Below are 45677 nucleotides of genomic sequence, written 5' to 3' on the forward strand. Positions count from 1 at the left end.
CTCCTTGTGCATCTACTTCTATGCTACCATCACAACTTCCATAACAAGATGGATTTAATTGGTTGATAATGGCGGCAGTTAATGTTGTCGCTGGTTCAAAGACATCTCCATTACCTGTAATGGTGCAACCTGTAAAATCCGTAACGGTAACGGTGTAATTACCAGCAGCTAGATTATTAGCGGTGGCGGTAGTTTGACTGTTGGCAGCAGGATTCCATTGATAAGTATAAGGGCTATTTCCCCCCACTACTGCCACCGTTAAGCTTCCGTCATTACCACCAAGACAAGCCACAGAATCAGACGTGAAACTTAATGTGAGTTGAGTAGGTTGATTCACGGTACCCGTACCGATTAAAGTACAACCATTATCATCCGTAATTGTAACTCCATAAACGCCCGCAAGTAAGCCTGTAGCAGTAGCCGAAGTTTGTCCGTTGCTCCAAGCGTAAGAGTAGGGTTGTGTTCCTCCTGTAGCACTAACGGTCAATTGACCATCGTTACCACCAAAACAACGAACGTCAGTCACAGCAAAACTCATGTTGGTTAACAAGGCTGGCTCGTTTACTTGGATACAAGTATCTACTGTACAGCCATTACCATCAGTAGCTGTTACACAATGTAGACCAGCTGATAGACCTGTTGCCGTAGCAGTAGTTTGTGTGTTACTATTCCAAACATAGCTAAAGCCTCCTACACCTCCACTTACATTGATCGTGGCACTTCCGTCTATACCACCATTACAAGACACATCGGTACGAGCGGTTGTAAAGTTTAATGGAGATGGCTGTGTAATGGTATAGTTTTCTGTAATCGAACAACCATTGGCATCTGATATAGTTACGGTATAAGAACCAATTGCTTGCCCAGGACTTGTTGCGGAAGCTGTTGCTCCAAAGCCCCAATTATAAGTATAAGCAGGAACACCAGGAGTTCCTCCAGCTACAACAGCTGTGGCTGTTCCATCATTACCACCAAAACAGCTTACTTGTGCAGTAGTTATGGATGCTGTTAATTGGCTTGGTTCAGTTACTATAACACTAACTGTATCGTTACATCCATTTAAGTCACTTACCGTCACTAAGTAGGTTCCTGCATTTAATCCAGTTACTGTAGCTGTTGTTTGATTCATTGCATTATTGTCCCAGACGAATGTATATGAGCCAATTCCTCCAGTACCAATAGCTGTAGCGGTTCCATCAGATGAACCATTACAAGATGTTGGAGTACTAGTTGCTGAAGCAGAAACCGCATTGGGTTCGGTGATAGTCACAACAGAGCTTGCTGTACAACCGTTTGCATCTGTTGCAATGACAGAATAGACTCCATCACAAATATTAGTAGCGACAGCTGTTGTTTGATTGCCTGCTGCTGCTCCCCAAGTATAGTTTATGGAACCTGTACCTCCTATCGCATTTGCAGTCAATTCTCCATCACAAACGCCATGACAACTAATTGAAACGCCGTTGTAATTAGATGTTACACTACTGGTTAAAGTAATTGCAGAAGGTTCGCTGATTGTTACAGAAGCTGTTGTAGCACAACTATTAGCGTCTGTTACTGTAACTGTATAAGTTCCTGCAGTTAAGTTAGAAGCTGTTGCAGTTGTTTGTCCATTAGCATCAGACCAAAGATAGCTGTAAGCAATTGTACCGCCTGTTGCAGAGACTGTCGCTGCACCATTATTACCACCATTACAAGTAATACTTGTTGAACTACTAATGGTAGCAGTGAGAGGGGCAGGTTCAGTAATTGTTACACTAGCAGAGTCGCTACAGCCATTAGCATCGGTTGCCGTAACAGTATGTGTTCCTGCGGTTAGACCGGTTGCTGTTGCTGTTGTTTGTCCTCCAATACTCCATGAGTAGCCAATTGTTCCAATGCCTCCTGTGCCTAAGGCAGTAGCATCTCCATTGTTTAGACCATTACAACTAACATTAGTTTGCGCTGTGATGGATACAGAGACAGGCGTAGGTTCTATAATGGATACACTAATAGTGTCGTTACATCCATTCATGTCAGAAACCGTAACGGTATAAGTTCCTGCGGTTAGACCAGTAGCTGTTGCCGTTGTTTGATTACTAGGATCTGACCAGTTGAAACTATAAGTCCCTACACCACCTGCACCCGCAGCGGTAGCGGTACCATCATTCCCAGCATTACAGGTAATGGTTGTAGAGTTAGCAATAGAAGCGGTAACGGCAGAAGGTTCAGTAATAATTACATTGGTAGAGTCACTACAGCCATTGGCATCCGTTGCGGTAACGCTATATGTTCCAGCAGATAGGTTAGAGGCTGTTGCCGTTGTTTGATTGTTGGCATTGGCATCCCAAACATAAGAGAAAGAGCCAGTACCACCTGTAGCTAAAGCAGTTGCTGCACCATTTGATTCCCCATTACATAAAACATTGACTTGTGTTGGAATGGTAACAGTAATAGCAGCAGGTTCTGTAATTGATATATTTGTAATAGAATCTTGGCAACCATTATTATCTGTAATGGTAACACTATATGTTCCTGCTGTTAGGTTGCTCGCAGTAGCCGTTGTTTGTGTATTGTTCCAAGTAAAGTTGTATGAAGGTGTGCCTCCTGAAGCGGAAACGGTAGCACTACCGTCATTTCCATTATTACAAGAAACATTATTAGTATTGTCCAAATTAGGTACAATGGCAGTCGGCTCTGTCAAGGTCACACAAACAATTTCTGAACAACCTAGAGAATCCGTAATGTTAACACAATGTTGTCCAGCAGCTAGGTTAACTGAGGAAGTATCGTTAGAACCATTGGTCCAAGTGTAGGTATATCCTGTTCCATTAGCTTGATTGATGGTAAAAGGTGTACCTCCTGAAGCCGTGATGTGAATACCAGCATTGTTGCCACCAAAACAGCTTACCGTACTATCTATGGTGATTGTGCCAGATACTGCTGCGGTGGGTTCTGTGATCGTGACTGTAGCTACTGCTGCACAATTAAATGAATCGGTCACTGTAACACTATAGAAGCCATCTGGTAAATTAACGGCTTGTGCTGTTGTTTGTCCATCTGACCAAATAAAGTTATAGGTACCACCAGCGCCTCCACTTCCTGAAACAGTAGCATCACCTGTACTGGTGTTGAAACAAGTTACATTGTTAGAATCAACCATTGTCGCTGTAACGGCTGTTGGTTCTGTGATGGTAACCGTAGCCACGGCCGTACAAAGGTTCGCATCGGTTGCTGTTACGCTATAGGTATTGGCTGCTAAATTGGTTGCATTTGCTGTCGTTTGATTTCCTGTATTAGCATCCCATAAGTAATTAAATGCCCCTGTACCTCCTGTTGCATTGGCTAAAGCAGACCCGTTGGAAGCGCCATTACATGCAAGATTGGTAGGAGTAACAGTTAAAGTAATAGCAGGAGGTTCTGTAATTGATATGTTGGTAATAGAATCTTGACAACCATTATTATCTGTGATAGTAACACTGTATGTTCCAGCTGTAAGGTTATTAGCAGCAGCAGTTGTTTGTGTGTTGCTCCAAACGAAGTTATATGCAGGCGTACCTCCTGAAGCAGAAACCGTAGCACTACCATCATTTCCGCCATTACAAGAAACATTATTAGTATTGTCCAAATTAGTCACAATGGCAGTTGGTTCTGTCAAGGTCACACAAACAATTTCTGAACAACCTAGAGAGTCCGTAATGGTAACACAATGTTGCCCAGCAGCTAGGTTAACGGAGGAAGTATCGTTAGAACCATTGGTCCAAGTGTAGGTATATCCTGTTCCATTAGCTTGGTTAATGGTAGAAGGTGTACCTCCTGAAGCTGTGATGTGAATACCAGCATTGTTGCCACTAAAACAGCTTACCGTACTATCTATGGTGATTGTACCAGATACCGCCGTGGCAGGTTCTGTGATGGTGACTGTAGCTACTGCTGTACAGTTATTGGCATCTGTTATTGTGACGGTGTATGTTGCTGGTGTTAGCCCTGTAATTTGATTGGTAGTAGCATTTGTAGACCATAAAATACTATAAGGGCTAGTGCCCCCGCTAGGTGTAACAGTGGCATCGCCATCCGATCCGCCCAAACAACTTACGTTGGTTGAATCTGTCATTGTTGCCGCTAAAGGACTAGCTGGTTGATTAACAGTTGTACTATCAATTAGGGTACAACCACTAGCATCAGTAGCTGTAACAATGTAGTTACCTGGTGTTAGTCCTGTAATAGTTGGTGTTGTTTGAGCACCAGCACTCCAGACAAAACCAATTGGTGCATTGCCACCAGTGCTACTAACTGTAGCCGTTCCATTGGCATCCCCAAAACAGTCAATATCTGTACTATCTACTGCAATAGAAAATGTTGGCGGAGCAGCAATATTAACTCCCCCTGTAATGGTACACGTTCCTGTTGCGTCTGTCACAGTAACAGTATAGTTACCTGCGGTCACTCCTGTAACAGCATCTTGGTTGGTAGGGAAGGTAGCAGAGTTACCGCCTGACCAGTTGTACACATAGGGTTGAGCACCCACATTAGCATTGACAGTAATTCCTGTTGTGTCATTAGGGCATAGTAGCGTACCATTGGCAACAGGATTCATGGTAGGTGTAATGCTGCTTAAAACAAAGCTTGCTGTTGCAGTACAACCATTGGCATCTGTTGCTGTAACGGTATAATTACCTGCTCCTAAGTTATTAATTAGAGGGGTTGTTTCGTTGTTATTCCATAAGTAAGTAACAAATGGTGTTCCTCCAGTTGCTTCTATTTCGATACTTCCAGAGTTGATACAAGCTGGGTTGGTTGAGTCTACAAAATTAATAGCCAGCGCAGGTTGTTGTGTAATATCAAAATTCACACTTGAAGTACAACCCAACCCATCTGTTACGGTTACACTATAGTTAGCGCCAGGTAATCCTGTTCTTGTTGGAGGACCAACTCCAATATCAGACCATGTATATGTCAAAGGAGGAGTTCCTCCATTGGTATTAACCGTAACACTACCATTGGTGTTGCCACAAGTAGCGGGGCTAGTTGTTTGTACAAATACATTAGGAGCACCAATTCCAGGGAAAAGAGAAACGCTATCAATATTAGAACAGCCTGTAACCGTTTCTGTGACCGTTACATAGTAAGCACCAACTGACAAACCTGAGTTGGTTGAGGTTACCGCTGCATTGGTATTAAAGGAATTAGACCAGTTGAAATTGTATAGCCCTGTTGGATTTGTAATTGTTGCTGTTGCAGAACCATTGCCATTGCAAGTCGGATCTACAGTTGTAAAGCTAACCGAAGGAGTTGGATTAACTGTAATTGTAAAGTTGATAACGACAGGACAAGCAACAATAGGTGTACTAGGTGTCGGCGTTACAGAGTAAACAGTAGCTGTATAGGTCGTTGTTGTTGAAGGGTTGACTATAACTGCAGATGGTGTCATAGAGATCATATCTGTAGTCGGTGTCCAAACAACTGAATCGGTTGCTGTTAGCCCTGTGAGTGTTAGCGTAGTCGTATCTCCATCACAAATGCTTACATCGCCAGAACCCGTCACACTTGGGCGAGGAGTAACATATAAGTAAACCGTATCTTCAGGCGATAAACCACAACAATCTGTAATAATCGACAACGTTATAGGATAGAATCCAGGTGTGTTAAATTGGCTATTAACTATCTGGATGCTTCCTGGATTTGGAATAGCACCATTAAAATTCCAAGCATAATCATCTGCAAAGAATTGGCTTTCGAAATTGGTGAAATCCCCTTCACAAACGGTGAATGTATCAGGTCCAACAACAGTAGCATTACTTAGGATATTGGGAACGATAGTATTCTCGAATGAAATATTATGAAACCCAGCGTAAGTGTTAGAGCCTAATCCTACTGTATAACGATCTATGGTTGAATAGATTGTTGTTGCAGGATTGGTGCCACTTGTTGCAGGGGTAGCAAAATTTGTAGTAGCGTCAAAGTCCCAAGTAGCTCCTGTTGTTGCCATATCTTGAAATTGTACATTGACATCGGTACAATTGATATTAGAAACTTGAATGACTGGTTGAGCAGCTAAGTTAAAAGTGATGTCTGTTGATACTGGAGCAGAGCCACCAGACTGGAAAATAGTATTATTTTCGCCAGGTTGGCCACTACCACCTTGTCCACCGTCTCCGCCGTCTCCGCCATCTCCGCCGTCTCCACCACAACCAACTTCACCACCATGGTAAGTACTACCCAAACCTCGATTACCACCATTACCACCATTACCACCAGCACCACCAGCACCACCGGCACCAGCAGCACCAGCGTTTAAGTTTGATTGTGTGAAATTGCCATTAGTACCATTTAGGAACAGGTAAATAGAGTAAGATGAACCTCCACCGAATCCACCGAATCCACCAGTACCGGCTTGACCGCCGCCACCGCCGCCACCGCCGCCGGATCCTTTTCCATCAACACAGAAGAAGCCACCTTCACCAGCACCACCGCCACCACCGCCGCCGCCAGCGCCACCAGTACCATTCGTTCCAGTGCCACCTTGACCACCTGGAACCCAAAAACCTCCAACGTGGGCACCTGCCGAGCCAGGTGTACCAACGGTACCATTTGTACCATCTGCACCATTTTGAGCATCTCGTCCAGATTCGTTAGAGCCACAGTTTACACTACTGTTACAACCACTTTCTTGACCCCCTGTACCAGGAGCTCCCAAAGCACCACCACCATTACCACCAATAGCCCCATCTCTATCTTCTCCACCACCAGAACCTCCTCCGGCACCACCGCCACCGTTGATTCCAGTAGGTGCAGCACCATTTTGTCCTGCATTAGCACCTCTTGTACAACAAGCACCGCCATTACCAAATGCAGTACCGCCACCACCGGCACCACCACGACCACCACCGCCATTGCGGTTATCATCATCATTATCACCGTTTTGACCATTAATACCATTGGCGCCATTGACACCATCTGTACCAGCATTTCCTGTTCTACCAGCTGCTGCATTGCCAGGTTGAATTTGGCATCGAACAATATCATAGTTGGAACAGGATGTCATGTGCATACCGTATGTAGACATTCCTGGTTGGTTGGCATTATCTGTTCTAATCGTTAAATCTTGGAAACGGAAACCTGTTGCACCATTTCCATAAAAGGCTACCAGACGTTGTGCGTTAACGACACCTTCTGGATTAGCTGTTGTTCTGTTGATAATTGTAGCACCAGGGGTACTTGTTTTTGTCCAAGCATTTCCTTGGTCAAATCCACCCTCTAAAGTAACAAAGCTTCCTATGGTAAGTGGATTATTAATATTATAAGTTCCTGTTGCTATTTTTATAACAGCATTATTACAAGCCGCACGACTCAAGGCTTCTGCTAAGGTCGTAGGACTTGCTTGGGTTCCTGGATTAGCGGCCGCACCAGTTGTAGAAACATATATGTTAACACAGCTAGGCAGTGCAGGGGGAGTCCCAACGACCAAGAATGCTGTATCTGTAGTAATACAACCCGTACCTGGATTGGTAACTTCAAGAACATAAGGGTAAGTTCCTGCAGCAGTAGGCACAGAAACAGGGATAGAAGAAGAAGTGCCAGTAACAGTTCCTGCCCCTAAAGGAGCCGAACTAGGGTCGAACCACTGAAAATTCATGCCTGTTTGATCGGTTGTTCCTGTTAAGACAAAGTTTGCCCCTCCACATACTTCTGCTGTAGTAGGAAATACAGAAGCTGTAGGATCATCTGCAACCATTACGCTCACAGCATCCATAGATACACAGCCATCGGTATAGGTTAAGGCAACCGTATAGCTAGTAGTAGCAGAAGGATGAGCACCTGTTGATGCTGTACTAGGGCTTGTCAAGTCAGCTGTAGGTGTCCACGAAAAGGAACTAATCATTCCGCCTGGAGCTGTTGTGGTTGCTGTTAAAGTTGCTGTATCTCCTTCACATATCTGGACATCAGGTCCTGCATTGACAGGAGGGTTGGGGTTAGGCCCTACTACAATGGTAAAAGATTGGCTATTCTGCCCAACGATAGGACAGGCATCGTCTTCGGCTGTTATGACAAAAACATAGGTTCCTTGATCTCCGATGGAGGTGTTCCAACAGAAAGTTCCTGTTGTTGAAGCCCCTGAGCCCGTTTGTGTAAACGTAGCACCAGGTATGTTATTGCTGTATGTCATCGTGATATTTTGCCCTGCGTCTGTATCCGCAGCATTGATATCAAAACAAATTAAACCACCTTCACAGACTGTTGTATCAAAAACGGTGGGGCTGCCATTGATACCAGAAACATTGGGTATGGTATTACTACAGTTGGTTATATTGAATTGGATATCTCGAACCATTGTACTGATCAAAACACCATTTCTATATTCTTCTACAAGTACACACAAAACAGCTACTTGAGGTTGGTTCGCTGTAAATTGAATTTCTCCTGTTTGTGGGTCTAAAGTAATTGGAACGGTTAATGGGTTGGTTCCACTGAAACCACCTCCGTATGTAACAGAAGAACCAGCACCTTGTAAACAGTTGGTCATAGAGTAAACTAAAGAGTCTCCATCCGCATCTGATGCCAGTTGTTGGTAATTGACTGTTTGACCTACGCAAGCAAATAGTTGTGGGTTGTTGGCAAATGAAGGAGAGCTGTTGCAAGGGTTAAGCGTATTATCTAACGTTGTTTGTACGTAGATACTGTTGCTACCTGGACCACTTAGATTGGTGATCGCATTATTACGACAACAAGAAGTTGAGGAAAGCACCCAATCATTGCAGCCAGAAGGAAGCGTCAAAGTGCCTTGAAAAACATGTAGCTCTACTCCAATACTGCCACTTCCTCCACATGCGCTTGTCTGGGATGGACAAAGTGGGGTAATGTCTGTAACGGATTGAGATGTAAGAGTTAAACTGGAAGACACTCCACAAGAAGCAGAACTGTAGTTTACAATTTGAGTGTTTCCAACACTAACGCCATTACAATCTCTATAAACATTTAGTGTAACCAAATATTGGTTAGGACCTATACAGTCGTACTCTATGACAAAGCCTGTATAGTGTGTGGCGGAACTGAAGGTACTCATTCCGAGCCATAGTGCTCCAATCAACCATAAACGTTGAATGAAGAAGTGTAAATGAAATCGCATAGATTAAAATTTTGTCTTGACTAACAAATAATTTCTTTGATGTCTTTAAGAAGCTTAGATTCTTGGTGTGAAAATGTGTTTTTTTTAATTGATGGGTTGGGTAACTTGGAATTTAAATGATTTTCGGATTTATTAAATATATGTTCTTCGGTGATGTTTGTTATAAGTCGCATACGGAAGGGGGAGTATGATTTTTTATTTCACTTAATTTTAACGTTTTTAACTGGAGGGATATTATCAGTTAAAATAAGTTTTTTGGTTTTATAAAAATATCATTACAAGGCTATTAAGGTAACGATATTTAAGATAATAATTTGTAGCTTTTTTGGTTTTTTTTTCAATCAAGTAGTTAAATTTTATGATTTATATAACAATTAGATTTTTTTTAATAAGTATTTAGGGTGTTATTGGTTTGTTTATCAGTTGTTTGAGTGTGGTTAATTGGCTTTGCTGAATGACTAAATGGGCTGTTTTTTTTAGTTTAAAAAATTATTAAATTATTTTAATTGTACAATTAAAGTGACAGCAGACTTACGAAAGTACAATTTTTATGTAAAAATTTATAGAATATTCTAAACTCTTCTGTTTCTTTACTTTTGATATTAAAGTATTTTTATATGCCCCTCAATAAGAAACAAAATATGGAACGGATTCAAGAAGAGTTAATCAAAGAAGCTCGTAAGTTAGGTATCACCGTAAACCTGCTAAATGATTGTGCAACAGAAAACTTGCTGTTGATTAAAGGCAAAAAAGAAGTTGTATTTGGTAATTGTGCAACACCTCTAGATCAATTAAGTTATCAAGCCTATTTTGCAGCCAGTAATAAACAGTATTCGAAGTATTTATTTGAACGATTGAAGATATCGCACCCTAAAAGCCTAGTTTTTGGGGATGGGGTGACCGAAAAGAACCAAATTAAGGCATTTATGGAACAAGACAAAACGTATGTTTGTAAGCCTCTAAATGGTGCAGAGGGGGAAGGGGTTACTATGAATATTAAGACTGAAAAAGGGGTGATTGATGCTTGGAATTTGTGGAAACATAAGTACGCTCAATTTATGGTAGAAGAGCAAGTTGCTGGAAGTGATTTGAGACTCCAAGCTATTGGTGGAAAAATTGTGGCAGCTTGTGTCAGAAAGCCTGCAACCGTGACAGGAGATGGTCGGTTAACAATAGAAGAGTTAGTTGCCCTACGTCAAGCAGAAATCAAAGCTCAAAATCCACTAAATAAGCTTGAATTAGATGTGGCTTCTTTTGAACTGTTAAAAGCGCAGAACTTAAATCTGAAAACGATTCCTAAAGAGGGGCAAAAGGTGCAACTAAAATATGTTGCGAATATGGGGCAAGGAGCAACGTCTATTGATATAACAGATGAAATTCATCCTGCTTACAATGAATGGATTGCTCGTATTACCACTCATTTGAATCTAAGTATTTTTGCACTAGATGTATTGACGTTTGATCACACTCAAGCCCCTAGCCCAGAAACAGCTTGGGCATTGGAAATCAATGGGGAACCATATTGGTACCACCATACTTTTTCAGAAAGACGAACACATAATATGGCTAAGTTAATCTTAGAAGATGTATTCCACGGTCTGATTTAAGTGGCTTGATGGATTAAAATAGGTGGTGTTTTGCTTGTTTAACGGAATTGGTATCATGAAAAAAGGGCAACAATTACACGAATTGATACACTCTATGAGTAAGAGTGAAAAACGTTATTTTAAAGTGAATAGCAACAAGGAATGTTCTATTTACGAGCGGCTTTTTGATCTTATTTGTACTCAGTCTACCTACGATAGCGGTGCTTTGAGGCAGTGCCTAGAGCAAGAAAAGATAAAATCGCCATTAACGAGAATTCAGCACCATTTGTATCAACTAGTTTTGGCTTCTTTAGCTGCTTTTCAAAAAAATAAACACCCACGATATGCTGTACTGCACGCTATTCAACAATATATAATGTTGAGAGATAGAGGACTGCATCATCAAGGAAGGCAGTTGCTACAAAAAGCTTTAAAGATCGCTCAGCAATACAATTATTATGGCTTAATGTTGGAAATTTATGATTTGATGGAGGATTGGATTACGGAGGAAATGAATTACAATAAGGTTTTAGGGCATAAGCAGCAGCTTCAAGACTCCATGGTCAAGCATTTGGCGTATACAAGTCATATTGCCGATTTAAAAGAAAAAATATACGAATTGCGCTTGTTTTTTTTAGAACATAATTTTGCCCGAACAGCAGAACACAAAGCATTCTTGTTACAATATTTATCTCCTTGTGAAAGAGAATTAAAGAGGGAACAAAACCAACTGAAACGCCGATTGTTATTGACCATCTTAGTTTATGTGTACTATGGTTTGCAAGATTACAAATCGTTATTATTGACAGAAAAAAGACGTTTGGGGTTATTGGATAAAGATGCCTTTGGAGCACATATATCGCCCTTTTTAGTGTATGCCTATCATCGTAATTTGTTGTGGATTTTATTGCGTAATAAAAACTATGCTGCCCATCAATTATTGGTGCAAAAAATGCAAGAAAATGACTATTGGAAAGGACGATTTACTTCCAATTTTTATGCCGTTAAATTAGAAATAGCCGAGAAAGTAACGCAATTATATGCTCGTGTAGAACAGGGACATTATAGACCTGCTTATCATCAAATAGATCAACTATGGTCTTTTTATCATCAGACAGAGAAACACTGGGATACCAATTTGTTGGTACATGCTTTAATTGTATTTATGAACACGACGTTTTGTTTGGGGAAATACAACGAGACTATTGATTGGTTGCAGTGGCTAGAACGAGAAATTCCACCCTCAGATTTATTACCCTATCGGAATATGGGAAAAATTGCTCATTTGTTAATTCATGATGGTTTAGGTGCTTCTCAATACATTCGAAATGTCTTAGAATCAACTCGCATTCGTTTATACAGAAAGCATGCATTTTTTGAGGTAGCCAGTTTGTTTTTAAAATTTTTTAAGAAAAAAATTAATCGTTCTGTTGTTGTAGAAGAAGCATTATTATTAGAATACAAAAAGAAAATGGAAAAAGTAGCTGTGCAAGAAGGGCAAAAAGGTTTCTTTATCTTATTTAATTTTGTAGATTGGTTTGATAGCAAATTGCAAGATTGTACAATTGCCGCATTGAATCGGAATTTTTAGCGTTGAAACGTAAAATAATGGATGAAGTAATAGGAGGACAGTTAACTAGTGGTCTAACGCCAAGCTTAATTTTAGGAATTATAGGAAGCTATTTTGCCTTATTGATGATAATTGCCTTTTGGACAGGTAGAAAAGCCAACAACCAAGATTTTTTTAATGCCAATCGTGCTTCGCCATGGTACTTGGTTGCCTTTGGAATGATAGGCACCTCATTGTCGGGAGTTACCTTTATTTCTGTGCCAGGGATGGTTGGCGCTGCTTATTTGAGCGCAGACATCAACCAAGCCACTAACATGGAATTTTCTTATATGCAGATGGTGCTAGGTTATCTGGCAGGGTACGCTGTCATAGCTTTATTGTTGTTGCCGTTGTACTATAAATTGCAACTAACCTCTATCTATACTTATTTAGAACAACGGTTTGGGCAGGCTTCTTACAAGACAGGAGCTGCATTTTTTTTGTTATCTAGAATAATAGGCGCATCGTTTCGACTTTATTTAGTAGCGATGGTCTTGTATCTGTTTGTGTTTGAACCTTGGGGAATCCCTTTTTGGATGGTTTCTTTACTGACCATTGTATTAATTTGGATTTATACATTTAAAGGAGGGATAAAAACGATTGTTTGGACAGATACTTTGCAAACCTTGTTTATGCTCATTGCGGTAACAATGACGGTGGTAGAGTTGACCGATGCATTGGGGCTTTCAGCAGGGAATTTATGGTCAAACATTCAATCGGAAGGTTTGGGGCAAATTTTCTTTTTTGAAGGAGGATGGTCTGACCCTAACAACTTTTTTAAACAATTTTTGGCAGGAATGTTTATAGCCATTGTCATGACTGGATTGGATCAGGATATGATGCAAAAGAACTTGACTTGTCGAAATATTGGCGAAGCACAAAAGAATATGTTTAGCTTTAGTATTGTGTTGGTTTTTGTTAACTTTTTCTTTCTAATGTTGGGGGCTTTATTGGCAATGTATGCCTTGCAAAATGGTATCTCTTATGAAAAAGCAGATAGTCTCTATCCAACCATTGCCTTAGAATATTTGCCGTGGGAAGTAGGCGTGTTATTTATTGTTGGTTTGGTAGCGGCTGCCTATTCGAGTGCAGACTCCGCCTTGACAGCCCTCACGACCTCTTTTTGTGTCGATTTTTTGGGACTTAAAACCAATAAAAATATTGCTACAAATGCTTCTTTAGAAAACCAAGAAGATATTTTGGACAGTCCTACTAAGGCTGCTGCTATTGCGCAAGCTACTCCTAGCGAACGCACACGTTATTGGGTACATATTGGATTTTCAATCGTGCTTTTTTGCGTTATTGTTGTTTTTTGGCTGATTAATGACGATTCTGTTGTAGTGGCTTTGTTTAAATTTGCGGGATATACGTACGGACCATTGTTGGGTTTGTATGCCTTTGGTTTATTTACGACTAGAAGGGTAAGGGATAAATTGGTGCCTTTGGTTTGTTTGGTAGCTCCTGTATTAACTTTTCTAATCACCACTTATTCAGAGGTATTGTTCTGGGGGTATAAGTTTGGTTTTGAGTTGTTGTTGGTGAATGGAGCATTGACGGTTGTTGGTTTGATGATGATTACAAAAAAGAAGTAGTGGTGGCTTAGTTTTTTGCAAGTGATGGTTTTATATACAGTATGTTGTAAGTTTAGTATAATTAATTGAATAAATAAAACAATGTTAATGAGTAATTATAAACAGAAGGCAAAGGAAAGTTTTAATACAAAAAAGAATATCTTTTTATTCTCACTTAGTGTAAAGGGTACTCTTAATACGATTAGTGAGGCTAATATCAAATTAGAATTTATAAGATTTGACTTAAAAGAAAACTGTGAAATTATTCGTGATTATGAAAGCTCTTACTGGCAAAAAGATTATGATGATATTGTTGTACAAGAAAAAACGGTAAACCAAATCTATAATGAAATTAAAAAATGGGAAAGTATTAATTCTAGACTGGTTGAAGAACTAAAAATAGATTATGTAAAAAGCTTTCCTACTATTTTTAGTGAAGATGTATTTGAGCGTTTAAAAAATGGAAGTAAATGCCATTATTGCAAAGTGTCTAAAAATGAAATAGAACTCCTGCGAAAACATCGACTTATTAGAAATAAACACGAAACTAGAGGTTATTCGTTCGAAATTGATCGAAAATGGCCAAATTTAGAATATTCTAATGAAAATTGTGTTACCAGCTGTTTTTGGTGTAATAATGCTAAAACAGATGAATATGACGAAAATGAATTTCTTGTAGTTGCAAAAGGAATCCGAAGAATATGGGAATTACGCTTGTCAACAATAGAATGATTTCTAAAAGATAGGGTTTGTAGCTCAAAACTTAAAATTACAAATTTTGTGCGTTTTATGTGTAATAGTCACGATGTGGTCTGACAATTTAGATTTATCGTTCAGTGAAATGAGAAGAAGTCTTATCTTGAAGATATGGCTTCTTTTCTATTTGACCCAACCCTTTTTGAATTGTTTTTTTGAATAGCACAGAACCTAAATAAGAACAAAGTACCTATAGTATTTCTCTAGCCAAAGATTAAAAACAATTACGACGTTAATTTTTTATCATAAAGTTTGGGCTGCAAAATAATTAGATATCTACCATTATATGCCAACACACAAAATACTTTTTATACTAAAAGTAGTGAAAAACAAATAGGACTTACTACATTTGAATATGTTAAATTCAAACCTCAAAAATTAGACAACCATAAAAACTTTAGAATGAAACAACTGATCGAATGTGTCCCCAATTTTAGCGAGGGGCGTGATATGGGAATTATCAAACAAATTACGGACGAAATTGAGCGCGTAGAAGGCGTAAAGTTGTTGGATGTAGACCCTGGGAAAGCAACCAATAGAACTGTAGTGACGTTTGTTGGAGAACCTGACGCTGTTGTAGAAGCCGCATATCAAGCAATTAAAAAAGCATCTGAATTGATTGACATGCGTCAACATAGCGGAGAACATCCTCGAATGGGAGCTACCGACGTTTGTCCTTTTATTCCAATTGCCAATATCACGATGGAAGAAACCGTAACTTACACCAAAAAGTTGGGTGAACGTGTTGGAGCGGACTTGGATATCCCTGTCTTTTTGTATGAGGCATCGGCGACCGATAGTCGCTGGAAAAACTTAGCAAATATTCGAGCAGGAGAATATGAAAAAATGGAGTCTAAGTTTAAACAAGATGATTACAATCCTGATTATGGTCCCAATCGCTTAAATGTCACAGCAGGTGTTACTGCTATTGGTGCTCGTGATTTTTTGATTGCTTATAATGTTAACTTGAACACCACTTCTACTCGTAGAGCCAACTCTGTCGCCTTTGATGTTAGAGAGGCTGGTCGTGTTAAAAGAGAGGGAGACCCAATTACTGGAAAAATTATGACCGATGAAAATGGCGAAACACTGCGTGAGCCAGGAGCTTGTAAAGCGGTAAAAGGCATTGGTTGGTATATCGAAGAATATGGCATTGCTCAAGTTTCTATGAACTTGACAGACATAAAAGTAACCCCATTTCACATTGTGTTTGAGGAATGCTGCAAATCTGCCAATGCAAGAGGTTTGCGTGTAACTGGATCTGAGCTAGTAGGTTTGATGCCTTTAAATGTCATTTTGGATGCTGGAAAATATTTCTTAAAAAAACAAAATCGTTCTACAGGTATCTCAGAAGCAGAGATTATCAAAATAGCGGTTAAAACAATGGGATTGGATGAGTTGACACCATTTGATCCTAATAAAAAAATTATAGAGTATTTACTAGCAGCGGAAGAAGATACGCCTTTGTTAGATATGACATTGCCTGAATTTGCAGACGAAACAGCTTCAGAAAGTCCTGCACCTGGAGGTGGTTCTATCTCCGCTTATGTAGGAGCACTAGGTGTTTCTTTGGGGACCATGGTTGCCAATTTGTCTTCGCACAAACGTGGTTGGGATGATCGTTGGGAAGAGTTCTCCAATTATGCAGAAGAAGGGCAAGCAATCAAAAAAGAGTTGTTGCGTATGGTGGATGAAGATACCAAATCTTTTAACGGAATTATGGATGCCTTCCGTTTGCCCAAAGGCAATGATGCTGAAAAAGCAGCTCGCCAAACAGCAATTCAAGAAGCTACAAAATATGCGGTAGAAGTTCCCTTAAAAGTAATGGAAACGGCTCTTAAAAGTATGCAAATGATTCAAAAAATGGCAGAAATTGGTAATCCTAATTCTGTAACAGATGCAGGGGTAGGCGCTTTGTGTGCTCGAACGGCAGTGTATGGTGCTTACCTAAATGTCAAAATCAATTTAGGGGGACTGAAAGACAAAACCTATGTAACTACTACATTAGACAAAGCCAATGAATTGTTGAAGGAGGCTAATGAAACCGAAAAACGTGTTTTAGAAATTGTAGATAGCAAGTTATAACAACTTTAAACGTACATTAAGTAAGGTTTAAAAATTAGGTGTTGAGAGCTTAAAATAAGTCTTTTTTTTAGAAAATAGAGACTTGTTTTAGGCTCTTGTTGTATTACAGAACCCTTGTTTTTTCATAGATAGAGCCTCATTCTACCATAATATTTTTTAAGTGAATGACCTCAAACGACTTAAAATCCCAACCTTGCTTTATCTTAAAAAATAGGCAAAAAATTAATAGACTCTTATTATCTTTGCGGAACTATTCATAAACACAACAAACCATTATCTCTACAAAAATGCATCATATGAAATGTCTATTCTTGACGATTTGGGTATGGGGGCTTTGCACCGCATACTTAATGGCACAATCCCCTTTACAAATTCCCCACAATGCACTTAATTCTACAACAATTGACAATCCATCACAATTGCCAATACCAGAAAGTACAACAGCAAATAGTTGTAACATAAGTATTGATAGTATTGTGTCTATTAATTGTAATGGAGATAGCACAGGAGCCATTTATACAGAAACAGTTGTAGATACTTCGGCTTGTTCGTCTGCGGTTGTCGCTATCAATGAGTTTTTGTATGACCCTTCTGTTCAAGATGGGCGCAATCCATACACGGGCGAGTATATAGAATTGATTGGACCTCCTGGAACAGATATTAGTTGTTATGTCCTAACAGATGGAGATTGGACAATTACCTTTCCTGCTGGATCGATTATTCCACCCGATGGATTATTTACCATTGGGAATGATTCTATATGGGGAACAGGAACATTTGATTTGGATGCCGAAAATTGTAATTGTTTTACAGATGGACCTAGTGGAGGTGGATTGTTAATCTTAGGTAATAGTGGAGAGTACATTGCCTTATATAATGCCTTGGGGACTTTTTTGGAAGGAGTCATTTATGGAAATCCATCTACTACGGGCAACAATTATCCTTCTGCAGGAACCGTAATTAACACAATCGGCGCACCAGGATGTCCAAGTTCTGTTGTATTACCTAGCGCAACGGCTTTTGAGACAGCACCTGCTGTAGTCAATGATGATATTTCTTTGATAAGAGACCCCGACGGTTCTGGAGCTTGGGTTCCACAAGTTGGAGGTTCCTTAAACGCTTGTAATGTTTCAAACAATAGTACTACAGTGAGTTACCTTTGGAATACGGGCGATACGACAGAGCATTTATTAGGAATTCCAGCAGGAACTTATACGGTTATTATGACAACTAGTGGTGGGTGTGCAGATACCGTAAGTTATACACTAGTAGAACCGACACCATTAATTGCCAATACTGTTAGTACAGATATTTCTTGTACAGGAGATACAACAGGTGCTATTGATTTGACCATAACGGGAGGAACTGCTCCATATCTATTTAATTGGTCAACTGGTGCTACAACCGAAGATTTAGATTCTTTGTTGAGCGGTAGCTATTGTGTGACCGTAACTGATTCAAATGCTTGTGAGGTAACTTTGTGTGATACAATAGAGGAACCTTTCTTTACTATACCAGTAGATACATTTACTATTTGTGCAGGTGATTCTGTGCAACTTCAAGTTAATACCAATATTACAACTATTAATTGGGCACCATCAGGAACGCTAAGTAATGATACGATTCAGAACCCATTTGCAAGCCCAACAAGTACGACAACATATATAGTTTCAACAGTAGGTACAGCTTGTACAACTATGGATTCTATTGTTGTAATCGTTGATAGTTTGAGCATTAATTTAGTTTCAGTCGATCCCCTTTGTAATGGCGATACGACAGGAACGATTAGCTCAGTTGCGGGAGGCAATTATACTTATCAATGGAATACGGGAGATACGACAGCTAACTTGATAAACCTTGGAGCAGGAGTGTATCAACTGACGGTTTCTTCGGGAGCTTGTCAAGATACGTTATCTACTGTATTGAATGAACCAGCAGCAATTGCGTTAACTTTAGCTAATTCTACCAACCCTAGTTGTAATGGAGATAGTACAGGGGCAATTGTTATTAATAATACAGGAGGAACAACGCCTTATACGTATTTGTGGTCGAATACGGCTACAACTCAAGATTTAGATAGTTTGCCTGCGGGAGGGTATAGTTTGACTTTGACCGATAACAATAACTGTACTGCTTCTTTATCCGCAGTTTTAACAGAGCCTTCGGCGATTAATATTGCTTATAACACAACAAACGTTAGTTGTGGTGGCTCAAATGATGGAACGGCAACCGTAACGCCAACAGGAGGAACGCCAGGATATACCTATCTTTGGGATGTAACCGCCAATAATCAGACGACGGCGACAGCAACGAATTTGGCTTCAAGTACTTATTCTGTTACGGTAACTGACTTAGCAGGTTGTGAAGCTGAAGCGAATGGCATTTTTGTTAACCCAGGTATTCCAGTAGATAGCAATGATGTGCCATTGGTTATTTTGACGGATTTAGTAGATTGTGCATTGAATCCTATTGGAGCAATGGAAATCAACACTCCTAACAATTATAGTTATTTGTGGAGTAATGGGGCAACAAGTCGAAGTGTTACTGGTTTGGCGGCAGGAACATATTCTGTAACGGTAGCCAATGCTTTGGGATGTACACATGTACAAACAGGAGTTATTAAGAGCCCACTTGTTCCGACAATTAATCCATTTATAGCTAATATAGGACAAATAACAACAACCATAACATCAGGAACAGCAGTTAACATCAATGGAGGGAATGATCAATCGTTCCAAGGAGTAACGTATCTTTGGTCTAGCCCAAGTACCAGCGTAACATTTGCTACGCCTACAGCACATGCTACTACTGCTGTTTCGGGAGAAACAGGGGCATATGTATTGACATTAACAGCGACCGCAAGTGATAGCACAGCGTGTCAAGACACGGCAAGTGTATATCTAAATGTAGAGTCGGTTTATCATGGAATGCCAACGGCGTTTACACCTAATGGTGATGGTGTAAATGATTTGTATCGACCAGCAGGTTTAGATGGCAATGATATTATTACATTCCGAATTTACAACCGTTGGGGGCAAGAAATCTACAATGGAGATAATTTAGACAATCAGGGATGGGATGGGCGTTTTAATGGCGTTGAACAACCAGCAGAAGTCTACTTATTTATAGTAGAGTATCAACTAGGAGCTAACGCAGAGCCTCAAGTAAGAAAAGGGGAATTCACATTGATTCGATAATCAGTTGGTTGTAAAACTTCTAAAAAAAATGCAGGTGTAACTAAAATGTTATACCTGCATTCTTTATTTGCAATAGAAAGTATTGGGAAGACCTAAACAGCTTGTTCTTCACTAACTCTCAATTGGAAACCATTACCATGAATATTGATGATCTCAATCTTATCATCTTGTTTTAAATACTTGCGAAGTTTGGTAACAAATACATCCATACTACGTGCTGTAAAGTAATTGTCTTCTCCCCAAATTTCTTTCAAGGCAATACTTCTTGGTAAAATATCGTTCATATAAAGACAGAACATACGCAATAACTCTGATTCTTTTGGTGAAAGCTTGTCTTTAGTCTCATTATTATCATAAGTAAGAATACGTAATGGATAATTAAAATGATATTTACCAATGTTAAATTCTTTGGCTTCTTGTTTTTTTCGTTCGGGTTTTTGGCTTCTTTTAAGAATTGCTTGAATACGATACAACAATTCTTCGGGGGCAAATGGTTTGGGTATATAATCATCAGCTCCAGCTTGGAAGCCTTTGATAATATCGTCCTTCATTGTTTTAGCAGTTAAGAAAATAATCGGCACTGCTTGATCGATTTCACGTACATCTTTGGCTAGAGTAATACCATCTTTTTTCGGCATCATCACATCAAAAATACATAAATCAAAGGTGTCTTTTTGGAATCGGTTTAAACCTGCTTCTCCATCCATTTCTAGAATAACATCATAGTCGTTCATTTCTAAATAAGAACAAAGCACATCTCCAAAATTCTTGTCATCTTCTACTAATAGAATTTTACCTTTTGTGTCCATAATACATTTATGTTTTTATTGCGAGTAGTAATGTTTCTTAAATTATAATATATGGGATTCTAAGTACTCTACAAAAAGAGTGCGAGTTCTGTGTTTTGACAAAAAAAAATGCATTTCTTAGGATTTTGTTAAGACTATTTTTGAAAAAAAGCCTTAAAAACGCTTTTCACTAGCAAAATATTGTCTTTATTTTGAAAAAAAATAATTGGGTTTCAAAATTCATCTATAGCAATAGGTACAAAAGTTATTAACTTTCATGTATTTTTGGCTGTAATTAATTATCATAAATAAGGTATCTAAGAATGAGAGCAAAGCTAAAAGATTGCAAACAGTATGTTTTTACAACTAGTGTAAGGGTTCGTATTACTGATTTGAATTATGGAGGGCATGTTGGGAATGAAATGATGTTAATTTTTGCTCAACAGGCAAGAGTTGATCTCCTAAAAAGTTGGGGATATGGAGAACTGACCTTAGCTGGCAAGGGAATTATTATGACAGATGCTGTTGTTTTGTACAAGTCAGAGTCGCATGAGGGAGATGAATTAAAAATTGAAATTGGTATTGATGACTTAACTAGTATTGGTTTTGATTTGTATTATAAAATTACGAATGCTCAGACGAACAGAGAGGTTGCTCGCGTTAAAACAGGTATTTTATGTTTTGATTATGGCGAAAAGAAAATTGCAAGTCTTCCTCAAGAAGTTGTAGCTAAAATCAATGCATTATTATGATCAAAAAATTGGAACCGAACCAAAAGGTATTGATGCATCCCGAAGTAGGGAAAGTTATTCTTAAAAAAAATCCTCGTTCCAAACGCGTTACATTAAAAGTAAAAGTCGATGGCTCAATCATCGTAACACTACCTCAATCCTTACCGTACAAAAAGGCAGAACCTATTTTGCATCAAAACATTGCTTGGGTCAAAGTTCAATTGGAAAAAGTCAAGGAAAGCCAAAAAAAGAAGTTATTGTCTTTTGATAGCAGGTTTCAAGTTCGCACAAAAGTACTTCGCATTCTACCTCACGACCAAACAACCATGGTGGCGAAAGGTAGGGAGGATAAAATTGATTTATTAGTGCCTAAAACGTGGGAGATTGCTTCATCAGAAGTTCAAGAACAACTTCAAGAAGCTATGATAGAAATTTTGAGACAAGAAGCGAAATATTACTTGCCCAATAGGACTAGAACCTTGGCAATGCAAAAGGGAATTGCCATCAATACGATCCGAATAAAAAATGTCAAGACGAGATGGGGGAGTTGTTCTTCTAAAAGTAACATCAATTTGTCTCTGTATCTAATGCTGCTGCCCGACAGCTTGATAGACTACGTTATTTTGCATGAATTGGCGCACATAAAACACCAAAATCACAGCGCGGCATTTTGGAGTCATTTAGAGAATTTATTGCCAGGAGCCAAGCAGTTGGATAAAAAACTCAATGGTTACCGTATCCCATTTTTATAAAGCCAATAATTCGGCACCTTCTTCGCCAATTAAAGAACCAATCGCAATGCCCATACCACCCATTCTTACGGCAACAACAACATTTTTGCTAATAGTTTGAACCAAAGGTTTTTTTGCAGCACCAATTCCCATAATACCACTCCACCAATAGTCTATTTCTACTGGGTGATGAGGGAGTATGGTGTGTTTGAGAAAGTTGGTTAAATAATCTTGGATGGTTTCCGAAAAACCAAATTCAGCGGTTGTCTCTCCTGTTAAGTCTAAGTGTCTTGCGCCACCCAATAAAATTCTATTGTCAATATTTCTAAAATAGACATACCCTTTGTGGTAGTGAAAACATCCTTTAATCGAAAGTTGAGAAATGGGTTTGGTTATCAAGACTTGATTGCGAGCGGGGAATACTTCTAGTTGAGGGAATAATTTGTTGGCAAAACCGTTGGTGGCAACTAAAACCTTTTTTGCAATAATAGACCAAGAGTTTTGGGTGATTACTTCAACTTGATTGCCATTGTCTTGTATAGCCTGAACGGTTACGCCATTTAGAATCGTAATGTTTTGTTGTTGTGCCAATTTTAGTAAATTATGCATCATTTTCCCTGTGTGTATTTGTCCTTCGGCTTTATTCCAGATAAGTTGTTGAACACCCCCAAATTGAAAGGTGTCAATAGCTTGATTGGCAATACTAAATGTATTGTCTAGACCTACAATGGCTCTTAGTTTTTGATTGAGTGCAGCTATATTGGAACAACATTGTTGGAAGAGTTCTTGATCAGATGCTTTGAAAATCTCATAATTCCCATGCTGAAAATAGTGCATATTTTGAACACCAATTCGCTGTTGTAGCCGTTGCAAACCTAACCATCGTTTTTCTAAGATTCCAAAGACAGTGTCTTCGTCTTGGTCTTCCAAATCATCTAAGAGCTCAGACACAGAGCCAAAACAAGAAAATCCCGCATTTTTGGTGCTAGCACCAGAAGGAAATGTTCCTTTTTCTACGACAACAATATTGAGGTTAGAAGCTTTTTCTTTTAGGTGCAAAGCGGCACTTAAACCAACAATACCACTGCCAACAATGACCACATCTACATTTTTTAGAAAGGTCTCTCTTTCCCAGTAACTTAAGTTTGTCATTTTGTTGTTTTTTATTCTTTAGGTTACCCTTGATAAGCCTCGTCTTGTGCAATATTACTTAGTACCCAAGAAAAATCACCTTGATTGGTCTTGGTGCCACAATAGCCGCAAACAGAAGTGTCGCTCATTTTATCAGCAGGAGCGCCACAGTTGGGGCATTGGGCAGTATCAAATTCACTCTCTGGTTTTTCGACCCCTATTTTTCGAATAAATGTCCAGTATTCGGTAAATCTTCGGGGCGTTCGTTTGTTTCCTCCAATTAAACGACCATTTTTATCTTCTGTATAATCAATGGCTGCCGCAAAAATGCGAACGGTAATAGATTCGTAATTATTATCTATGGTGATTCGGGCAGGTTCGATATGTTCTAAGGTGATATTTTCTAAACGATTGAAGTAATTTTTTTCTTGATAGAGATGAATCCAAAAAGCATTTGCCTCGTAAAGACGATCGCTTAACAAATGACGCACCGATTTCCAATTGTCACGCTCTGACCAAGCTTGATACATAGTTTGGAAAGTGGCTTCTACCACATTCTCCATAAATGATTCCCAGTAAGCAGCAGGGTTTTGTAGATGGTGTAAAGCGATAAAACGAGCCCCCTTTTCTTTTAAATATGGATCGATAATAGTGGGGGCATTATTACCAACTTCGGGAGCATAGGTACCTAAGGTCTCTGCTCTATAATGTTGATGCTCTTGGACAACAATTTTATCTAACATCCAATTCATTTCCCCAGCTTCTATCAAGGTATTACAATTACCACAAACACCTGCATCGTTGAAGTCGTTAGGAGCGCCACAATTAGGACAAGCCAAATCTCGTAAACCTTCTGGGCTAGTAGATACTGTCTCTATATTTCGGACTAGAACCCAACGTTCCTTTAAAATATGTCGGTAGTTCTTTTCATTATAAAGAGTAGAATAATTAGACTGAAAATCTACCACAATTTTGATTTGCTCGCTTGTTGTGATAATATCTGAGATTTGAATATTGGCGACAACAACTTCTGTTCGAGGACTTGTCTTCGCCATGTCCGAACGCATGAATAATTTGATATTCTCAGAGAGAAAAGGCTGTACGCTACGACTATTTTTGGTATTAATGCTACTGTAGAATTTATGATAAAGCGAATGAGCAAAATCTAAAAATAGAATCTCAGAAAAGGCAGGATCTTTGCGAATTAAAGCATCAATTTTTTGTTGTTTGGCTTGGTTTGCCATTTGATTCTGTTGGAAACGATAAGCATCCATTCCAGAGCTTTGTATATAGTTGTCTACTTGTTTGTCTCCTCCTTGATGGTTGAGGTGATACCAAATAACGGCAACAATAATACTAATAATCAATGCTATTTGTAAAAAAGGAGGCAATAGAAAGAAAAGACGAAATAGCATTTCAAATACGATGATGCCTCCACCATTACCTCCATTTCCACCACTAGAGCCACCACTGTAAGAATGTCCGCCACCTGGTCGAGCATAGGCTACCTCTGGAAATAAAAATAAAATACCAATGCAAAACAATAGTGTTAATGCAATCAAGTATTTAAAAGAAAAAAATTTAGCAAAGCGCATGAAATCTTGGTTTAAAGTTCTACGTGTAGGTGGTTAGGAAGTTCATTAATGTCATTAGGCTGTACTGGCAGGTGTTCTTCAAAGATTGGGATACTAGCTCTAATTTTTGCCAAAAGTGCTTGTGGAGGCTCGGGAGCATTAAAAACTTCATTGAATTGGAATTGGAGCTTATCCAATTCATCAATTGTTAGTTCAATATCAACACCAATATCCCACAGCAATACTGCTTGACGTTCGAATGTAGAAATGAATAGAAGGACACCCGTGTGTTGCGATGTTCTATGAATGTGTGCTTTTTGAAAGATGGCTCTAGCCATAATTTCGGCTTGACGACGCATCCGTTTTTTATGAATTAAAGCATGTTTGAGCTTTGGGAACCATTTGATAATCCCAATGCCTAGAGAAAAGAATAGAAGTGTTCCAAACAAGATGGCATAAATGTGGATGATCGTAGGGATCATAAATTTGACAACCAAAGCCAAGAACGCTAAAAAAATGCCGCCCCAAAGCTCAATATCTCTATAATTGTCGCATTCTGGATAAATGACCGTGACCAATTCAACACTACTTTTGGACTCTAGGGCTTGAATGGCAGCATCTAGTTCTTCTTGATATTCGGGAGTAAAAAAAGTATTCATACGAAGTGAATATATGTGTAAAAATTATAGATTGATTGGCTAGCCCAATAGTTCGTTGAAACCACGCAGTAGCAGCGAACCAAGCTATGCGAGCTCACGACCGTAGGTAGTAACAAAGCGAACTAATAAACGACCACGAAGTAGCAGCGTAGCTAACTACTACTAGCCCAGAGCCTGCTTTAAATCAGTAACTAAGTCATCAATATCTTCTATTCCAATACTCAATCGAATTAAGGAATCTGTTAAGCCCACTTTTAACCGTTCTTCACGAGGAATAGAGGCATGGGTCATAGACGCAGGGTGCCCAATTAGAGACTCGACACCTCCCAAGGATTCTGCACAGGTGAAGTAATGCGTGCTTCCTAAGACTCTAGCAGCAGCCTCAAATGTGTCCTCTTTTAAAGAGAACGAAACCATACCACCAAAATCACGCATTTGACGTTTGGCGATGGCATGTCCTTTGTGAGATTCAAATCCAGGATAGTATACTTGATCTACTTTAGGATGTTCTTTTAGAAAGTTAGCAATAGTACGAGCGTTATCACAAGCCCGTTGCACACGCAAATGCAACGTTTTGATTCCTCTCAACAATAAAAAGCAATCCTGAGGTCCTGGAACGGCACCTGCTGCATTTTGTAAGAAGAATAATTCTTGAGCGAAGGTTTCATCTTTACAAACCAAAGCACCATGAACGACATCAGAATGACCACCAAGGTATTTGGTAGCCGAATGCATGACGACATCTGCTCCCAAGTCTATTGGTGTTTGCAAATAAGGAGAGGCAAATGTATTGTCTACACAAGTACGAATGCCATGTTGTTGAGCAATCGCACAAACAGCTTCAATATCAATGATGTTTAGCATTGGATTGGTTGGGGTTTCGATCCAAATCAACTTGGTCTGCTCGTTGATATAGGGCTCTATATCATTGGGCTGGTCCATGCTAATAAAATGAGTTTTGATGTTAAAACGCCCGAAAATCTGGGTAAATAAGCGATAGGTGCCACCATACAAGTCATTGGTAGCAATAATTTCGTCACCAGGGTTTAAGGTTTGTAGCATGGCATTGATTGCCGCTAAGCCACTACCAAAACAAATTGCTTTTGCCCCATTTTCTAGAGCAGCTAGATTAGCTTCTAAGGCAGATCTTGTGGGGTTTTTGGTGCGAGCATATTCAAACCCTTTGTGTTTGCCTGGTGATTCTTGGGCGTAGGTAGAGGTTTGATAGATTGGCGTCATAATTGCCCCCGTTGCTGGATCTGGTTTGATTCCTGCATGGATAACTTTTGTTCCAAATTTCATATTTGATATTGATGTTTTTATATTTTTTAGCACTTAAGTACTCTGTACACCAATTAATGAGTGTCATTTGGTATACAGAGTATAGGTAAATAGACTGCATTAGTCGCCAAGTGCAAAAATTTAATCGGCTAATCCTCTGCAACTTCTTTGTACAAATGAGCAATAAACCCATTGCGCATCCTAGGCTCAATCCAAGTTGATTTAGGAGGAAGAGTATCTTGTTCGTTTGAAATACGAATCAAATCTTCTAAAGCAACGGGATATAAATTAAAGCCAATTTTAGCTTTACCTTCTCGCACCCTGCGTTCTAAGCTAAACGCACCTTTGGGACCTTCTACATACTTGATATCGGGCTCTGTTCGAACGTCTTCAATTCCTAAAATGCCTTCTAGAACATATTTGTTCAAAAAATAAACATCTAATGTTTCTTTTGTTGGGGTACTAGGTTGGGGCCAATATGATTTTTTGAGACGCAGTTTATACCACTGCTTGTCTAGGTACATGCCCATTTCATACCTTGCAATTGGAGTGTAGTTCTTTTCGGTGGGTTGAATGCTATAGTAGGTTTCTAATTGAGCAAGAAAATTTTTCTGAGAAATATTACCTAAGTCAGCAATCACTCGATTGTAGTTGTGAATCTCTATTTCGGAAGCAGGAAAATAAGCGACCAACATAAAGTTAAATTGCGTTTTATTGGTCGTCAACTCGTTGGACTCTAGGTATCTTTTGTATAATAACTCTGAAGTCTTGGCTCGATGGTGTCCATCACAAATATAAGATTCGTGAACATGTTGATCGAAGGCAGAGGTTAGGGCTTCAATTCGGAGTGGATCTTCTATTTGCCAAAAAATATGCTCCTCATCTTGGAATGGAATGTGAAAAGAAGGAGGAGAGGAGGTGGTAATTCGGTTAATGAGGGCATCAATCTCTAAAACATTAGGGTATGTTAGTAAAATTGGTTTGATCAATGCTTGACGTTCTTCAAAAAGACGCATCATTTTAGCCTCCTTGGCCGCTAAGGTGTTCTCGTGTTTCTTGATTTCGCCATTGATATAATCCAAAACATTTGTACAAGCTAGCAATCCAGTATGACTGCGATGTGGCCGTTTAATACGGTAGATATAGAATGATTTTTTAGAGTTTTGAGTATAAATACCATCGCTTAAATAGAGTGGGAATTTGCGTTTGGCCGAACCAAAAAAATCATCAAAGGAAATAATATCACTCAGATCTGGTAGTGCTGCTCGGAATGGTGAAATTTTCGCCATTGGTTTGTTATTATTTTAAGTAGTCTTATAAATATGCTTTCTGTTTAATCTTTTACGAATCCACTAAAAAGAACGAATTGTTGGGTAAATTGTAAGTATTCAACGTTTCTTGATATAGTGAAGAGATATTCTTACGTCATGAATTGTTCAAATAACCATATGGTTGTAGATTCGAACAAATTTTATAAATAATTGTTAAACTGTAACATCCTTAATTCTGTGCTTTAAAAAAGATTATTACTGTTGTTGGTTGATAATTAATTAAATGTGATTATTTTTTTTTGTATTTTATTCCAAAATCAATAAGCAATTATTTCAAATTATCCACGAATTGATGTATCTATGCCCTATAAAATTTTACTCTATCACACTGACTTGACTCCAAGATAGAGAAATCCCCACAAAATTATTTACAAGTTGTCTATGGTTTTTATGATCCTTTGTGATAAAATTATGTCGAATCACTCTTAATAAAGGAGATTAGATGCAATGATTTTACAGCCAAAGAAAAGACATTCACAAAGTACATATTTCATTGCCACAAAAACAACTTATACATTCACATCCCTATTGTCAATTATAACTGTCTTTCTAATTTCAAGTTGAATGCATTTTGAACTCTTGTGAAATTTTATAGAAGTTAATCCTTTATGTTATGGCTTTTTTAGTTTTTATAAAAAAATAAAAATAGTCTTGCAAAAGCCTTCACACAAGATAAAGAACTTCACTAGAAAAAAGAGTTCTTAGTGTCAATTTCGATAGAATATTCTTTGGCGCACTATTTGTTTTTAACCAGTTATGACTACTAAATAATGCATAGTAGGTTTATTAGTTTTTAGTACTCTGTGATCACAACCTTTGTTTTTTGTGTTGCTCGCACAAGCTTATTAGGTAAGCTTAGTTTCTAAAAATAAAAACTAATAAATAATAGTCCCAAATTTATTGTTATTAAAATGGCTTATGTCAAAACTTATTTTCATATTATTATTTGCAATTTCACTTAAAGCAGAAGCTTTGCCAACGTATCCTGTTAACAAGATACAGCAAGGCGAATTATTAAATAAAGCAAAAGCCTCTTCTTTGGATGACTTTTTTGAAAGTTGGATGGATCGTAATGTAAAAAAAGCAATGGAAGGCTCTTGGATTGTTTTGTACAAGAACGAGGAATTTTTGTATTGGGGGTGGACAACTTTTGAAAGTATGGTCAGCGCAAATCCAACCGTCAAGGAGTTTTTTAAAACACCAATGGCTGATATTCAAGCGAAGTTTCCCAATTATGAGTCCGTACACGGAAATAGTATTCGAGAAAAGTTAGAAATTGTTATTGCCAAATCCATCCCTCAAAAAGCTACCGTAACGGTTATACTAGGTTTCAAGGTACAATTAATAGACGAAACCTTAGTCATTCAAACTCCCTGTACAATAAAAATCCCAGGCGAAGATAGTGAAAAAGCCAATTACAATGTCATTCTCAATCGAGACACTTTGGATTTGATAAAGCTGGAACCGTTGTAGGTATTTGCCTTTCTTAATTTTGCTTTCTTACTTGCACGTATCCTGTAGTTTTTGTAATTTGATTCAATTATTGACAATCAATTAGCCTCAATTTTATTGATTCATCTTATGACCTTATGTTTTCACTATTTAAAAATGATGCGCCACCTTATTCTGTTCGACGAATTCAAAAAGGAGAATTGTTGGACAAGGCAACGTTAGCAAGTGTTGATACGTTTTTTAGCAGTTGGCTAAACAAGCGACCTAGAAAAGCAGCTGTAGGTTGTTGGTTTATTTTGCACCAAGATGATGGCTTTGTTTATTGGGGAAAGCCTGTTTTTAAAGGTCTGTTCAGCGATGATAGAACGGTAGATGAGTTCTTTAAAACTTCAAGGATGGCATTAAGTCAGCAATTTCCATTCTACCAAAAACAATATCATTATTTTTTGTGGGAGCGATTGTATGCCATTATAAAAAATGAAGTAGATGGGATTTCTGCATTGCGGAAAGACAAGGCTTTGAGCGGTTTTATAGAAGAGCAACAGTTTCATATAAAGGTTTCTTGTTGCTTAATTTATCCTAAACAAGATGGAGCAACAACAGAGGTAAAAGCACAATACAAGATCGTTTTAAATCATACGACATTAGATTTACTTTCCATAGAAAGGTTGGTTTAAAACAACAAGGTAAATGATATAGGTGATTTTTTAGCAGGACGTTGTCAAATAGTTTGTTGTTAATTGTAAAATAGGCTCAATATTGGTCCAATGCAAGGTGTTTGCATTCACTTTTTATTAAAAACTAAAAAATCAGCAGACTCCTATTCTATATTTACTCTATTTAGGGAAATTTATTAGATTGATTATTAGTGGTATATGTTTTTGTTTGCTTTGAATTGAAAAAGCTAATAATCAACAGCGAAGTACTCATGCAATAAACTAAAAAATCAACAGAGTATTAATTCTAAAAACCGCAAAAAAAATAGCTATTTTTAGGCTCAAATAGAGAACCGTGTTGTTAATTTACGTTATAAGCATGGTGCTCACTGGATAGAGAGTAAGTTTGATTGTTTAGTGCATATTTTACTGATAATCAATTCTATGTTGCTCTAAAGAGAATGAGCGACGAAAGGACAATTAAAAAATACACATTATGTTTCGACTTTTTGGGAATTGGAATACCTACTTGACAAAGGAAATTAGAGAAGGAAAGCATTTGGATAAGGCTCAAAAAACAGATTGTGGTGCGTTTTTCGATAAAAGCACTTTTAAACGATTGAGCGAATGGACAATTCTATGGGTTGATGAAACTTTTGTTTATTGGGCAAAAGCGGATCAGGAGAAATTAGACAAGTATTGTTTTTTTAAAACAAGCAAAAAGGCGATTGAGCAAAATTTTGCTGCTTTGGACGTTAACAAAAAAAAATCCCTTTTAGCGATACTAATATCATATATCAGTGCATTTTTGGATGAAATAGATGGTTGTATTTATACCATCGAAGGAACGGCTTATGATTCTGTACAAATAGCAGAAGATACGAATTTTAAAATTCGACTCAATGTGGATTTAAGAGTAAGAACAACGAGTTTAGAACCTGTCGTTCGAGCCGAAAAAGGATTGTTTGAACTTTTGCTGCACCCTCATAATTTTGATTTGATAAAAATTGAGCGCTTGGACTAAGTAATTTTCCAACGAAATATGTACCTTCATCGTCAATTAATGAAAATGTATTTAGAGAGAAATTTTGTATCCACTTAACACAAAATATGCTTTCTCATTGGTTCAAAAAATAACGATATGCGACCCATTCAAATGGTAGATTTGAAAGCACAATACCAAGATATTAAAAATGCTGTTGACACAGCTATTTTGAATTGTATAGAATCTGGTGCTTTTATCAATGGTCCACAAGTCAAATCTTTCAAAGCACATCTAGAAAAATACCTTGCAGTCAATACGGTCATACCTTGTGCAAATGGTACTGATGCGTTGCAGATAGCGTTGATGGGCTTGGGACTCAAGCCAGGAGATGAGGTAATTGTTCCTACTTTTACTTACGTAGCGACGGCAGAAGTGATTGGTTTGTTGCAACTAACACCTGTAATGGTTGATGTAGATCCCAATACGTTTAATGTTACAGCAGACTTGATAGAACCATTGATAACAGAAAGAACCAAAGCTATTGTACCTGTTCATTTGTTTGGGCAAAGTGCTGATATGGAGCCTATTTTAGCATTAGCAAAAAAGTACCAGCTTTATGTTGTAGAGGATAATGCACAGGCGATCGGGGCAGATTATACCTTTTCGGATGGTCGTGTTCAAAAAACAGGTACCTTAGGAGATATTGGTTGCACGTCTTTTTATCCTTCCAAAAATTTAGGTGCTTATGGTGATGGGGGCGCAATTTTTACTCAAAATGAAGCTTTAGGAAAGCATTTACAAATGATTGCTAGCCATGGACAAAACAAACGTTATTATCATCAATGTATTGGTGTTAATTCTCGTTTGGATTCTATTCAAGCAGCCGTGCTGGATATTAAATTAGCTCAATTGGATGCCTATGCGACCGCTAGACAAGCTGTTGCGGCTGCTTACGATAAGGCATTTGGGGCAATAGAAGGTGTTCAAATACCTGTGCGTCAACATAACTCTTCTCATGTATTTCATCAATACACGTTAAAAGTTCCAACAGATAAACGAGCTGCTTTGCAAGCGCATTTAAAAGAGAATGGTATTCCATCTATGATATACTATCCAGTTCCTTTGAATGAACAGGAGGCTTTTAAACATATTGTATCGGCTTCAGAAAATAGCTTTCCTGTGACAGAACAGCTTTGTAAGGAAGTTTTATCATTACCGATCCATACAGAAATGGACGATGAGCAATTGGCATTTATTACCAATATTTTTTGCTCATTTTTTGAATAACAATAGTTAGCTGCGCTCAAGAAGTAAACTAATAAAGTTTACTTCTTGAGTGCTGCGTAGTTGATAATCAAAAAGTTGTGTGTTTATTGTTTTTGTGTTAAAGTTTTGATTATTAGGTTGATATAAATGTGTTTTTTTTTGCTCTTTTATGAAAAGGTAAAAAAACAACGAACTACTAGAGCAAAAAATAGGGGAGTATTAAATGTGTAACGACTTATTCTTGAGAGAATATCTAAGAATAAATCTTTTGTTATGAAATGCGTAGTTCCTATTTTATTTATTTTGACAAGTTTATTATTGTTTGCTTGCCGTGAACAACCAATGGTAGATTGCACTCCTACCGTGCCTCTAAATACTTCTAGAGGAGCCTGCAACCAAAACTTAACTCCTTCGTCTGCTTACTCTGAATCTATTAATGGTCATACAAGAGTTATTACGGCTAATAATATACCAGAACATAAAGTTGGTTTATTTGGCGGAGGTCAAGGTTCTTTAAATCCGAATGCTATTAGCCCGCAAAATGCAGTTTATCGAATTACAACAACTCCTACTAAAGCGGCTTCGAAAACAGAGCTACTAAGTAGTGTAGGACCTGTTGGTGCTTTTGGCATTTTAATGAATGGAGTGGAATTGGACCCTATTGCCGCAGAGCCTTGGCCCCATCAAGGGATGATGGCAGCAAATGTGAATTGGACGTGGAATTTGGAAGCTACGAATGTACAATTGGGGTTAGATTGTAACAATGCTCACGTGCAGCCAACAGGCAAGTATCATTATCATGCTTCGCCAACTTTATATCTTCAATCATTGAATATTAATACCACAACAATGACTCAAATAGGGTGGGCGGCAGATGGTTTTCCTATTTATTATAAGTATGGTTATTCAGATCCGCTAGATAACACTTCTGCTGTTGTTGCCTTGACTGCTAGCTACCAACTTAAAACAGGAGAACGACCAGGGAATGGTTCAGATGGACCTTGTGGGGCGTACAATGGCATTTATTCTAATGATTATGAATATATTCCTAGCCTAGGAATGCTCGATGAGTGTAATGGTCGAACAGGGGTAACACCAGAATTTCCTGGAGGAACATATTACTATGTTATAACAGACGAATTTCCTTCTGTTCCTAGGTGTTTGATGGGAATACCCTCTAATGACTTTAAACTGCGATAAACATTTCTTAATAACAACCTACTGCTTGAGATGAAGTATTTATTGTTTTGGGTTAGCTTCTGTTTGGTGCAGAACTATTGTATAGCTCATGCTCCGAATGAAGCTTTCTTTGAAATTTTTGAATCGGATGGTCAACTTTTGCTAAAAGCTGAGTTTCCATGGACAATTAGAGAAGTTTTATTGACAGCTAAACCAGAGCTAAAAATAGCACAAACAACCGCACAAATGGAAGCAGGATTATTAGCCTACATCCAAGAACGTTTGTCTATTAAAAATGAAAAAAATCAAATTGTCAAAATGCAAACCATTCAAGTGGCTCCTGTTGTAAATGGCCATGGTCATGGCAGTGTTTATATACTAAGATTAGGAAAGAATGAAGGAATTCGTTCTGTTAACAATACCTGTATGTTTGAAGCATATACTAATCAAGTGAATTATCACAGTATTAAGCTAAGGAATATGGATACATTAAAGTTTGTAACACATTCTCAACAATCTATATATACCATCCCTAAGCCGAAGGCTGCTAATCGTAATTTTTTGATGATTTCGATAGGAACAGTTGGTGCTTTATTACTACTAATACTGACAAGAAGAAGCAAAGTCATCCGTATTTAATGGTTATTTTAACTTTGGGTTATTGGCATGACGATCTTTGTCTCTAATGGTTCGTTTGTCCATTATTTTCTGCAACGAAGCACCTAAATCGACTTCTGCTTGATTTGCCAGACAAAGCAAGACGAATAAAACATCTCCCATTTCTTCGGCTAGATCATCTTTGGCAGAGGCTTCTTGTTCTTTTGTTTTAAAAGATTGTTCGCCATAAATTCGAGCCATTAGGCGAGCTACTTCGCCAACTTCTTCCATTAGAATGGCTGTATTAGTTAGTTCTCCGTAGTAACGAACGCCAATGGTCTTGACCCAGTGGTCTACTTTTGCTTGTGCTTCTTGTAATGTCATTGTAATAATTTAGCTTTGTTTTTTTTTGAAAAAGAGGTTGGATCTATATTGGAAATGGAAGTATTCTTTTGGTTTGATTTCTTGGGGTAAATGTGATAAAAATCAAGAATGTGTGTCAATAATGCAGATAAAATCCCCAATGCAATCGCTCTATATCGAGCAATAGTACCGATATTAGAGACCAATAAACCGACTAAGAGAAGGTTAGTGATCGCATAAGCAACAATGAAGTGTATTAGGGGGTTAGGGGACTTTATAGACTGTTTTCTTAGTGCCAAGGAAACGGCAAACAATACTAGGAAAGATAGAATTTCTAAACTAGCTATTAGCTGTAAAAAATCTTTGCATTCCCATAAAAATGGTCTTCCTAGCACATTGACAAATGCAATGGGAATGGTACTGAAAATACTGCCAAGTGTTGGACTTAGTGGAGCAACATCTTTTATAGACGAACCTCCAACTTCAGCTAAAAAGGCGGTTTGTTGATTGGCTAGAATTTCTAATAGTTCAATGCCAAAGATAAACTTAGCAAGACCAAGAGTTCCTCCAATAAAGATGCTATAAACAATTAGGTAAGTACGCCAAATTCGCTTAGGAGCATATAATGTACAGATATAGGCTATTGTAGCAGGAAGTAATAGAACTAGCAAATAATGACGGATTATGCCTATAATAAAAATAGATACACAAAGTTTTGCAATAGCTTTGGATAATCGTGTTTTTTGTTGAAACTCTAAGAGACTTAATAGAAATAAACTTAGACCAAAATAAATATAGACATCTTTGTGTAAACCAGCTGTCCAAAAAGTCAGAGATGGCAAGAAAAAACAGCAAACAATTAAGGTAAACTTGGGTAATTCTAAAATTTGTCGGAATATATTGTAAAAATTCAAACTGGCAAACAAGCCAATGGTAGCAATGAAAAAAATGTGCAAATGGTAATGACCTAACGTAAATGGATATAGTAGAGCATGGAAATGTACCAACATATAGGTTCCCAAATCTTTCCAAAAAATGGCAGCATCAGGGTAAGTGAAAACAATGGCATTGGGCACAGATACGTCCCAACCTAATATAGATCCAATATAATAATTGGGATGCGACAAAAATGTCCGCCCTAATAATGTACTTTCGCTCAGATAAATAAATGTGTCTCCTCCCTTAAAATAGGTATAGTGGATGATACCATAGAGCAACCCTACTATTATTTTTGAAAGAAAAATAAAGCATACAAAATTGCGTGATAGGCCAGGTGTGTTGAGGGTCTTTGTAGATTTTATCCACCAACTGAAAGCCACGATATAAATAACAAGCAACAAATAACTCATATTTACCATTGGGGTTAATAGACTAATATCAACTGCGATTTATTGGATAAGTGAACTGGTATTAAACAGGGACAATTGATTAAATGTTTATGGTGAAAAACAGACATAACTTATTTTTGTGAACTCTATTTTTAAATTAATACTTATTTTTAAGAAATAATAAAAATAAGTATAAGTTTGTACTATAGTGTTCAATGCTCCTTTGGTTAAATCGCAAGATATTAAAAAAAAGTGGTAAAATTTGTGTAAAGTTTTAACGTATAGGCTTATTATATAGTGAAAAAAATGGAATAATTAAGGCTGCAAAATACGAAGTTATCAACTCAAAACAAATTAATATCTCAAAAAGATTGTTGAGATAGGTTGATTTTAAAAGAACAAGCATGAATAGTATAACGATGAAAATGGGCTTTCTTATATTTACTTTTGTGGATTTTTCCCTTTTAGTAAAGGTACAAATTTAAAGTTGCTCAAAGTTTCTTCTTGATAATCGAACTTACTTAGACGAGTTATTTTTAGCATTTTTTGATGTGCTTGATTACCAACAGGAATGACTAGAATACCACCAATCTTTAGCTGTTTTTTTAAGGCAGGTGGTACTTCTGTAGCTCCCGCTGTTACTAGTATTTTGTCAAAAGGTGCAAATTCGCCTAGACCTTTGTAGCCATCTCTAAAGTAACTTCTAATGCCTAGTAAGCCAAGTGTCTCAAACATTTTCTTAGCTTTGGAATATAATAACTCGTGTCGTTCGATGGTATATAAACGAGCACCTAATAGGGCTAAAACAGCAGATTGATATCCCGAACCTGTACCAATTTCAAGAATTTTTTCTCGCTTTTTGACTTGTAGCAATTCTGTCTGATAAGCAACGGTATAAGGTTGAGAAATCGTTTGATGCTCGTCGATAGGGAATGCTTTATCTTCGTAGGCGTGTTCTTCGAATGCTTTATCCAAAAAGAAATGTCTAGGAATGGCTTGAATGGCGCTCAAGACGTTTTCATCTCGAATACCTTTTTGATAAAGCTTTTCAGCCAAACGTTTGCGCATGCCCTTATGTCTATTGCTGTCTTCCATTTGTTGAATTTAAGTCGCTAAAATACAAAATAACACAAATTTCATAGACGCTTAACTAACAAATGACTAGAATAGATACTATTTTTTTCCTAATTTGCTGAAAAATTTGAAAGAATAAACCCTAAATACACTTTATAAAGGTTGTTTTGCTTTGACTTAACAAAAGGTACGTGTACAATAGACTAACTATTTTAAGTTGCTTTAACTTTTGAGGTCTCCTAATTTTGAGGCAAGCAAACCCATCAAATAGTGTGTACTCAATAAATAAAAATAAGTAAGAGGTCAGAAAAAATAAGAACAAAGAATGGGATTATTTTTTTGCTAATTAAAGAAGAAAAAGGAAGGCTTAGCGAGCTAAGACAAGTTTTTCTGATGAAGAGTAGTGCAAAAAAAGGCTGTTTTAGCTACGCTGCTACTGCGTGGTACTTGTTATTTTTTTGAACGATTACTTACTATTATATTAATAATAAAAAGAAAAGTAGCACAAAGGTGCTCAAAATGGATTAAGAAGCTATGACAAAAATTAAATTTGGAACAGACGGATGGAGAGCTATTATAGCAAAGGAATATACCGTTGAGAATGTAAAGCGGATTGCTACAGGAACAGCTTTGTGGATTAAGCAAAACGGAGGAAATAGTTTGGTATTAGGGTATGATTGTCGTTTTGGAGGATTGATGTTTGCTCAAACAACGGCTCAAGTTATGGCACATCATGGAATTAAGACTTATTTTGATAAAAATATTTCAACAACTCCTATGGTTTCTTTAGGTGTCGTCAAGAAGCAAGCAAAAATGGGGGTTGTTATCACGGCGAGTCATAATCCTCCAACTTATAATGGTTTTAAATTGAAATCAGAATTAGGAGGACCTTCTATACCTAAAGATATAGATGCCGTAGAAGCATTGATTCCTGCCGAAAATAGTACGGACGAATTGCCATCTATTGAACAAATGGAAAAGGATGGATTGTTAGAATATATCAATTTAGAGGATTTGTACATGGCAGAAGTTGAGTCTAAATTTGATTTAAAAACGATTCGTGAATCTGGTGTTATTTGTGCTTACGATGCTATGTATGGTGCTGGACAAAATATTGTGCGTAGAATCTTGCCGAATGCGGTACCATTGCATTGCGAAATTAATCCAAGTTTTAATGGACAGGCGCCAGAGCCTATTGACAAAAATTTGCAAGAGTTGTCGCAATTAATTAAAGACAATAAAAACATTACTTGTGGATTGGCAAACGATGGCGATGCCGACCGTATTGGAATGTATGATGAAGATGGGACGTTTGTTAATTCTCATCAAATTCTATTGTTGATCGTGCATTACTTGTACAAGTACAAAGGTATGAGAGGCAAAGTAGTGGTTTCTTTTTCGGTAACGGATAAACTAAAAAAGCTATGTGAATTGTATAACTTGGAATATCAAGTGGTTAAAATTGGATTCAAGCACATTGCCGAAATTATGATTACAGAAGATGTTTTGGTTGGTGGAGAAGAGTCGGGCGGTATTGCAGCAGCTGGTCATATTCCAGAACGTGATGGCGCTTGGATTGGTTTATTGGTCTTGGAATTTATGGCTAAAACAGGTAAGTCTATCAAAGAATTGATGGAAGAAGTATATGCTTTGGTAGGACACTTTGCTTTTGATAGAGATGATTTGCACATCGCCAACGACAAAAAATGGGCAATTATTGAGAAATGTAAAAACAACGAGTACACGAGTTTTGGAGATTATACGGTACAACGTGTTGAAACAATTGATGGGTATAAGTTCTACTTGTCAGATGATAAATGGGTGATGATTCGCCCTTCAGGAACGGAACCTGTGTTGAGGGTTTATGCACAGGGACCTACTCATGAGGAAGTAAGAAACATCTTAAGCGCTACACACGCGACCTTAGGATAGAGGCTATAAGAACCATAAAATTTAGGGAGAAAGAGCTGACTCATTGAGTTGGCTCTTTTGTTGTTTTGGGGTGTAAGGTGCAGATAATGAACTGTAAAATTATTTCATAAAGATTTATTTGACTTGCAATGTTGAGTCTTTTAACATATATTTGTATTGCCCTGAAAAGTGAATGTTAAAAAAATGAAGGAATACTGATGAAGTCTATCTGTCTAGATTTTTAATGTATTTTAATATACTATATTTTTTACATTTAAAATAAACCCAATTTTATGAAACAATTCTTTCTAGTAACAGCACTGCTCTGTTGCTATTCCCAAGGATTTGGACAATTCCAAATTCATCCCGATTCTTCTTTTTATTCTTTTTTAGATTCTTTTTATTACTATCATCAAGAGGATAGTGCCGAAGGAGGTTTTTTTAATCAAGTTAGACGTAATGCAATAAAATGGGGTGCTCGATTATATCCATCAGGAGATATGAGAATAGCTAATCGAGCCATTATTGAATACTCTAAGAATTATAATAATCAAAATTTGATTAATACTTCTTTTGCTCCAACTTCATCTATCCAATTTCCTAATAATCATCCTAATGCTAAAGGCTGGAAAGAATTAGGACCAAGAAATCCGCAAAGCATTTCTGGAGGTCCAGCGAACAAAGCAAGAGGTATGGGACAGATGCATCGGATTGCATTTCATCCTGATTACGGTACAAGTCTACAAGGAAATTTAAACAAAACTCTTTACGCAGGATCTCATTATGGTGGCTTATATCGCTCTGACGATGGAGGAGCTAATTGGTATAATTTTCATACAGACCAAGGTTTGCCAATTACTTCAGTAGGTGGAGTTGCTGTGACAGATGATTTGGTCTATGTTTGTACTGGAAATGGAGACTATGGATTCTCATTTGGATATAAAGCCTCGTATACTCCACTTAATGCTACATTAAGTTCAAATCCTATACATACTCAAGGAGTTTATCGTTATAATAATGCAACTGCAAATGAGTGGGAACCGATTAATGGTTCAACTTTGATGATAGATGGAATAACAAATATTCCTACTCTTCTAGATATATTTAAAGAGGGAGGGACAATGAGAAATATAATAGTACATCCAGACCCTTCTTTATCTGACAATTTATTGATTGCTACTAGTCATGGTATTTTCAAGACAGAGAATGGAGGAATGAGTTGGAGGCAAGTTTTAATAGGTCCTTCTAACTCAATTTGGGATACAGAATGGAAAGGATTAAAGTATCATCCTGATTCAAGTAATATTGTTTATGCTAGTGGAAAGGATATTTATGAATCCCTAGATGGTGGTAATACATGGACGTCTAAAACTAATTATCTTGTAGATTTATCATTACCTTCTACTTTTGAAGTGAGTCGTATAAATATTGCGGTTACACCAGCTGCACCTAATAATATTTATGCACAAGTAGTAGGAAAAAATATAAATACTGGTAACGGAATGGCACGAAGAATATACCTATTTGATGGTAGTAATTGGATACTCAAAAATACACTAAATCAAGGTGGATATGACCATCCTGACTGGCTTGGTATTGCCGTATCCCCTACGAATGCTTCCGATGTATTTATTGGCATGATTGATAATTATAGGTCGCAGAATTTTTTAAGTTCTAGTTCATCATTTTATAATATTAACCCAAGTGGAGGGCACAATCCTGCCGTTCATGATGATGTTCATATCTTGGCTTTTCCACCGAATGGGATGGGAGATGAATTATTTGTTGGAACCCATGGAGGAATTAGTCATTATGACTTGACACTAAACACTTGGCAAGCTTTATATAATGGTTTGGGAGTTTGTACAGTGTGGTCTTTTGATGATTGGGAGGGAAATGATAGTGTTATTGCAATTGCAAAGCAGGATATAGGTATAGACTATACGCTTGATAATGGAATAACATGGAAAGCCCATAGATTGATAGGAGATGGTTATGGAGTACAAATAGATGATCATTCAGGTTTATCATTTTGGCGAGGAAATAATTATTTAGGTCTAGTACAAATATACCCTAATTATTCTACACCTTTAGATGTCAATCCTAGATTACCGATTGATCCAACAGAAGGATTAACATCTTGGGTACCAACAACATTTAAAATTATAAATCATCCTAAAACGGATGAGTTATATTTTGGACTTACAGAGATGTATATTCGAAATTATTTAAGTCGTGTTGAGCAAAATCAAGGAGGAGGAACCTCATGGGCAGTAAAATCAAATATTGGACAGTTTGCACATAAGCAAGGTCAGTGGAGGAGGCAAATCATGGAGATTGCACTATCCGAAGATGAAAATACAAATAATACATATATTTCTACTCTTAATTTCAATGGCGTTAGTGGAGGAGGATTTCGTTCAGGTTTTTTCTTTTCAGATCAAAGTACATGTTCCACTTGTTTTGTAGATAAAACTTCAAATTTACCCATATCATCAAACCCTGCAATACCTACTACGACTAGTGAACCTAATCCTGTAACAGGAATAGCTTTAGATGCTAGAGATGGCAATAGAGTTTGGGTTAGTTTTGCTGGATTTGACCCAGTGTTAAAGGTTTGGTATTCTGATAACAAGGGAGATGCTAATACGTGGGTGAATTATGATGATGCTAATCAATCTTTAGCGAAATTAAATGTATCTATAAATGGAATTGTTTATCAGAGAGGTACTAAAGATAGGGTTTATATAGCTACAGATGTGGGAGTATATGTAAGAGAAGACGGAGGTGATTGGTTAAGGTTTGATAGCGAAGGGAATCCATTTCCTAATACTAGAACAACAGAACTTAAAATCAACTACTGTTCGGGCAAACTACGAGCAGCAACCTTTGGACGAGGCGTATGGGAAGCCGACTTGCTACCGCCAGAAACGTCCATTGATTACCGTAGTTTCCGAACGATTACAGGAACGGAGACATGGACTACGGACAAAAATATGGTTCGAGACATCAAGGTCAAAGCAGGTGCTACCTTAATTTTAAATAGCATGACGCTGAATATGCCCAAAGATGGTTTGATTGTGGTAGAACCAGGTGGCTTATTGGTGGTTGATTCTTCTACGATCACCAATCAATGTGGTCAGACATGGCAAGGCATCCAAGTATGGGGAAATTCTCACCTGTCTCAAGTCCCGACCAATCAGGGGCAAATTATTTTGAGTGCTGCTACCTTGGAATATGCCAAAAATGCCATTAGTCCATGGGAAGTAGGCAATTTCCCCAATCCAACCAACAATACAGGTGGAACAGGCGGAATTATTACGGCGATGAATAGTCAATTTATTAACAATTGGCGTTCCATTGATTTTATGCGTTATATATCTCCAACAGGAGGCAAAGAAGGGAGTACCTTACACAATTGTACCTTTACGGTCAACGACGATTATCGTCCTTTTGACGGCGATAGCCTTCCTAACTTTTTGGGACACGTATCCATGTGGTCGGTTGGTGGAACCGAAATACAGGGATGTACGTTTAAGGACGAACGCAGCAACAAAATAGGAGACCCAGTTACTGGTGGTAGCTTTGGTTTGGGAGGCTTGGGAGCCAGCCCCAAAGTCTCTCGCCTGTTATTCCCTTCCAAACGCAACCGCTTTGAGGGCTTGGAGCGTGCTGTTGAGATGGGCGGTCCAAGAGGCACCAACTATACCACCGCTATTGACGAATGTACCTTCGTGGATAACGAGCAAGCCGTTATTATCCGAGCGCACAACCAGGCGGTAGTGATTCGGGATAGTTTTGAAATAGGCAACTTTGCAAGTACCTCGCCCAACAGCTATATTGTGGAGCACTACGGTCTAGGGCTGATTCATACGACTGCTTTTAATGCAGAACAGAACTACTTTACCAGTACGACCAATAATGCCAGCGCTACGGTTGGTTCTTGGGTAGAAGCAACGGGAGCGGCAGGGAATGCCCTCAAAAACAACCACTATCATAATTTGACGAGTGGGAATTTGGCACATGGACGGAATAGTGGGGTAGGACCTTTTTCTAGTGGCTTACAGTATCACTGTAACCAAAATACAGGCAATGATTACGACTTTATGGTCTTTGCCAATATCGCAACCGATAATACAACAGCCAGCATTAGTAGTCAACAAGGTAGTATCACGCAAGCCAGTCGCAATACCTTTTCGACTGCTGTACAGAGCCTGCCTACTCAAGCGCATTTTTACAATTACAATTACGATGCTGCTTCGGCACAGTTAGGGGCACCTGTTCAGTATTATTATACTTCTAATAATACAAATGAAATACCAGATGTAGCATTACTTTTTAATACCAATAGACAGGTTGCATCACAAGGTATATTGAGTTTCTGCGCAGCAAACTATACTGGTACAGGAACCTTTAAAGTAAGCAATGGCGAAGGGGAAATTATTTCCTTAGAAGCCCTAAAAGAAGGCTATGCCACCGATTGGGGCAACTATCAACAATTAAAACTAGAATACGACGAACTACCAACAGAAGACAGCACGACTCGTTCTAACAAAGAAAGCGAATTAGCGGGTGCCTATCAAAAGTTATTCTTTGGGGCAAATCAAGTGATTCAGCACTATGCCAACGACAGCATTCCTCAAAACGATAGCTTAGAAACTTGGATTAAAAAGAAACCTGGCATAGCCGCACAATACGAATTGGTAGAGCATTATTGGAGACAGGGGCGTTATGCCGATGCTTTGGATCAAATAGATTATATTGCTGCTACGTTTAGCATGGACTTTAGAGCATCAAAAAACCACAGTCATTACAAAGATTTGAAAGAATTGTTGCAAGCGGCTTATGCCAATGGGCGCATGGAAGCAAATTTGGAGAAATCAGAAGTAGAGGCATTGGAAGCGATTGCCGATGCCCAATGGGGTTTTGCAGCGGTACAAGCGTCGGATATTTTAAAGTTCTTTTATCGCAAAGGTACTTTGTATGCGCCCAGTTTGCCGAACCTAAATCCCGTAGAAGGTAAGTTTGTTCCTGCCAAAGGGAGTCGTCTTGCGTCATTTGCTAAAGAACCTACCTTGGCGGGCACGCCGAACCCTGCTATTAATTGGGTGGATTTGTCTTATGAATTGCCAGAAGGGCTTGAAAAGGGGCAGTTGGTGGTTACGTCTACCACGGGGGCAAGGATGACTCAAGTAGCCTTGCGCAACAATGTAGGTCAGCTTACGTTAAATACCAAAGAATGGGTGTCGGGAATTTATTTTGCGACACTATTCTGTGAGGGGCAAGAAGCTAAAGTCTTTAAAATTGTTATTCAAAAATAATGTATCATTGATAGCCTATTTCTGCCCTGTGTGGAAATAGGCTTTTATCTTTTTCTTATGCGAATTATTTATCTTGTATTATGTTGTTTTTTATATTATAATAGCATAGCTCAAATAACTACCTTTAATAAACGGGTGCAGTTGGGCTGTGGAAATACGATACTCACAGGTTTAGAAGTGACGGATTCTTGCTACTATGTTACAGGGGGGGCTTTAGATAGTAACAATAATTGTGATTTTGGTACGGTGTTTACGAAATACGATACTCTTGGTAATTTATTATTTTATAGAATAACTAGGGGGGTTGAAACGTGGTTTCCTTATCTAAGGACAAATTTTCAAAATGAGTTAGTAACAGCCCCTTATTTTTATGACTCTACAGGAATGTATGGAGGCATTTTTATCTATGATAATATGGGAGGGGGAACAGTTACACCTTTTTCTAACCCTTATATCGAGGGGACATTCATCCGCCCAGACGATATGCGAATAAGTAATGATAGCGGTTATATAATAACAAGCTCGATTAATGATACAACAGGAGTAAGTGATGTAGGAATTCTAAAACTAGATCAACAAGGACAAAAAGAATGGCATGTAACAAGAGGCGTACCCCATTATGTAGAGCACACTCCCTGCGTTTACGCCACGAACGACAATCACTATATAATTGGCTACCAACAAGACAACCTAAGTGGCGTACAAATGAACTACACGGTACGAAGCAAATTAGAAAAAATAGACAGCCTAGGCAATACGATTTGGACTTACCAAAGCCCCAATAACCAACAAATACATGGTGTGAACGATTTGATTCTGTCCAAAGATGGCGGCTTGGTGGTTGCCAGTGCATGGGGCTATGAAAGACTGAATAGCACAGGAACGTTTGCTAATTTTTTACACCATGGTTATATCTATAAATTAGATAGTGCTCAGAATTTTTTATGGGGTACAATATTACGTTCACCTATTGATGATTTAGCCAGTTTTCAGAAAATAATAGAGTTAGAGGATAGTACATTAGTTGCATTTGGGACAATATCACGAACATACCCTGCACAGAATCCAACACATTATATTATACACGGGCGAATTGTGAAACTATCGCCTCAAGGAGACAGCATTTGGAGCAGAGATTACGAGTATCTAAGCACAGCGAATGCACGGCACACGGTTTATGATGCCGAGCGAACGCCAGATGGAGGTTTTTTAGTATGTGGAGAAGCGAATGGAGTAGATACGATTCCTAGCAATCCGATTATTTTTCAGCAAGGTTGGTTGATAAAATTGGACGACCAGGGCTGCTTGGTGCCAGGTTGCCATACGACAACAGGCGTGCTGCCGCTAGAGCAAGGAGGAGCAATTTCTTTGTTGTTGTATCCCAATCCTACCACAGATTATTTGAATGT

Annotated in this window: 27 protein-coding genes; 17 read left to right on the forward strand and 10 right to left on the reverse strand. The window is 38.1% G+C overall.

Annotated features, from left to right (window positions below; translation table 11 throughout):
• Positions 1-9106, reverse strand: a 9106-nt coding sequence (locus CG11_RS30355) for a hypothetical protein (RefSeq protein ID WP_052593408.1), incomplete at its 3' end; no start/stop codon positions are given.
• A gap of 617 nt (positions 9107-9723) precedes the next feature.
• On the opposite strand from CG11_RS30355, the gene CG11_RS04055 reads away from it, so the two are divergent.
• The 6 genes from CG11_RS04055 (at position 9724) to CG11_RS04080 (ending at position 19910) form a co-directional block, all read left to right on the forward strand.
• Positions 9724-10713 (forward strand): hypothetical protein, encoded by a 990-nt coding sequence (locus CG11_RS04055; RefSeq protein ID WP_052593411.1) that lies wholly within the window; start codon positions 9724-9726, stop codon positions 10711-10713.
• A 55-nt stretch (positions 10714-10768) separates the two neighbouring features.
• Entirely contained in the window at positions 10769-12283 is a 1515-nt protein-coding gene (locus CG11_RS04060; RefSeq protein ID WP_052593413.1) for a hypothetical protein, read from the forward strand.
• 17 nt (positions 12284-12300) lie between these two features.
• Positions 12301-13893, forward strand: a complete 1593-nt coding sequence (locus CG11_RS04065; protein WP_052593414.1) for a sodium:solute symporter — start codon at positions 12301-12303, stop codon at positions 13891-13893.
• An 87-nt stretch (positions 13894-13980) separates the two neighbouring features.
• Complete coding sequence (locus CG11_RS04070) at positions 13981-14604, forward strand: hypothetical protein (RefSeq protein ID WP_052593416.1); 624 nt, start codon at positions 13981-13983, stop codon at positions 14602-14604.
• A gap of 426 nt (positions 14605-15030) precedes the next feature.
• Complete coding sequence (gene ftcD / locus CG11_RS04075; RefSeq protein WP_052593460.1) at positions 15031-16713, forward strand: glutamate formimidoyltransferase; 1683 nt, start codon at positions 15031-15033, stop codon at positions 16711-16713.
• Between the two features lie 296 nt (positions 16714-17009).
• Positions 17010-19910 (forward strand): T9SS type B sorting domain-containing protein, encoded by a 2901-nt coding sequence (locus CG11_RS04080; protein WP_052593419.1) that lies wholly within the window; start codon positions 17010-17012, stop codon positions 19908-19910.
• Between the two features lie 92 nt (positions 19911-20002).
• On the opposite strand, the gene CG11_RS04085 is transcribed toward CG11_RS04080, so the two are convergent.
• Positions 20003-20719 (reverse strand): response regulator transcription factor, encoded by a 717-nt coding sequence (locus CG11_RS04085; protein ID WP_052593421.1) that lies wholly within the window; start codon positions 20717-20719, stop codon positions 20003-20005.
• A gap of 302 nt (positions 20720-21021) precedes the next feature.
• On the opposite strand from CG11_RS04085, the gene CG11_RS04090 reads away from it, so the two are divergent.
• Together CG11_RS04090 and CG11_RS04095 are read left to right on the forward strand one after the other, a co-directional pair.
• Positions 21022-21450, forward strand: coding sequence for a thioesterase family protein (locus tag CG11_RS04090; RefSeq protein WP_052593423.1), 429 nt, complete (start codon positions 21022-21024; stop codon positions 21448-21450).
• Positions 21447-22181, forward strand: coding sequence for a M48 family metallopeptidase (locus tag CG11_RS04095; RefSeq protein ID WP_052593425.1), 735 nt, complete (start codon positions 21447-21449; stop codon positions 22179-22181). Before CG11_RS04090 ends, CG11_RS04095 begins: the two co-directional genes overlap by 4 nt.
• Here the strand turns inward: CG11_RS04095 and CG11_RS04100 are convergent.
• The 5 genes from CG11_RS04100 to CG11_RS04120 form a co-directional block, all read right to left on the reverse strand.
• Complete coding sequence (locus CG11_RS04100) at positions 22176-23312, reverse strand: FAD-binding oxidoreductase (protein ID WP_052593426.1); 1137 nt, start codon at positions 23310-23312, stop codon at positions 22176-22178. The genes CG11_RS04095 and CG11_RS04100 overlap by 6 nt on opposite strands.
• Positions 23313-23335: 23 nt before the next feature.
• Positions 23336-24886, reverse strand: a complete 1551-nt coding sequence (locus CG11_RS04105; protein WP_052593428.1) for a TIM44-like domain-containing protein — start codon at positions 24884-24886, stop codon at positions 23336-23338.
• An 11-nt stretch (positions 24887-24897) separates the two neighbouring features.
• Positions 24898-25524 (reverse strand): hypothetical protein, encoded by a 627-nt coding sequence (locus tag CG11_RS04110; RefSeq protein WP_052593431.1) that lies wholly within the window; start codon positions 25522-25524, stop codon positions 24898-24900.
• 162 nt (positions 25525-25686) lie between these two features.
• Positions 25687-26847, reverse strand: coding sequence for a cystathionine gamma-synthase (locus CG11_RS04115; RefSeq protein ID WP_368667155.1), 1161 nt, complete (start codon positions 26845-26847; stop codon positions 25687-25689).
• A gap of 107 nt (positions 26848-26954) precedes the next feature.
• Positions 26955-28094: a DUF1015 family protein gene (locus tag CG11_RS04120; protein ID WP_052593435.1), complete on the reverse strand. Its 1140-nt coding sequence runs from the start codon at positions 28092-28094 to the stop codon at positions 26955-26957.
• A 960-nt stretch (positions 28095-29054) separates the two neighbouring features.
• Here CG11_RS04120 and CG11_RS04125 point away from each other — a divergent pair.
• From CG11_RS04125 to CG11_RS04150, 6 genes are all read left to right on the forward strand, one after another.
• Positions 29055-29609 (forward strand): hypothetical protein, encoded by a 555-nt coding sequence (locus CG11_RS04125; protein ID WP_052593438.1) that lies wholly within the window; start codon positions 29055-29057, stop codon positions 29607-29609.
• Positions 29610-29725: 116 nt separating this feature from the next.
• Complete coding sequence (locus CG11_RS04130; RefSeq protein ID WP_052593440.1) at positions 29726-30265, forward strand: hypothetical protein; 540 nt, start codon at positions 29726-29728, stop codon at positions 30263-30265.
• Between the two features lie 475 nt (positions 30266-30740).
• Positions 30741-31268, forward strand: a complete 528-nt coding sequence (locus tag CG11_RS04135) for a hypothetical protein (protein ID WP_052593442.1) — start codon at positions 30741-30743, stop codon at positions 31266-31268.
• A 117-nt stretch (positions 31269-31385) separates the two neighbouring features.
• Positions 31386-32516 (forward strand): DegT/DnrJ/EryC1/StrS aminotransferase family protein, encoded by a 1131-nt coding sequence (locus CG11_RS04140; protein ID WP_052593444.1) that lies wholly within the window; start codon positions 31386-31388, stop codon positions 32514-32516.
• 252 nt (positions 32517-32768) lie between these two features.
• Entirely contained in the window at positions 32769-33695 is a 927-nt protein-coding gene (locus CG11_RS04145) for a YHYH protein (protein ID WP_052593446.1), read from the forward strand.
• A gap of 30 nt (positions 33696-33725) precedes the next feature.
• The gene (locus CG11_RS04150) at positions 33726-34313 is read left to right on the forward strand and encodes a hypothetical protein (RefSeq protein ID WP_052593448.1); all 588 of its coding nucleotides are present in this window, start codon (positions 33726-33728) and stop codon (positions 34311-34313) included.
• 3 nt (positions 34314-34316) lie between these two features.
• On the opposite strand, the gene CG11_RS04155 is transcribed toward CG11_RS04150, so the two are convergent.
• The 3 genes from CG11_RS04155 to CG11_RS04165 all read right to left on the reverse strand — a co-directional run bounded on the left by CG11_RS04155 (position 34317) and on the right by CG11_RS04165 (position 37057).
• Positions 34317-34655: a nucleotide pyrophosphohydrolase gene (locus CG11_RS04155; protein ID WP_052593451.1), complete on the reverse strand. Its 339-nt coding sequence runs from the start codon at positions 34653-34655 to the stop codon at positions 34317-34319.
• Positions 34652-35851: a hypothetical protein gene (locus tag CG11_RS04160; protein WP_156039649.1), complete on the reverse strand. Its 1200-nt coding sequence runs from the start codon at positions 35849-35851 to the stop codon at positions 34652-34654. Before CG11_RS04160 ends, CG11_RS04155 begins: the two co-directional genes overlap by 4 nt.
• A gap of 552 nt (positions 35852-36403) precedes the next feature.
• Positions 36404-37057: a protein-L-isoaspartate(D-aspartate) O-methyltransferase gene (locus CG11_RS04165; protein WP_052593454.1), complete on the reverse strand. Its 654-nt coding sequence runs from the start codon at positions 37055-37057 to the stop codon at positions 36404-36406.
• 513 nt (positions 37058-37570) lie between these two features.
• Between CG11_RS04165 and CG11_RS04170 the strand changes: the two genes are divergently transcribed.
• From CG11_RS04170 to CG11_RS04180, 3 genes are all read left to right on the forward strand, one after another.
• Positions 37571-38968, forward strand: a complete 1398-nt coding sequence (locus CG11_RS04170) for a phosphoglucomutase/phosphomannomutase family protein (protein ID WP_052593456.1) — start codon at positions 37571-37573, stop codon at positions 38966-38968.
• 272 nt (positions 38969-39240) lie between these two features.
• Positions 39241-44268 carry a hypothetical protein gene (locus CG11_RS04175; protein ID WP_052593458.1) on the forward strand — a complete coding sequence of 1676 codons (5028 nt, stop codon included), beginning with the start codon at positions 39241-39243 and terminating at the stop codon, positions 44266-44268.
• 57 nt (positions 44269-44325) lie between these two features.
• Positions 44326-45677 (forward strand): hypothetical protein (locus CG11_RS04180; RefSeq protein ID WP_156039650.1); only part of this gene is annotated, 1352 nt, incomplete at its 3' end.

Source organism: Aureispira sp. CCB-QB1 (assembly GCF_000724545.1).
Classification (GTDB): Bacteria; Bacteroidota; Bacteroidia; order Chitinophagales; family Saprospiraceae; genus Aureispira.

Coding starts and splice junctions, on each gene's coding strand:
- CG11_RS04145 (WP_052593446.1), top strand. CDS start 32,769: ATGAAATGCGTAGTTCCTATTTTATTTATTTTGACAAGTTTATTATTG.
- CG11_RS04105 (WP_052593428.1), bottom strand. CDS start 24,886: ATGCGCTTTGCTAAATTTTTTTCTTTTAAATACTTGATTGCATTAACA.
- ftcD (WP_052593460.1), top strand. CDS start 15,031: ATGAAACAACTGATCGAATGTGTCCCCAATTTTAGCGAGGGGCGTGAT.
- CG11_RS04095 (WP_052593425.1), top strand. CDS start 21,447: ATGATCAAAAAATTGGAACCGAACCAAAAGGTATTGATGCATCCCGAA.
- CG11_RS04155 (WP_052593451.1), bottom strand. CDS start 34,655: ATGACATTACAAGAAGCACAAGCAAAAGTAGACCACTGGGTCAAGACC.
- CG11_RS04085 (WP_052593421.1), bottom strand. CDS start 20,719: ATGGACACAAAAGGTAAAATTCTATTAGTAGAAGATGACAAGAATTTT.
- CG11_RS04080 (WP_052593419.1), top strand. CDS start 17,010: ATGAAATGTCTATTCTTGACGATTTGGGTATGGGGGCTTTGCACCGCA.
- CG11_RS04125 (WP_052593438.1), top strand. CDS start 29,055: ATGTCAAAACTTATTTTCATATTATTATTTGCAATTTCACTTAAAGCA.
- CG11_RS04060 (WP_052593413.1), top strand. CDS start 10,769: ATGAAAAAAGGGCAACAATTACACGAATTGATACACTCTATGAGTAAG.
- CG11_RS04110 (WP_052593431.1), bottom strand. CDS start 25,524: ATGAATACTTTTTTTACTCCCGAATATCAAGAAGAACTAGATGCTGCC.
- CG11_RS04120 (WP_052593435.1), bottom strand. CDS start 28,094: ATGGCGAAAATTTCACCATTCCGAGCAGCACTACCAGATCTGAGTGAT.
- CG11_RS04090 (WP_052593423.1), top strand. CDS start 21,022: ATGAGAGCAAAGCTAAAAGATTGCAAACAGTATGTTTTTACAACTAGT.
- CG11_RS04175 (WP_052593458.1), top strand. CDS start 39,241: ATGAAACAATTCTTTCTAGTAACAGCACTGCTCTGTTGCTATTCCCAA.
- CG11_RS04130 (WP_052593440.1), top strand. CDS start 29,726: ATGTTTTCACTATTTAAAAATGATGCGCCACCTTATTCTGTTCGACGA.
- CG11_RS04150 (WP_052593448.1), top strand. CDS start 33,726: ATGAAGTATTTATTGTTTTGGGTTAGCTTCTGTTTGGTGCAGAACTAT.
- CG11_RS04065 (WP_052593414.1), top strand. CDS start 12,301: ATGGATGAAGTAATAGGAGGACAGTTAACTAGTGGTCTAACGCCAAGC.
- CG11_RS04165 (WP_052593454.1), bottom strand. CDS start 37,057: ATGGAAGACAGCAATAGACATAAGGGCATGCGCAAACGTTTGGCTGAA.
- CG11_RS04140 (WP_052593444.1), top strand. CDS start 31,386: ATGCGACCCATTCAAATGGTAGATTTGAAAGCACAATACCAAGATATT.
- CG11_RS04135 (WP_052593442.1), top strand. CDS start 30,741: ATGTTTCGACTTTTTGGGAATTGGAATACCTACTTGACAAAGGAAATT.
- CG11_RS04055 (WP_052593411.1), top strand. CDS start 9,724: ATGCCCCTCAATAAGAAACAAAATATGGAACGGATTCAAGAAGAGTTA.
- CG11_RS04170 (WP_052593456.1), top strand. CDS start 37,571: ATGACAAAAATTAAATTTGGAACAGACGGATGGAGAGCTATTATAGCA.
- CG11_RS04100 (WP_052593426.1), bottom strand. CDS start 23,312: ATGACAAACTTAAGTTACTGGGAAAGAGAGACCTTTCTAAAAAATGTA.
- CG11_RS04070 (WP_052593416.1), top strand. CDS start 13,981: ATGAGTAATTATAAACAGAAGGCAAAGGAAAGTTTTAATACAAAAAAG.